50 protein-coding genes and 1 riboswitch (1 of these 51 cut by a window edge) are annotated in these 54,717 nt (G+C 61.5%); of the genes, 13 read left to right on the top strand and 37 right to left on the bottom strand.

Annotated features, from left to right (window positions below):
* Together HX899_RS04350 and HX899_RS04345 are read right to left on the bottom strand one after the other, a co-directional pair.
* Positions 1 to 1,872: VWA domain-containing protein (locus HX899_RS04350; RefSeq protein ID WP_181291698.1), on the bottom strand; the 1,872-nt coding region annotated here is incomplete at its 3' end.
* A complete protein-coding gene (locus tag HX899_RS04345) occupies positions 1,869 to 2,393 on the bottom strand; it encodes an RNA polymerase sigma factor (protein WP_171600057.1) in 525 nt (174 codons plus the stop codon). The genes HX899_RS04350 and HX899_RS04345, both read right to left, overlap by 4 nt.
* 224 nt (positions 2,394 to 2,617) lie before the next feature.
* Between HX899_RS04345 and HX899_RS04340 the strand changes: the two genes are divergently transcribed.
* Positions 2,618 to 3,529: an alpha/beta hydrolase gene (locus HX899_RS04340; protein WP_181291697.1), complete on the top strand. Its 912-nt coding sequence runs from the start codon at positions 2,618 to 2,620 to the stop codon at positions 3,527 to 3,529.
* Positions 3,530 to 3,532: 3 nt separating this feature from the next.
* On the opposite strand, the gene HX899_RS04335 is transcribed toward HX899_RS04340, so the two are convergent.
* From HX899_RS04335 to HX899_RS04290, 10 genes are all read right to left on the bottom strand, one after another.
* Positions 3,533 to 5,536 (bottom strand): CocE/NonD family hydrolase, encoded by a 2,004-nt coding sequence (locus HX899_RS04335; RefSeq protein WP_181291696.1) that lies wholly within the window; start codon positions 5,534 to 5,536, stop codon positions 3,533 to 3,535.
* Between the two features lie 50 nt (positions 5,537 to 5,586).
* On the bottom strand, positions 5,587 to 7,218 hold the full coding sequence (locus HX899_RS04330; RefSeq protein WP_171600060.1) for an ABC transporter ATP-binding protein: 1,632 nt from the start codon (positions 7,216 to 7,218) through the stop codon (positions 5,587 to 5,589).
* Positions 7,211 to 8,038, bottom strand: coding sequence for an ABC transporter permease (locus tag HX899_RS04325; RefSeq protein WP_138334680.1), 828 nt, complete (start codon positions 8,036 to 8,038; stop codon positions 7,211 to 7,213). The genes HX899_RS04330 and HX899_RS04325 overlap by 8 nt, the downstream gene beginning before the upstream one ends.
* Positions 8,035 to 9,039 carry an ABC transporter permease gene (locus HX899_RS04320; RefSeq protein ID WP_138334679.1) on the bottom strand — a complete coding sequence of 335 codons (1,005 nt, stop codon included), beginning with the start codon at positions 9,037 to 9,039 and terminating at the stop codon, positions 8,035 to 8,037. The genes HX899_RS04325 and HX899_RS04320 overlap by 4 nt, the downstream gene beginning before the upstream one ends.
* Positions 9,040 to 9,135: 96 nt before the next feature.
* Positions 9,136 to 10,725 carry an ABC transporter substrate-binding protein gene (locus tag HX899_RS04315; protein ID WP_171600061.1) on the bottom strand — a complete coding sequence of 530 codons (1,590 nt, stop codon included), beginning with the start codon at positions 10,723 to 10,725 and terminating at the stop codon, positions 9,136 to 9,138.
* A gap of 118 nt (positions 10,726 to 10,843) precedes the next feature.
* Positions 10,844 to 11,626, bottom strand: coding sequence for a carnitinyl-CoA dehydratase (locus HX899_RS04310; RefSeq protein ID WP_181291695.1), 783 nt, complete (start codon positions 11,624 to 11,626; stop codon positions 10,844 to 10,846).
* A 6-nt stretch (positions 11,627 to 11,632) separates the two neighbouring features.
* Positions 11,633 to 13,687: an acetate--CoA ligase family protein gene (locus HX899_RS04305; RefSeq protein WP_181291694.1), complete on the bottom strand. Its 2,055-nt coding sequence runs from the start codon at positions 13,685 to 13,687 to the stop codon at positions 11,633 to 11,635.
* 4 nt (positions 13,688 to 13,691) lie between these two features.
* Positions 13,692 to 14,852 carry an acyl-CoA dehydrogenase family protein gene (locus HX899_RS04300; RefSeq protein WP_138334675.1) on the bottom strand — a complete coding sequence of 387 codons (1,161 nt, stop codon included), beginning with the start codon at positions 14,850 to 14,852 and terminating at the stop codon, positions 13,692 to 13,694.
* A gap of 10 nt (positions 14,853 to 14,862) precedes the next feature.
* Positions 14,863 to 16,353, bottom strand: a complete 1,491-nt coding sequence (locus tag HX899_RS04295) for a carnitine 3-dehydrogenase (protein WP_138334674.1) — start codon at positions 16,351 to 16,353, stop codon at positions 14,863 to 14,865.
* A gap of 7 nt (positions 16,354 to 16,360) precedes the next feature.
* Positions 16,361 to 17,263 carry a 3-keto-5-aminohexanoate cleavage protein gene (locus HX899_RS04290; protein ID WP_138334673.1) on the bottom strand — a complete coding sequence of 301 codons (903 nt, stop codon included), beginning with the start codon at positions 17,261 to 17,263 and terminating at the stop codon, positions 16,361 to 16,363.
* A gap of 100 nt (positions 17,264 to 17,363) precedes the next feature.
* Between HX899_RS04290 and HX899_RS04285 the strand changes: the two genes are divergently transcribed.
* A complete protein-coding gene (locus HX899_RS04285) occupies positions 17,364 to 18,362 on the top strand; it encodes a GlxA family transcriptional regulator (RefSeq protein ID WP_181291693.1) in 999 nt (332 codons plus the stop codon).
* Here the strand turns inward: HX899_RS04285 and HX899_RS04280 are convergent.
* Positions 18,337 to 19,212 (bottom strand): LysR substrate-binding domain-containing protein, encoded by an 876-nt coding sequence (locus tag HX899_RS04280; protein ID WP_138334671.1) that lies wholly within the window; start codon positions 19,210 to 19,212, stop codon positions 18,337 to 18,339. The two genes, HX899_RS04285 and HX899_RS04280, sit on opposite strands and share 26 nt — an antisense overlap.
* Before the next feature lie 112 nt (positions 19,213 to 19,324).
* Here HX899_RS04280 and HX899_RS35545 point away from each other — a divergent pair, with 112 nt between their 5' ends.
* A complete protein-coding gene (locus HX899_RS35545; protein ID WP_181291692.1) occupies positions 19,325 to 20,230 on the top strand; it encodes a DMT family transporter in 906 nt (301 codons plus the stop codon).
* Between the two features lie 161 nt (positions 20,231 to 20,391).
* A riboswitch (cobalamin riboswitch) is annotated at positions 20,392 to 20,592 on the top strand.
* Positions 20,593 to 20,811: 219 nt separating this feature from the next.
* Complete coding sequence (gene fdhA, locus HX899_RS04270) at positions 20,812 to 22,002, top strand: formaldehyde dehydrogenase, glutathione-independent (RefSeq protein WP_020047878.1); 1,191 nt, start codon at positions 20,812 to 20,814, stop codon at positions 22,000 to 22,002.
* A gap of 79 nt (positions 22,003 to 22,081) precedes the next feature.
* Here the strand turns inward: fdhA and HX899_RS04265 are convergent, their stop codons facing one another.
* Positions 22,082 to 22,885 carry a transporter substrate-binding domain-containing protein gene (locus tag HX899_RS04265; protein WP_138334669.1) on the bottom strand — a complete coding sequence of 268 codons (804 nt, stop codon included), beginning with the start codon at positions 22,883 to 22,885 and terminating at the stop codon, positions 22,082 to 22,084.
* 105 nt (positions 22,886 to 22,990) lie between these two features.
* On the opposite strand from HX899_RS04265, the gene HX899_RS04260 reads away from it, so the two are divergent.
* Entirely contained in the window at positions 22,991 to 25,384 is a 2,394-nt protein-coding gene (locus HX899_RS04260; RefSeq protein WP_138334668.1) for a bifunctional diguanylate cyclase/phosphodiesterase, read from the top strand.
* Between the two features lie 80 nt (positions 25,385 to 25,464).
* On the top strand, positions 25,465 to 26,049 hold the full coding sequence (locus HX899_RS04255; RefSeq protein WP_138390113.1) for a cysteine hydrolase family protein: 585 nt from the start codon (positions 25,465 to 25,467) through the stop codon (positions 26,047 to 26,049).
* Positions 26,050 to 26,128: 79 nt separating this feature from the next.
* Here the strand turns inward: HX899_RS04255 and speB are convergent, their stop codons facing one another.
* Positions 26,129 to 27,184, bottom strand: coding sequence for an agmatinase (speB, locus tag HX899_RS04250; protein WP_181291691.1), 1,056 nt, complete (start codon positions 27,182 to 27,184; stop codon positions 26,129 to 26,131).
* Positions 27,185 to 27,279: 95 nt separating this feature from the next.
* Here speB and HX899_RS04245 point away from each other — a divergent pair, with 95 nt between their 5' ends.
* Positions 27,280 to 28,443 (top strand): aminotransferase, encoded by a 1,164-nt coding sequence (locus HX899_RS04245; RefSeq protein ID WP_181291690.1) that lies wholly within the window; start codon positions 27,280 to 27,282, stop codon positions 28,441 to 28,443.
* Here the strand turns inward: HX899_RS04245 and HX899_RS04240 are convergent.
* From HX899_RS04240 to hutC, 4 genes are all read right to left on the bottom strand, one after another.
* Positions 28,420 to 28,959 (bottom strand): flavin reductase family protein, encoded by a 540-nt coding sequence (locus HX899_RS04240; RefSeq protein ID WP_171600072.1) that lies wholly within the window; start codon positions 28,957 to 28,959, stop codon positions 28,420 to 28,422. The two genes, HX899_RS04245 and HX899_RS04240, sit on opposite strands and share 24 nt — an antisense overlap.
* A complete protein-coding gene (locus HX899_RS04235; RefSeq protein WP_181291689.1) occupies positions 28,956 to 30,311 on the bottom strand; it encodes an LLM class flavin-dependent oxidoreductase in 1,356 nt (451 codons plus the stop codon). Before HX899_RS04235 ends, HX899_RS04240 begins: the two co-directional genes overlap by 4 nt.
* A gap of 113 nt (positions 30,312 to 30,424) precedes the next feature.
* Entirely contained in the window at positions 30,425 to 31,363 is a 939-nt protein-coding gene (locus HX899_RS04230; RefSeq protein WP_171600074.1) for a LysR substrate-binding domain-containing protein, read from the bottom strand.
* A gap of 30 nt (positions 31,364 to 31,393) precedes the next feature.
* Positions 31,394 to 32,101: a histidine utilization repressor gene (gene hutC, locus HX899_RS04225; protein ID WP_138390108.1), complete on the bottom strand. Its 708-nt coding sequence runs from the start codon at positions 32,099 to 32,101 to the stop codon at positions 31,394 to 31,396.
* Positions 32,102 to 32,328: 227 nt separating this feature from the next.
* Between hutC and HX899_RS04220 the strand changes: the two genes are divergently transcribed.
* From HX899_RS04220 to HX899_RS04205, 4 genes are all read left to right on the top strand, one after another.
* Positions 32,329 to 33,156, top strand: coding sequence for a transporter substrate-binding domain-containing protein (locus HX899_RS04220; RefSeq protein ID WP_181291688.1), 828 nt, complete (start codon positions 32,329 to 32,331; stop codon positions 33,154 to 33,156).
* Between the two features lie 98 nt (positions 33,157 to 33,254).
* Positions 33,255 to 33,896 (top strand): amino acid ABC transporter permease, encoded by a 642-nt coding sequence (locus HX899_RS04215; RefSeq protein ID WP_138334659.1) that lies wholly within the window; start codon positions 33,255 to 33,257, stop codon positions 33,894 to 33,896.
* The gene (locus HX899_RS04210) at positions 33,893 to 34,561 is read left to right on the top strand and encodes an amino acid ABC transporter permease (RefSeq protein ID WP_181291687.1); all 669 of its coding nucleotides are present in this window, start codon (positions 33,893 to 33,895) and stop codon (positions 34,559 to 34,561) included. The genes HX899_RS04215 and HX899_RS04210 overlap by 4 nt, the downstream gene beginning before the upstream one ends.
* Positions 34,558 to 35,349 (top strand): amino acid ABC transporter ATP-binding protein, encoded by a 792-nt coding sequence (locus HX899_RS04205; RefSeq protein ID WP_138334657.1) that lies wholly within the window; start codon positions 34,558 to 34,560, stop codon positions 35,347 to 35,349. Before HX899_RS04210 ends, HX899_RS04205 begins: the two co-directional genes overlap by 4 nt.
* A 51-nt stretch (positions 35,350 to 35,400) precedes the next feature.
* Here HX899_RS04205 and HX899_RS04200 read toward each other — a convergent pair whose 3' ends face one another.
* The 8 genes from HX899_RS04200 to HX899_RS04165 are packed head-to-tail and all read right to left on the bottom strand — an operon-like array spanning position 35,401 to position 42,905.
* The gene (locus HX899_RS04200; protein WP_181291686.1) at positions 35,401 to 35,754 is read right to left on the bottom strand and encodes a cupin domain-containing protein; all 354 of its coding nucleotides are present in this window, start codon (positions 35,752 to 35,754) and stop codon (positions 35,401 to 35,403) included.
* A complete protein-coding gene (locus HX899_RS04195) occupies positions 35,747 to 36,415 on the bottom strand; it encodes a cysteine hydrolase family protein (protein WP_138390105.1) in 669 nt (222 codons plus the stop codon). Before HX899_RS04195 ends, HX899_RS04200 begins: the two co-directional genes overlap by 8 nt.
* The gene (locus tag HX899_RS04190) at positions 36,415 to 37,965 is read right to left on the bottom strand and encodes an ABC transporter ATP-binding protein (RefSeq protein ID WP_181291685.1); all 1,551 of its coding nucleotides are present in this window, start codon (positions 37,963 to 37,965) and stop codon (positions 36,415 to 36,417) included. The genes HX899_RS04195 and HX899_RS04190 overlap by 1 nt, the downstream gene beginning before the upstream one ends.
* A complete protein-coding gene (locus HX899_RS04185; protein ID WP_181291703.1) occupies positions 37,962 to 38,663 on the bottom strand; it encodes a cysteine hydrolase family protein in 702 nt (233 codons plus the stop codon). Before HX899_RS04185 ends, HX899_RS04190 begins: the two co-directional genes overlap by 4 nt.
* An 11-nt stretch (positions 38,664 to 38,674) precedes the next feature.
* On the bottom strand, positions 38,675 to 39,691 hold the full coding sequence (locus HX899_RS04180) for a formamidase (protein ID WP_181291684.1): 1,017 nt from the start codon (positions 39,689 to 39,691) through the stop codon (positions 38,675 to 38,677).
* A 12-nt stretch (positions 39,692 to 39,703) separates the two neighbouring features.
* The gene (locus HX899_RS04175) at positions 39,704 to 40,630 is read right to left on the bottom strand and encodes an ABC transporter permease (RefSeq protein WP_138390101.1); all 927 of its coding nucleotides are present in this window, start codon (positions 40,628 to 40,630) and stop codon (positions 39,704 to 39,706) included.
* Positions 40,630 to 41,757 (bottom strand): ABC transporter permease, encoded by a 1,128-nt coding sequence (locus HX899_RS04170; RefSeq protein WP_138390100.1) that lies wholly within the window; start codon positions 41,755 to 41,757, stop codon positions 40,630 to 40,632. Before HX899_RS04170 ends, HX899_RS04175 begins: the two co-directional genes overlap by 1 nt.
* Positions 41,758 to 41,777: 20 nt before the next feature.
* Positions 41,778 to 42,905, bottom strand: coding sequence for a BMP family ABC transporter substrate-binding protein (locus HX899_RS04165; protein ID WP_181291683.1), 1,128 nt, complete (start codon positions 42,903 to 42,905; stop codon positions 41,778 to 41,780).
* Between the two features lie 340 nt (positions 42,906 to 43,245).
* Here HX899_RS04165 and HX899_RS04160 point away from each other — a divergent pair, with 340 nt between their 5' ends.
* A complete protein-coding gene (locus HX899_RS04160) occupies positions 43,246 to 43,920 on the top strand; it encodes a GntR family transcriptional regulator (RefSeq protein WP_138390098.1) in 675 nt (224 codons plus the stop codon).
* 82 nt (positions 43,921 to 44,002) lie between these two features.
* Here the strand turns inward: HX899_RS04160 and HX899_RS04155 are convergent, their stop codons facing one another.
* The 5 genes from HX899_RS04155 to HX899_RS04135 form a co-directional block, all read right to left on the bottom strand.
* The gene (locus HX899_RS04155; RefSeq protein WP_011654373.1) at positions 44,003 to 44,800 is read right to left on the bottom strand and encodes an ABC transporter ATP-binding protein; all 798 of its coding nucleotides are present in this window, start codon (positions 44,798 to 44,800) and stop codon (positions 44,003 to 44,005) included.
* Between the two features lie 11 nt (positions 44,801 to 44,811).
* Positions 44,812 to 45,705, bottom strand: coding sequence for a nitrate ABC transporter permease (gene ntrB, locus HX899_RS04150; RefSeq protein WP_062944033.1), 894 nt, complete (start codon positions 45,703 to 45,705; stop codon positions 44,812 to 44,814).
* A 55-nt stretch (positions 45,706 to 45,760) separates the two neighbouring features.
* A complete protein-coding gene (locus HX899_RS04145) occupies positions 45,761 to 47,074 on the bottom strand; it encodes a CmpA/NrtA family ABC transporter substrate-binding protein (RefSeq protein WP_138390097.1) in 1,314 nt (437 codons plus the stop codon).
* A gap of 458 nt (positions 47,075 to 47,532) precedes the next feature.
* Positions 47,533 to 48,537, bottom strand: coding sequence for an inorganic phosphate transporter (locus HX899_RS04140; RefSeq protein ID WP_180195828.1), 1,005 nt, complete (start codon positions 48,535 to 48,537; stop codon positions 47,533 to 47,535).
* Positions 48,537 to 49,181: a DUF47 domain-containing protein gene (locus tag HX899_RS04135; RefSeq protein WP_017958149.1), complete on the bottom strand. Its 645-nt coding sequence runs from the start codon at positions 49,179 to 49,181 to the stop codon at positions 48,537 to 48,539. Before HX899_RS04135 ends, HX899_RS04140 begins: the two co-directional genes overlap by 1 nt.
* A gap of 96 nt (positions 49,182 to 49,277) precedes the next feature.
* On the opposite strand from HX899_RS04135, the gene HX899_RS04130 reads away from it, so the two are divergent.
* Positions 49,278 to 49,811 (top strand): NUDIX hydrolase, encoded by a 534-nt coding sequence (locus HX899_RS04130; protein WP_181291682.1) that lies wholly within the window; start codon positions 49,278 to 49,280, stop codon positions 49,809 to 49,811.
* Positions 49,812 to 49,847: 36 nt separating this feature from the next.
* Here the strand turns inward: HX899_RS04130 and HX899_RS04125 are convergent, their stop codons facing one another.
* The 5 genes in view from HX899_RS04125 to HX899_RS04105 are tightly spaced (at most 26 nt apart) and all read right to left on the bottom strand, a layout consistent with a single transcriptional unit that may run on beyond the window.
* Positions 49,848 to 50,759, bottom strand: coding sequence for an ABC transporter permease (locus tag HX899_RS04125; protein ID WP_180195830.1), 912 nt, complete (start codon positions 50,757 to 50,759; stop codon positions 49,848 to 49,850).
* Entirely contained in the window at positions 50,756 to 51,856 is a 1,101-nt protein-coding gene (locus HX899_RS04120) for an ABC transporter permease (RefSeq protein ID WP_180195831.1), read from the bottom strand. Before HX899_RS04120 ends, HX899_RS04125 begins: the two co-directional genes overlap by 4 nt.
* A complete protein-coding gene (locus HX899_RS04115; protein ID WP_181291681.1) occupies positions 51,853 to 53,376 on the bottom strand; it encodes an ABC transporter ATP-binding protein in 1,524 nt (507 codons plus the stop codon). Before HX899_RS04115 ends, HX899_RS04120 begins: the two co-directional genes overlap by 4 nt.
* Before the next feature lie 3 nt (positions 53,377 to 53,379).
* Complete coding sequence (locus tag HX899_RS04110) at positions 53,380 to 54,477, bottom strand: BMP family ABC transporter substrate-binding protein (RefSeq protein ID WP_017958144.1); 1,098 nt, start codon at positions 54,475 to 54,477, stop codon at positions 53,380 to 53,382.
* A gap of 26 nt (positions 54,478 to 54,503) precedes the next feature.
* Positions 54,504 to 54,717, bottom strand: partial view of an amidohydrolase gene (locus HX899_RS04105; RefSeq protein WP_181291680.1) — the final stretch only. It continues 1,166 nt past the right edge of the window; 214 of the gene's 1,380 nt are visible here — the last part of the coding sequence; its start codon lies off the right edge, out of view; the stop codon is at positions 54,504 to 54,506.

Here is a 54,717-nt window from a genome sequence, read left to right as displayed (position 1 = left end):
GTCCTCGCCCCGCCGCTTGTAGCGCATCTTGACGAAGGCAAGTTCGCCGTGATGGGCGCTGTCGGCCGCCGCGGCGGCCGCCTTATTGGCTGCGCCATAGCGCAGGTCATCATTCATCACCGCGGGGCTTCCCTTGGGCGTAATCTCGTAAATCGCCGTGACGCTGTGGCCGGAGCCGATATCGCCGGCATCGACACGGTCATTGTTGAAATCCTCGCGCTTCAGCGCCCGCGTCTCGTAACCGATCAAGCGGTATTCGGCGATCCGTTCCGGGTTGAACTCGACCTGAAACTTAACGTCGCTGGCGATCGGAAACAGCGTCGATCCGGCCTCTTCGACCAGCGTCTTTTGCGCCTCGGCCAAGGTGTCGATATAGGCAGCACTGCCGTTGCCGTTCTGCGCCAGCGTCTGCATCAGAGAATCGTTGAGATTGCCCCGCCCGAAGCCGAGAACGGTGAGGAAGATGCCGTCCTTGCGTCTCTCCTCGATGATGCGCTTCAGGTCCTCATCGCTCGACGGGCCGACATTGAAGTCGCCATCGGTCGCCAGCATCACCCGGTTGACGCCGTCCTTGACGAAGGCCTGCTTGGCAAGATCGTAAGCCGCCTCGATGCCTTCGGCACCGCCGGTCGAACCTCCGGGCTCCAGCCTGTCGATCGCCGACAGGATCTTCGATTTCTCCGCCACCCGTGTCGGCGAGAGCACGGTGCCGGCATTGCCGGCATAGGTGACGATCGAGACGGTGTCGTCGGCCTTCAGCTTGTTGACCAGAAGCCGGAAGGCGCTCTTGAGAAGCGGCAGTTTGTCCGGCTCGTCCATCGAGCCGGACACGTCGATCAGGAAGACCAGATTGGCATGCGGCGTGGTCGCCGGCGCGATGTCATAGCCCTTGATCGCCACATGCATCAATTCCGTGTCGTGGTTCCACGGGGTCGGCATCACGGTCACTGTCGCCTTGAAAGGCTGATCGGCATTGTCAGGGCCCGGCCAGTCATAGGGGAAATAATTGATCATCTCTTCGACGCGGACCGATTGCGGGTCGGGCAGTGCCCCGCCGGTCAACGACCGGCGGACGAAGGCATAGGACGCGCTGTCGACATCCGCGGAGAAGGTCGAGACCGGATCCGTCGCCACGCTCTTGATCGGATTTGCCGCAGCATTGGCAAACCGCTCGCGATTGGAATCGAGCTGAATCTGGGCATGCCCCTCCGCAGGCGGAGTAGGCGAAGGGGCGATGGCAGCCATCGGTTCGGCAAACTGCCGCTGGGGGACGATGCCGGGAGCGGCCGGCACAGCGCGTTTGGCCGCCCCGAGTGCCGCGGCAGAACCCTCCGGCTTGTTCGTGAGAGCGGCGACGTCGTTGGCATCGAATTCGGATGTCCGCGACGAATCGGGTTTCGCGAGTGCCGGCGCCTCCTTGTCCTGCGGGGCTTGCGCGACAGCGACAGATTGCTCATCCAGGCTGTTGTTCCCGGCCGGTGTTTGCGGCGCGACCGTGACCGGCTGACCGGCAGTTGCGGCCGGTTGTTTCGACGCCTCACTTTTCGAAAGGTTGCCGGCGATCTCTGTCTGATCGACGATCGGCGATCCGTTGCGGGTCAGCTCGATCGCCAGGTAACCGGCGGCCGGAATGACGAGCAGCGTCGCTAGGGCTGAACCGGCGAGGAATTTCTTGTTCATGGCAGGGCTCCATATCCAGTTGATGATGGAGCTTTGACGCCAGCCTTTCGCATTTCCTTGGGCGGCCGGCGCATTATTTTCTGCGGTATCGAAGGCCTGCATCGCGGCAGTAAGCGCACGCGCACGCGCCTCCGGCGTCGCTGCCGGCGGTGTCAGGCGGGAGAGCTTTTCGAGTTCCTTGTCCACGGTCATACCTCTTCCTTGCCGAGCACGGTCTTCAGCCTCTTGCGCGCCTCATGGACCTGCCAGGATACGGTCGCCTCCGAGCAGCCCATGACATCGGCGGCAGCCGAATGGCTGAGACCCTCGCCGTAAACGAGCAGCACCGCGTCGCATTGCCTTTCCGGCAAGGCGCGCACGGCTGCCCATAATTCGCTCGATAGCTCATCGTCATTTCCGGCCGGCGCATCCTGCTGCGGTTCGGCGGCGTAGGCGCGGAATGTCTGCTGCTCTCGTGCAAGCTTGCGTCTATGGTCGCGGGCGGCGTTGAGCGTCAGCGTATAGAGCCATGTCCTGAAGCGGCTGGCGCCGCGAAAGCTGCGGATCGCCGCGCCGAGCTTGACGCAGACCTCCTGGGCAATGTCGTCGGCATCGGTGGAACTGCCCGACCAACGCCACGCCGTCGCATGGACGAAATCATAATGGCGCGAGACCAGTTGCCCGAAGGCCTCCCGGTCACCGCCCTGCGCTCGTTCTATGAGCTCCGCATCCAATTCCGCACCTACCCCAAACCGACCAGCAAGATGCTATTTCGAGATTGAGACGTTTCTCGGATGGCTTTCCTTGGGTCCGCGACGAAAAAATTATTGGGAATTTTAAAAGCCGCGACATTCATGGGTCGCGGCCAGACAGATCGGCTCCGTCACAAAGGCGCATGATGAAGACAGAGTCGGCCAGGGACATGACCTGTCATGTCCCAAATCGCGAAAGGACCTCCATGTCCGCTCAACCGCCTGTCCCCACTGAAAGGGGCATCCTGCAGTTTCTGGCGACTTGCGATTCCTTCTATCCGCCAGACGCCGTTCAAGCATCGATCGAACAGCAGCGACATTGGTACGACGCTCTTTGCGCGCGCTTTGACCGTCCGCTGCCCCCGGAGATGATCTTTGCGGACGGCATGCTCCAGCGCATACCGATCCGGCGTTACCGTCCGCGGAAGATCAGCACGCGCACCATTCTGCTCTATCTTCATGGCGGTGGCTTCGTTGTCGGTTCGCTCGAGAGCCATCATGCCATCTGCGCCGAGATCGCCGATTTTGCCGGCGCGGAACTTGTTTCGGTCGATTATCGCCTCGCCCCTGAATATCGCTGGCCGGCGCAGACGGATGACGGCTTTACCGTGTTGAAGCATCTGCTTTCCGCCAACAGCAAGGTCGTGCTGATCGGCGACAGCGCCGGCGGCAATCTGGCCGCGGGCCTTGCATTGCGGGCGCGCGAGCAGGGCCTGTCCGGCGTCGTCGGCCAAGTCCTGATCTATCCGGCGCTTGGCGGCGACCTTACTGCGGGCTCCTATGTCAAAATGGCCGCGGCGCCTGGATTGACGACGGCGGATGTCGCTTATTACCGCGAGATCCTGCAGGCGCCGGCGGGCAATGAGATCGCCGAACCGCTGCAGGCAGCTTCGCTTGCCGGGCTGCCGCCGGCCTTCATCACGGTCGCGCATTTCGATCCGCTCCGAGACGACGGCCGGCACTATGCCGCCCGGCTCACCGCGGAGGGCGTCGACGTCTGGTTCCGGGAGGAGCCGCAGATGGTGCACGCGTGGCTGCGCGCCCGCCACATGAGCGACGGCGCACGCGACGGCTTTCGTGCCGTCTGCGAGGCGACAAGGCGTTTTGCGGCGACCTGATGGTCACATCAGGTCGCGGGCGATCCGCTTTTCCACAAAGACCTTTTCGAAGATCTGCACGTCGTCCTCGAAGGCGGTGACGACAGCGCTGATGATCCAGTCGTTCCGGGTACATGAAATGCGTGCGGTCGCGACCGTGCGGGCGAACCAGCCGGGGCGGCGCATGTCGCAGGTCCAGGTCGAGACCCCGGTCATCGACAGCGGATCATCCGGTGAAATCGACCAGACTTCCTCGCGCAATTGCCGGGTCGAGAGACCTGTCTCAGGGTGTTCGGTGAGCCCGGTATCCTCGTGGATGTGATACTCCGTCCGACTGGCCGAGAGATCACGGACGACCTGCCGCTTCGTCGCGGCGGCCGCGTGCTCGATGTATTTCGGCAGCGGATCGGGATTGGCCGGTTCCTTGATGTCTATCCGCTGGTGCTCGCCGAGCATCGGCAGCCCGAGGCCGAGTGCGGCGATATCGACCTCGATGCCTTCGTCATCAGGCGGCGGCAGGATCATCGGCCAATATGCGGTAGAAAGCGAAAGGCGGATGCGATGACCCTTGCGGAAGCGATATCCGCAGGCATCGAGCACGAGCCGGATCGACACCTTCTCGCCTGGTGTCAGCGGCTTGGGATCCGCATTGCCCTCCCGGTGAGTGAGATTGACGACGCCGAAGGCGACACGTGTTGCCGTACCATCCGGATGGACATCGATGAGCCGGGCGCAGAGATTTCCGCCCGCCGCCCGAGAGCGCAGCGCAAGCGTGAGCACGGGCCGGCCGAGATAGTCGTAATCGCCAGCAAGCGGCATCGTATCGAAGACCAGCGAGCCAGCATCGTCCAAGCGTTGATCGATCGCCATTTCGGCGTCGGGTTTCAGCGTGAAATATTCACCCGATGCCGTCCCGGTGTCGAGCGGAGAGCGGAGATAGGCGGCATGTTCGGGCGCGTGCGGGATCGGCATGCCTTCCGTCAGCTTGCCGAACTGCTCGACATAGAAGCACTGCATCTGCGGCGGCGACCAGACGTCCTTGGCGACCCAGAAACCCGGATCGCTGTCGCGGCGCGGGGCAGGGCGGATGGCGTCGAGAATATAGGCGCGGGCCTGCGGCAGCCCGTCGATCCCATTGTCCTCGCCCCGCAGCCATCTGTTCCACCAGGCAATCGCCTCGCCATGAAAATCGGTGCGCGGCTTCGGCCAGGCGAAATGCGGATATTTGTGGACCCAGGGGCCGATCAGCGCTTTCGCCTTGTCGCCCAGGCCTTCGACCGCCATCAGAGGGGTATTGCGGTAGCCGTCAGCCCAGCCGGCGATGACAAGCGTCGGGATTTCCACGCTCGAAAAATCCTCTGAGATCGAGCCATGACGCCAGAAATCGTCGCGCCGCTGGTGGGCCAGCCACTCCTCCATGAAGAAGGGTTCGCCTGCCAGGCGTTCCAGCCACATTTCCTTCCAGCGCTCGCCGACGAGTGAAGGGTCGGGCGGGCGCGACTGGTAGCCGAGCATCGTCGCCGCCCATGAGAGCTGGGCGGAGAGATGGCAGCCGTTCTTGTAGTGGATGTCGTCATTGTAGCGGTCGACGGTCGAGGCGATCGAGATGACGGCCTTCAGCGCCGGCGGGCGCAATGCTGCGACCTGCAGGCTGTTGAAGCCGCCCCAGGAGATGCCCATCATGCCGACCGCGCCGCTCGACCATGGCTGCGCGGCAATCCAGGCGATCAGCTCGCAGGCATTGGCAAGCTCGCTTTCGGTATATTCGCCGTCGATGACGCCGTCGGATTCTCCGGATCCGCGGATATCGACGCGCACGCCGGCAATGCCTGCGGCCGCGAAGACCGGATAGGTCGACTCGTCCCGCAGACTGGTTCCGTCCCGCTTGCGATAGGGCAGGAATTCGAAGACGGCGGGAACGGGATCTTCCCTAGCGCCATCCGGCATCCAGATGCGCGCGGCAAGCCGCGTCCCATCCTCCAGCGTAATCCATTCATTCTCGATGGTGGTGAAGCCGCGCGAGGTCATGCTCATTCCTTGATGCACATTCCGTGAGACGAGGGTTTACCCTCGTCAAGTCAGTTACCGGCGCTCTCCATGCGACGCGTGGCAAGCACCCGTTCCAGCCAGCCGATTTCCATTTCCGGCACGGATTTCAACAGCAGATCGGTGTAGTCGTCAAAGGGCGGGGAGAGCGCCGTCGATTTCGGACCGAACCGCACCAGCTTGCCACGATGCATCACCGCCACGCTGTCGGCAATCGCCCGAACGATCGCGATGTCGTGGGTGATGAAGACGTAGGACAGCTGCTCTTCTTCCTGCAGGCGGAGAAGCAGTTTGAGGATACCCTCCGCCACCAGCGGATCGAGCGCCGAGGTCGGCTCGTCGCAGAGGATGAGTTCGGGCTTGGCGGCCAGCGCTCTTGCGATCGCCACACGCTGCTTCTGGCCGCCGGAGAGTTCGGCCGGATAACGATCGACGAAGCCCTTGCCCATTTCGATCTGGTCGAGCAGTTCCTTCACCCGGGCGGTCTTCTCGGCACCTCTCAGGCCATAATAGAAGGTCAGCGGGCGGCCGATGATGTCTCGAACCGTCTGGCGCGGGTTCATCGCCGTGTCGGCCATCTGGTAGATCAGCTGGATACGCCTCAGATCGTCGTTCGGTCGGCTCTTCAGGCCCGGCATCAGCGGCTTGCCGTCAAAGACTATACGTCCGTTGCTCGGCGGCAACAGGCCGGTGATCACGCGCGCCAGGGTCGATTTGCCGGAACCGGATTCGCCGACGACCGCGAGCGTCTGCCCCTTCGGCACATGCAAAGAGACATCGTGCAGCACTTTGAAGCCGTTGGAATATTCGGCACTGACATTTTCGACCTTGAGAAGTGCCGCAGACTGGTCGGCGGCTTCCTCGCGGTAGGCCTGCCTGACATTGACGAGGGCGCGGGTATAGTCCTCCCGCGGCGCCTCGATGATCTGCTGGACGCTGCCATATTCCACCTGCTTGCCATAACGCAGGACCATGATGTCGTCCGAGATCTGGGCGACGACGGCAAGGTCATGGGTGATGTAGAGGGCGGCCGTGTGCGTTTCCTCGATGGCATGCTTGATCGCCGCCAGCACGTCGATCTGCGTGGTGACGTCGAGCGCCGTGGTCGGCTCGTCGAAGACGATGAGCTCAGGATTGGAGCAGAGCGCCATCGCCGTCATCGCCCGCTGCAGCTGCCCACCGGAGACCTGATGGGGAAAGCGCTCGCCGAAGGTTTCCGGATTGGGCAGGCCGAGAACCCCGAACAGATAAAGCGCCCGTTTGCGCGCCTCGTCCTTGCTCATCAAACCATGTTTGACCGAGGCTTCGATCACCTGATCGCCGAGCCTGTGCGCCGGATTAAACGCAGCGGCGGCCGATTGCGCGACATAGCAGACCCGTGCTCCGCGGATTTTCCGGATGCCGTTCTTGCCGAGCACCAGGATATCGGCGCCGTCGAGCCGCACCTCGCCGCCGGTGATTTCGGCGCCGCCCCGGCCATAGGCGAGTGCGGAAAGGCCGATCGTCGACTTGCCGGCGCCCGATTCGCCGATCAGGCCGAGAACCTTGCCCTTCTGCAGATCGAAGGAAACGCCGTCGACGATCGTCACCCGTTTGGGCGGTTCGCCCGGCGGATAGCTGGTTGCTTCGATCTTCAGATTGCGAACGGAAAGAAGCTCAGGCATCGCCGCGCCCTCCCTTGAGGCTGGATGTGCGTTTCAGGAGCCAGTCGACGACGAGGTTGACGCAGACGGCAAGTGTCGCGATCGCGGTGCCCGGCACCAGCGCTGCCGAGATACCGAAGATGATGCCGTCCTTGTTGTCCTTGACCATGCCGCCCCAATCGGCCGCAGGCGGCTGAATGCCGAGGCCGAGGAAGGAAAGCGTCGAGAGGAACAGGATCGAGAAGGCGAAGCGCAGCCCGAATTCGGCCAGCAGCGGCGACAGTGTGTTCGGCAGGATTTCGCGGAAGATGATCCAGAGCTTGCCTTCGCCGCGCAGCGTTGCCGCCTCGACGAATTCCATCACCGCGACATCGAGCGCCACGGCACGGCCGAGACGGTAGACGCGGGTGGAATCGAGGATCGCCATGACAAGGATCAGCACGACCATGTTTTGCGGCAGCACCGCCAGGACCACGAGTGCGAAGATCAGCGTCGGGATCGACATCATCAAATCGTTGAAGCGAGAGAGGACGGTGTCGACCACGCCGCGCGAGACGGCAGCCGTGAAGCTCAGGATGATGCCGAGCGAGAACGAGATGACGGTGGCGGCGGACGCGACCAGCAGCGTCGTGCGTGCGCCGTAGATCAGCCGCGAGAAGATGTCGCGGCCGAGATTGTCGAGACCGAAGATATATTGATCATCAGGCAACTGCCAGACGTCGCCGACGACCTGCGTCTCGCCATAGGGGGCGAGCCAGGGAGCAAAGATCGCGAATATAAAGGCGATGGCGATACCGGCCATGCCGATCCAGGCGGTGATGGGGATGTCTCTCAATCTCATCGCGGATGCCTCAGCCTGGGATTGGCGATAATCGCGAGAATATCGGCGGTCATGTTGAGGAAGATATAGACAGCCGCGAAGATCAGGCCGCAGGCCTGAACGACAGGCATGTCGCGCACGGTGACCGCATCGACCATATACTGCCCCATGCCGGGATAGACGAAGACCACTTCGACAACGACGACGCCGACCACGAGATAGGCAAGCGTCAATGCGATGACGTTGATGATCGGCGCGAGCGCATTGGGGGCGGCATGCTTGACGATCGAGCGGAAGGCGCCAAGGCCTTTCAGCTCTGCGGTCTCCATATAGGCCGACGACATGACGGAGAGGATTGCCGCCCGCGTCATGCGCATCATATGCGCGAGTACGACGAGCACGAGGGTCGCCGTCGGCAGCGCGATTGCTTTCAATCGCTCGACGAAACCCATGCTGTCATAGACCGTCGCCGGAAAGGTGGCCACGCCGAATTTCACCGCGAAGAACAGGATCAGCAGGTAGCCGACGAAGAATTCCGGCAGCGAGATCGCCGCCAGCGAGATGACGTTGATGATCTTATCCGGCAGGCGATTGCGGAAATGCACCGACAGCATGCCGAGCCCAACGGCGAGCGGCACCGATATCACGGCTGCGAAACCCGCCAGGAAGAGCGAATTGCCAAGACGCTTGCCGATCTGTTCGCTCACCGAATTCTTGCTGGCCCAAGAGGTGCCGAAGTCCCCCTGGACGGCGTTGCCGAGCCATTCGACGTAACGCGTGGTTATCGGGCGGTTCAGCCCGAGATCCTCTCGAATATTGGCAACGGCCTGCGGTGTCGCCGACTGACCGAGATAGGTTGTGGCAAAATCGCCGGGCAGGGCTTCCAGACCGCCGAAGATCACGATGGAAACGGCAAAGAGCAGGACGATACTGAGCACGAAGCGCTCGAGGATAAGGGCAAGCAGCGGAAAACGCTGCCGAAACCCGAGGCCGGGCAAGATGCTTGGGGCAGGATTGGTCATGGCGAGGACCTCGCGCTAAAACGTCGGGAGGACCGCGGGGTTTCATCCCACGGTCCGGGCTTCGTTAGAGATCGGAGGGGCAAACGCCCCTTGCCATCAGGCGTCCAGCCAGACGCGGGTCGCGACGTAGCCGTTCGACATGTCGTTGCCGATGTCGTGGACATAACCCTTCACCTGCTTGGTGGAGGCGTTCACGAAGTCGTTGAACATCGGCAGGATCACCCCGCCCTCGTCGCGCACCGTGATCGCCATGGTGCGATACATGTCCTTGCGCTTGGCTTCATCAAGCTCGGAGCGGGCCTGCAACAGCAGCTTATCGAAGTCAGGACGCTTGAACTTGGTGTCGTTCCAATCCGCCGTCGAGAGATAGGCGGTGGAATACATCTGGTCCTGCGTCGGACGGCCACCCCAGTAGGAGGTCGAGAAGGGCTGGACATTCCAGACGTTGGTCCAGTAGCCGTCGCCCGGCTCGCGCTTGACCTCGATCTCGATGCCGGCCTTTTTGCAGCTTTCCTGGTAAAGGACTGCCGCATCGACACCGCCGGGGAAGGCGACTTCGGAGGTGCGCAAGAGCACCGAGCCGCTATGGCCTGATTTCTTGTAGTGAAACGCAGCCTTGTCGGGATCGTAGGCGCGCTGCTCTATGCCCTCGGGGAAAAGCGCATAGGTGTTGTTGATCGGGAAGTCGTTGCCGACCTTGCCGTAGCCGCCGAGGATCTTTTTCACCATGGTCTCGCGGTCCATGGCGTATTTGAGCGCCAGGCGCAGGTCGTTGTTGTCGAACGGCGCCTTATCGCAGTGCATGATGAAGACGTAGTGGCCGCGGCCGGAGGTCGAGAGAATCTCGACGTTCGGGGCGCGCTTCAGCAGGCTGACGGTCTTCGGGTCGACGCGGTTGATGTAGTGGACCTGGCCGGACGACAGTGCTGCGATGCGGGCGGTGGCGTCGTTCATGCCGATGATTTCGATCGAATCGACATAACCCCGGTCGGTGCGCCAGTCGTCCTTGTTCTTTTCGAAGGTGGCGCGGACGCCGGGCTCGAAGCTCGTCATCTTGTAGGGGCCTGTGCCGATCGAGGCCAGCGGATCGTCAACGCCGCCATTCGGCTGGATGACCAGATGGTAGTCCGACAGCAGCAGCGGCATGTCGGCATTGCCTTCGCTGAGCGTGAGGACGAGATTGCCGCCGTCGGCCTTGATCTCCTTGATCGAGCCGAGAACACCGAGCGCGCCGGATTCCGACTTCGCGTCGGTGTGACGCTTCAGCGTCGCAACGACGTCGTCGATCGTCAGTTCCTTGCCATCGTGGAACTTGACGCCCTTGCGGATCTTAAAGGTCCAGGTCGCCGCGTCCTTCGACGGCTCCCAGGATTCGGCAAGCGACGGCACGGCGGCACCCGTCAGCGGATCGGACTCGACCAGCATGTCGCCCCAGCAGCGGCCGATGCAGAACATGACCTGCGACAGGAATTTCGCCGGATCCTTGGAATCGGTGGCTGCACCACCTTCGAGGCCGAGCTTCAGGTGGCCGCCGCGCTTCGGTTCGGCCGCTTCGGCACTTTCGGTGAAGAGCTTGTCGGCGACGGCAAGTGTGATGCCCGCCGCCATGGCGCGTCCCATGAATTCGCGGCGGCTGAGCCCGCCGGCGGTGACACGGCTTGCGAGATATTTCGTGTAGTCGTTCATTCCCCAGTTCCTTCTTTATGGTGCGTTGACAGAACTTCCGGGCAGGTCCGCAGACGGTTTCCTCTCCACCTCCGGTGCCCGCATCATGCGGGAAAATAATGCGGTTGCTGCCGCCGGGTTATTTTCCTTTCCAAATGGGGCTTCGCTTCTCGGCGAAGGCCCGTGCGCCTTCCAATTGGTCCTCGCTCGAATAGAGCTTGTCGACCGTCGCAAACTGCCGTTTGGTGATCTTGTTCATGGCAGTCTGGAACGGCGAACCCTCCGCTTCGCGGACGATTTCCTTAATGGCCGCATAGACGAGCGGCGGCCCGCTCTCGAGCAACCGGGCAAGCTCCCATGCTCTCTCCATCAGCCGCTCGGCCGGCAGGACCTCGTTGACGAAACCCCAGCGATGCGCCTCGTGAACGTCGAGCCAGCGACCGGTCAAAAGCATGTCCATGGCGATGTGATAGGGGATGCGTTTAGGCAGCTTGATGGAAGCCGCATCGGCAACCGTGCCGGAGCGGATTTCCGGCAGGGCGAAGGTCGCATGGTCGGCCGCGAGGATCAGGTCGGTCGACAGCGCAATCTCCAGTCCGCCGCCGCAACAGATGCCGTTGACCGCACAAATGATGGGCTTGTTGAGGTCGCGCAGTTCCTGCAGCCCGCCGAAACCACCCACGCCGTAATCCCCGTCGACCGCATCGCCTGATGCCGCCGCCTTGAGATCCCAACCGGCACAGAAAAACTTCTCGCCGGCGCCCGAGACGATGGCGACACGCAACGCCGGATCGTCGCGGAAATCTCGGAAGATCAACCCCAGGGCACGGCTGTTCGCAAGGTCGATGGCATTCGCCTTCGGCCGGTCGATGACGACTTCGAGTATTCCACCGTCATGTCGTGTGCGAATGTGGTCGCTCAACCTATGCTACCTCCTCCGCCGTATCAAAGCATCGACTACGGCCACGCCACGCCCTTCGGGAAGAACCATCAATGGATTAATGTCCAGTTCCTCCAGGGATGCCGCGTTCTTTACGACATAATCTGCCGTTGCTGAGACAGCACCAACAGCGGCTTCGAGATCGCCTTTTGGCCGCCCGCGATAGCCATAGATCAATTTTGCAAGTTTGAGACGTGAAATTGCCGCGTGAATATCGGTTTTCGTCGCCGGAAGCGGCAGGATGACGGAATCTTCAAGCAATTCAACGAAGATTCCGCCCGCTCCAAGCGTGAGCGACAATCCGAAGACAGGGTCGCGGATGGCGCCGACAATGAGCTCGGCAACCGGTGGATCGATCATTTTCTCGACCAGATAACCGGCATTCGGCGGCATTGCCGCCGCCGCATTCGATACTACCTTAGTATCCTCTAGGTTGAGTGCGACGGCCCCTGCCTCGGTCTTGTGGGCAATGCCGAGCGCTTTCAGTACGACGGGAAAACCGAGCCGTTCGGCCTGCTCGGCCGCTTGACCGGGAGAAGAGGCCAACAGCCCTTGCGGAACAGGAAGGCCGAAGGCGGCAAGCTCGGCCTTCGCATCGGCCTCCGTCAGCGTCTCGATCTCGCCGTCCATAGGGGACACATCGAGCAGCGGCAGGGGAGGTGGGCCATCCCAGGCCTGGCCGATGCCGGCGGCGACTTCCGCAGCCGTGATGGTTTCGTCGATGCCGCAGAAGGCAATGATGCCGTTTGCCATCAGCCGATCGGCGATGGGCTCCGGCATGTTTTCCGGAAGTGTCGCCAGAAGGCCGGCCAGCGCACCGGTTGCGGCAGCGGCCGTCATGACCGCGTCTGCCGTCATTGCCCATTCGGACGCATCGCAGCGGTCATCGCGGGGGAAGTCGAGCACGACGAGATTGAGGGCATAGCCGCCCTCGAACATGGCGCTGAAGGCTTCGGTCTGGCGTGCGAGATCCCCCCACACGAAGGTGTGGTAATCGAGCGGATTGGAAAGCGTCACCATCTCGCCGAGGACCCGCCGCAGCCGTGGCAATTGTAGCGGCTGCAGCGCCGGGAATTCCACGTTGTGACCGACGGCGGCATCCGCCATCAGCGAGGCTTCGCCACCGGAACAGCTCATCGACGAGATGGAATGGCTTGCGAGCGGGCCGGCGACATGCAGGAGTTTCAGGGTTTCGAGCAGCGCCGGCAAGGTTTGCACACGGCCAAGGCCGAGGCGGGCGAGCACAGCGTCGGCGATGGCATCGCTGCCGGCAAGCGAGGCGGTATGCGACACCGCCGCGCGTTTTGCCTGCTCGGACCTGCCGACCTTCAACACGACCACCGGCTTCCTCGACCGCCGGGCCATGGCGGCCAGGCGTTCGAGTGCCGAGAGATCACCGAAACCTTCGACATGAAGGCCGACCGCCGTGACGCGCGGGTCGTCGATCAGCGCGCAGGCGACATCGGCAAGCGATGTCTGGGCCTGATTGCCGGCAGTGACCACATAGGCGATCGGCACGCCTCGGGTCTGCATTGTCAGGTTGATGGCGATATTCGAGGATTGCGTGAGGATTGCGACGCCACGTTCGATGCGCTGCATGCCATGCTGATCGGGCCACAGCAGCGCACCGTCGAGACCGTTGATCAGCCCGTAGCAATTCGGCCCGAGGATCGGCATGTCGCCGGCTGCGTCCAGCAGGGCCTGCTGCAGCTCGGCGCCGTCGCCGAGTTCACCCGTCGCCTCGCTGAAACCCGATGCATAACAGACTGCCCCGCCGGCACCGGCCTCAGAAAGGCTGCGGACGATTTCGACGGTCAGCGTCCTGTTGACGCCAACGAAGGCTGCGTCCGGCGCCGAAGGCAGATCGGATACAGAGCGATAGCAGGACCGCCCGAGCACCTCGTCGAGTTTGGGATGGACAGGCCAGATCTCACCGGCAAAGCCCATGCGGTCGCATTGCTCGATCACCCTGCGCGCCTCGCGACCGCCGAAGACGGCGATCGTTTGCGGTCTGAGCAGGCGGTCGAGCGGGCGAGGCGTCATCGGCTCACGCTCCCAGGGGTCGAAGCAAGTCGCGGCTGATAATATGCCGCTGGATTTCGGAGGTGCCGTCCCAGATGCGCTCAACGCGCGCATCGCGCCAGAAGCGGGCGAGCGGCAGATCGTCCATCAGTCCCATGCCGCCGAAGATCTGGATCGCCTCATCCGTGACGCGGGCGAGCATTTCCGAGGCATAGAGCTTGGCCGAAGCGATCTGCCGGTCTGCGGGGCGGCCGGCATCGACCTGCCAGGCGGCGGCCAGCGTCAGCCAGTCGGCTGCGTCGATCTCGGTGATCATGTCGGCGAGCTTGAACGACACGCCCTGATTGGCGCCGATCGGCTTGCCGAACTGCTTGCGCTCGGCGGCGTAGGGCAGGGCCAGGTCGAAGACACGCCGTGCCCGGCCGACGCAGGTGGCGGCAACCGTCAATCTCGTGCCGTAGAGCCATTGGTTGGCGATATCGAAGCCGCGATGCACCTCGCCCAGCACTTGGGCTTCGGGAATGCGGCAATCGTCGAAGCTGAGCGTTGAGTTATGGTAGCCACGATGCGAAACGGAATCGTAACCTTTGAGGATTTCGAAGCCCGGCGTGCCGCGATCCACCAGGAAGGCGGTGATCTTCTTCTTGATGCCCTTCGGCGTTTCCTCCTCGCCCGTCGCAGCAAAGACGATGACGAAATCGGCGACATCGGCATGGGAGATGAAATGTTTCGTGCCGTTGAGGACGAAGTCGCCACCGTCGCGGCGGGCGGCGCATTTCATGCCGCGCATATCAGAACCGGCGTCCGGCTCGGTGATCGCAAGCGCATCGATCTTCTCGCCGCGCACCGCAGGCAGGAGATAGCGCTCGCGCTGCTCGCCCTCGCAGGCCATGAGGATGCCGGAGGGCCGGCCGAAGAAAACGGTCAGCCCCAGGGAGCCGCGTCCGAGTTCCCGCTCGACCAGTGTGAAGGTGACATGGTCGAGGCCGGCGCCGCCGACGTCTTCCGGGAAATTGCAGGCATAGAAGCCGAGATCGATGCATTTGCGCCGAATCTCGTCTCCAAGCTCCGGTGGGACGATACCGCTGCGCTCGACCTCGTTCTCATGGGGATAGATCTCGGTTTCCACGAAGGCACGGACCGTGTTGACGATCATTTCCTGTTCTTCGCTGAGACCAAAATCCATGCCGATCCTCCTACCGTTTCTGGCCGACGTGACGGCTGGCGCCTTCAGGCGCTGCCAACTCCGCATGGGCTCTGGCGATCGCCTTCGCCTTGTCGAGGACGCCAGCTGGCGCCGGCGCGGCTTTGCCCGCCTTGCTGTCGACATGCAGCAACATGTGCTCGGCGGTGGCAAGTGCCTCGCCCGTCGCCGTATCGTGAAGCGTGTGGAAGACGTGCAGCCGCTTCTCGTCGACGGACAGGATCTGGCAGGTCGAATGGATCGCCTGTCCGAGCTTTGCCTCGCCGAGATGGCGGATATGGGTCTCCACCGTATAGTAGCTCTGCCCCGCCTCGACATAGGCGAGATCGACGCCGATGAGACGCAGCAGCGCATCTGACGTATCGCCGAAAACCTGGAGGTAGCGGTGTTCGGTCATATGGCCGTTATAATCGACCCAGGCTGGGCTGACTTTCGTCTCGACGAGCCTCAGCGGCTTCGACGGATCGAAAGACTTAATCGTCCCGCCGCCTCCTGCCCACAGCGATTGCTCGAAGTCTTTCAGCAGTTTGCCCGCGCCCCAGCCCTTGCCGCCATCGCCGCCCTTGAGGGCCTGCAGGATGCCGACGAGGTTTTCGTCGCGGATGCGTTCGAGTTCACGGATCGAGCGGCCGGCCGCCTGTTCGTCGGATTGCTGGCCGATCTTTTCGATCAGCGGATCGTCGAGATCGACGACATCGGTAAGCTTGGTCCAGGGCCAGGCCAGGCAGGGGCCGAACTGGGCGAGGAAGTGGCGCATTCCGGCCTCGCCGCCGGCGATGCGATAGGTCTGGAACAGGCCCATCTGCGCCCAGCGCAGGCCGAAAGAGTAGCGGATGACGTCATCGAGGGTCTCGACGGTGCAGATGTCGTCGTGGATCAGCCACAGGGCCTCGCGCCAGAGCGCTTCGAGCAGCCGGTCGCCGACGAAGGCCTCGATCTCCTTGGCGATGTGGACGCCCTTCATGCCGATCGGCGGCAGTCGCTCCATGGCAGCCTTGATGGTCGCCGCCGAGGTCTTCTCGCCGCCGACGATTTCGACGAGCGGCAAGAGATAGACGGGATTATAGGGATGGGCGACGAAGAGGCGCTCGGGATGCTTCATGTCGCGCTGCAAATCGGTCGGCAGCAGGCCTGATGTGGAAGAGCCGATCAGGGCGTCCGGTCGCGCCACGGCATCGATCTCATTCAGGACGCCGCGCTTGAGGTCGAGCCTTTCCGGCACGCTTTCCTGAATCCAGTCGGCGCCGGCGGCGGCTTCCGCGAGCGTCGTGCAGAAGGTCAGCCTGCCGCGCGGCGGCAGGGGTGCGCCGGTCAGCATGGCATAGGCTTTTTCGGCGTTGGCGAGCACTTCGCCGACGATGCGGCTTGCTTCCGGATGCGGATCGAACACGTTCACGTCGACGCCGGCCAGCAGAAAACGCGCGATCCATCCGCCGCCGATGACGCCGCCGCCGATACAAGCCGCCTTGTTGATCCCTGTCATGCCGTCCTCAGCGCTTCGTCAGTTTGAGTTTCTTGCGAACGTCTTCCGGACCGATGATCCGGGCACCCATGCCCTCGACCACCTGCACGGCCTTTTCGACGAGCTGAGCATTGGTGGCGAGCTGGCCCTTGCCGACGAAGAGGTTGTCCTCCAGGCCGACGCGCACGTTGCCGCCCGCCAGAACGGCGGCTGCCGGATAGGCCATGGCATTACGACCGATCGAAAAGGCCGAGAAGGTCCAACTCTCAGGCACGTTGTTGACCATCGCCATGAAGGTATTGAGATCGTCGGGCGCGCCCCATGGAATACCCATGCAGAGCTGGATCAGCACCGGGTCTTCGATCAGGCCTTCCTCGGCAAGCTGCTTGGCAAACCAGAGATGGCCGGTGTCGAAGGCCTCGATCTCGGGGCGCACACCGAGATCGGTCATCTTCTTCGCCATCGCCCGCAGCATGGCCGGCGTGTTGGTCATGACGTAGTCGCCGAGGTTGAAATTCATCGTGCCGCAGTCGAGCGTGCAGATCTCAGGCAGGCATTCGGCGACATGGCTGACGCGCTCGGTGGCGCCCGCCATATCCGTGCCCTTAGGATTGAGGGGAAGGGGGCTTTCGACATCCCCGAAGATCAGGTCCCCGCCCATGCCGGCAGTGAGATTGAGGACGACATCGACATCGGCCGAGCGGATGCGGTCGGTGACTTCCCTGTAGAGATCGTTGCGCCGGCTGGCGGCACCCGTTTCCGGATCGCGGACATGGCAGTGAACGACCGCCGCACCGGCCTTTGCCGCGTCGATGGCGGATTCGGCGATCTGCTTGGGAGTGATCGGCACGTGGCTGGATCTGGAAACCGTGTCGCCGGCGCCGGTGACGGCACAGGTGATGAAAACATCGCGGTTCATCGCAAGAGGCATGTTTTTGTTCTCCCTCGTCTTGTCCGCATTACGCGACAGGATGGATGGCAATGCGTTGCAATTTCGGAAGCAATCGATACATTATCGGAACCCGAGGGAGATGGCCTTGCTGCAGCGATCGACGGAACGGCTCGATATCGACCTTCTCGTCCTACCGGACGCGAACCTGATCCTGATCGCCTCGGTCATCGAGCCGCTGCGCGGCGCCAATCGCATTTCCGGCAGTGAGCTCTATCGTTGGCGGCTGCTCACCCCGGACGGAGCACCGGTCCCGACCACCAGCAATATTGCCGTGCCCGCGCAAGGCGCTTTCAAGGCGACGACCGAGGATACGCCGCTGTTCGTGCTTGCCAGCTACAACTGGCGCCGAAGTGCTACGCCGGCGCTCAAGATGCAGCTCTCCCAGGCCGCCCGCTATCGCACGGTGATTGCCGGCATCGAGTCCGGCACATGGCTGCTGGCCGAAGCCAGCCTGCTCGACGGGCTGCCGGCGACCGTCCACTGGGAGGACTACGAGGATTTTGCGTTGGCCTATCCTGAGGTGCGGGCCGTCAAGGATCGTTTCGTCATCGACGGCAAGCGGCTGACGACCTCAGGTTCGCTTCCGACCGTCGACCTGATGCTGGAGGTGATCAGGCAACGGCAGGGTTATTCGCTGGCGCTCGAGGTCAGCCGGCTGTTCCGTTACGAGCAGCCTTCCTTCCATGCCGATGAGCAGCTTTCCGCAGCCTCGGCTGGTCTGCGCATGCACGATCCCCGCGTGGCGCAGGCGGTGCGGCTGATGGAGGAGCATATCGAGCAGGCTCTGATTCTCACGCGGCTGGCCCGCAGGGTAGGCATCAGCGCCCGGCATCTGCAGGATCTCTTCCAGCAGAGCATCGGCGCGCCGCCGCATGTGCACTATCTCGCGCTGCGCCTGAACGCGGCACGCCGCAAGGTGATCGAGACGACAGCCTCTTTCGCCGACATCGCAGCGGCGACCGGCTTCAATTCGGCCTCCGCCTTTGCGAGAAGCTACAGGGCGAGTTTTTCCGAGAGCCCGTCCGAAACCCGGCGTCGCCTGCGCCGCCGCGTCACGCCATCGGAGATGCGGGCATAGGCTGGAACGCGTCCCGTATCATTTCGGCAAGTTCCCGAACGGCCTCGCTGGAACGGTAAGTGCTCCGGCGGAGCACGACTTTGGAGGAATCAACCGGCGGGAAACCGTCTTCAGCGGTGAGTTCCCGGCAGCCGGGCGGAATGCTGCTGCGGGAAAGCGTGGTGACGGCAAGGCCTGCGGTGACGGCATTCTTCAGCCCCGAGCCGGTATCGGCGATGAAGGCGATCCGATAGTTGCGGCCGATTTGCTCCAGCGACCGGAGCGCAAAATCGCGTGACCAGGTGGAGTTGCGATAGGTCGCAATCGGCAGGGGATCGATGTCGTGCAGCCGGTGGACCATCGATGTGACCCAGACTGTGGGATCAATGCAGATGACCTCGCCTTTCGTCTCATCGCTCCAGTCGAAAACGACGGCCAGATCGAGCTCATCCCGCTCGAGGGCGGCGAGGTTGCGGACTGTGTAGTCGCAGGACACGGTGACCTCGACGGCCGGGTGGCGTACAGCGAAAGCCGCAAGGGCTGCCGGCAGCACCGTCTGGCTGTATTCCTCGGGAATTCCGATGCGCACCGGTCCGTCCAGCGGCTTGCTGCGGATCGTCGCGGCGGCCTCGCTCAACAGATCGATGATCCGGCGGGCATAGGGTACGAGTTGCAGGCCCGGGCGCGTGAGCAGCACGCCGCGGGCGCCCCGATCGAACAGGGTTTCGCCGATCGTCTCTTCGAGCCTCTTGATCTGGCTGCTGACGGCCGATTGCGTCCGCCCGATGCGCTGGGCGGCTGCGGAGAAATTCGACGTCTCGGCAACGACCAGGAAAGTTCTGAGCAGGTCGCTCTCAATCGGTTCGTGCATGAGACAGCCATTTAAAAAATCGATGACAGCTATCTCTACTATTCGTTTGTCTGATGTCAATTCTTGACGCACAAATGAGCCGCGTTCGACTTCCTTCTTTGAGAATATCTGCGTGACAATTGAAAATCCGGCCAGACGCCTCGCAGGCAGCGAGCACGAGAAGGGTGTGCTTCTCATCGTTGCCGCGACACTTGCCTGGAGCGCGAGCGGCGTCTATTCGCGACTCCTGACGACCGATGTGTGGACGGCGATCGCCTGGCGATCGTTGTTCGGTGGCCTGTTCCTGCTGATCCCCTGCCTTTTCCTCGAAGGGGGCATTTCACGGCAGCAATGGCGATCCGTCTTCCATCCGTCCGGTCTTGCGATGATCGCATGCCAGACTTTCAGTCAGGTATGCTTCATCGGGGCGCTCTATATGACCACCGTCGCCAATGTGACGATGATCTATGCGACCGCGCCCTTCATCGCGGCCATGCTCGGCTGGGTCATCCTTAGGGAGAGGGTCTCCAGGCGGACGCTGATTGCCGGCGGCATCTCGCTCCTCGGCGTGGCCGTCATCGTCGCCTCGTCGATCGGCGGAGGGACCGGCGTGGGCGATCTGCTGGCGCTCGGCATGACGGCGTCCTTCGCGCTGGTCATCATCATTCCGCGCATCAATCCCGGCGTGCCGAGCCTGCCGCCGACCGTCGTCAGCGCCTTCCTGACGCTGGCCATCTTTGCCCCGTTCGGTTCGGTCGGCTCGCTCGACCTGCACAATTGGATCGTTCTTGCCGCCTTCGGCGCGACCAATTTCTCCCTGGCGCTGGTGCTCTTCCTTGCCGGGGCGAAGCGGATGCCGCCGGCTGAAGCCGCGCTGATCGGCACGATGGAAATCGTACTCACGCCGTTCTGGGTCTGGCTGTTGTTTGCCGAGCAACCGCCCGTCGCTACCTTTTTCGGCGGCGCGATCATCCTCGGCGCCGTGCTCTGGCACACGGCCATCGACGTCAGCCGCAGCCGGCGACCGCATCGCGCCTAAAGCCTTTAGGCGGCGATCAAATCTTCCGGGACGATCCGGAAAACCGCCGTATTCGCGGGATCAATTATTTCCGCTGCGCAGCGCTATTGCGACTTTGCCGACTGTCGTCTTTGAGTTGCGCCCATGTCGTTTTCTTGATCGCTGTTGTCCGTCAGGCATGGTTTGTTAGTGGTGTTCAAGGCGCTATCTCGCAAACTGGCGAAATGGACCATTGGGACGCCGGCCTGACGCCGGCGCTGCCCCGCAGCGGTAGAAGAACTGAAATCCTCAAGGAAATCGCCGGATAGACATCCGGAAAGATATCGTGATGGATCGAAAGGAGATTCTGGAGCCGGAAACCAGCTCTTGCACAGCAAATCGACGGATTGCGGACAGACGGTCACGAGCGGAACCACAGGCGAAAACCGTGGCGTTCATCCTCTTCTCCACCCAATCTGCCGTTTTGAAAATCCGAATATCGCCCGATGCGGCGGTATCCTCGTGTTGTGGACACCGGGCTGCAGAGGAGGCAGGCCGGAGGGAAGGTTGCCATCGACTGCATCGGTTGCAGATCGAGGCATTCAAACAAGTGGGAGGAATCCATGAGCAAAAATAGAGGCGTCGTCTATCTCCGTCCTGGCAAGGTCGAAGTGCGCGACATCGACGATCCGAAGCTGGAAGCGCCCGACGGCCGCCGCATCGAACACGGCGTCATCCTGAAGGTGATATCGACCAATATCTGCGGCTCCGATCAACACATGGTCCGCGGCCGCACGACGGCGATGCCGGGCCTGGTCCTCGGTCATGAAATCACTGGCGAGATCATCGAGAAAGGCATCGACGTCGAGATGCTCGACATCGGCGATATCGTCTCGGTGCCTTTCAATGTCGCCTGCGGCCGTTGCCGCTGCTGCAAGTCTCAGGATACCGGTGTCTGCCTGACGGTCAACCCGGCCCGCGCCGGCGGTGCTTACGGTTATGTCGACATGGGCGGCTGGATCGGCGGACAGGCGCGCTACGTCACTATCCCCTATGCAGATTTCAACCTGTTGAAAATCCCCGATCGGGACAAGGCAATGGCGAAGATCCGCGATCTCACTATGCTCTCCGACATTCTGCCCACCGGCTTCCATGGCGCGGTGCGTGCAGGCGTTGGGGTCGGCTCGACCGTCTATGTCGCCGGCGCCGGCCCGGTCGGCCTTGCCGCTGCGGCTTCGGCTCGCATTCTCGGCGCTGCTGTCGTGATGATCGGTGATTTCAACAAGGACCGTCTGGCGCATGCGGCAAAGGTCGGTTTCGAACCGATCGACCTGTCGAAGAGCGACCGTCTTGGCGACATGATCGCGCAGGTCGTCGGCACCAACGAGGTGGACAGCGCCATTGATGCGGTCGGCTTCGAGGCACGCGGCCACTCGGGCGGGGAACAGCCGGCGATCGTGCTCAATCAGATGATGGAGATTACCCGAGCCGCGGGTTCGATCGGCATTCCCGGCCTCTATGTCACCGAGGATCCGGGCGCCGTCGACAACGCCGCCAAACACGGCAATCTTTCGCTCCGCTTCGGCCTCGGATGGGCCAAGGCACAGTCCTTCCACACCGGCCAGACTCCGGTGATCAAATACAATCGTCAACTCATGCAGGCGATCCTCCACGACCGACTGCCAATTGCCGATATCGTCAACGCCAAGGTCATCCCGCTCGACGATGCCGCCAATGGATATGAGAGCTTCGACCAGGGAGCGGCGACGAAATATGTCCTCGATCCGCACGGAGAGGTCGCGAAAGCCGCATAGCGATACGACCGAAGGACTTGGTAGGGATGGTCGGGCGGAAAACCCGACCATCCCGCATTCTCGAAAGTTGGCCGGCGAACTACTGGATGCTGAACGGGAAATATTTTGCGTTGATCATGTCATAGGTCCCGTCCGCCTTGATGCTCTTCAACGCTTCGTTCAGGCGCGTCAGACGCTCCTTGTCATCCAGGCGCAGCGCGATCCCGGCACCTTCACCGAAATATGTGACGTCGATCAGATCCGGCCCTTTGAACTCGCAGCAGCCCCCTGCCTTGGTGTTGGCAATCCAGTCGTAGATGGCGAGTTTATCCTCGAGGATAATGTCGACGCTCCCATCTGCCAGGCCCTTGTACAATTCCGGCGAAGACCGAAAAACCGTCCTTTTCATTTCTGGATAGAGATGGTTGGCATAGGATTCCTGCGCCGTCGACGATGTCACCCCAAGAATTTTGTCGCTGAGGGCGGCGGGGCTGACATCGCTGATTGACGAATCCTTCCGGGCGATGAACACCGACGGGCTGTTGTAGTATTTTTCAGTGAAGGCAACCTTTTGACGCCGCTCGAGGCTCATCGACATGGATGAGATGATCGCGTCGTATTTGTCGGCAACGAGATCGGGGATGATGTCGTCCCACTTCTCGATGATAAATTGGCATTCGAACTTGCCAACCTCGCAGAGAGCATTGGCAATATCGATGTCGAAGCCCTGAAGCTTGTTATTTGCATCGAGATAGTTGAAGGGCGGAAACGCACCTTCGACGGCAATTCTCATCGGCGTGCGATCTTGCGCAGCCACCTCGAGCGGCGAGGCCGCCAAAAAGATACCGATCCCGCCCGCCATCAGCGCTCCGCGCACTATAGTCTGAATGGATATGCGCAACATCGTCGGGAGCTCCTTAGGGCATAGTCGATCTCGCGCCATAGTGGCTCACAGCTTTTAATTCTACGTGAACGCTTCTTTGTTAGCGTCGACGAATGCGCCCGCGTCGTGGTGTTCAGGGGTCTACGCTTGCACATCGTTCTTCCTTCCAGCTCCAACACGTTTCAGCAATCCTGGATCGCTTCGGGAAGAATTCTGTTTCTTATTGCCGTTAGCGGGCTTGGAGCGATCGGACTTGTCGTGCTTTCGGCGCTCTGGGCAGGAACCGAGAGCGACGCTGCAGCCCTTGATCGACAGCGCCAGCTTGTGAATGCCCGCCTGCGCGAACAGGTCGATCAAGTCGCGCATGTTATCGGCCAGTTCGGCAATGGTTACCTCGCACGTGTCTATCCTGCCGCCCTGCCGACCGAAGGCTCCTCCAGCCTCGATGCCGTTTTGACGGCGGCAGCCGGGAGTGCGATCAGCCAGACGGCGATGTCTGCGTTCGGCTACGATCAGGCCTTTGTCGTCGACGAAAAGGCTCAACTGCTCATGCTGGCGGACGCCCAAACGGAGAAGCGGTACCGCTGGATGAAGCCTCTCTTTTTGCCTCTCCTTAAGGATGCCCGCTTTGGCGTCAGGCGAAGCACGGCTTTGAACGAACGAACGCCATCCTCAATGGAAGCCCGCCTTGCCAACGCCGCGCGTTCCAACCGTGCTCTGGCCAATCTGATGCGGTTGGAGGGCCGGCCGACCATCGTGGGCGTCGTCGCCATTAACGAGACTGGCGGGGGACAGCAGCAGCCGATGCGGCAATTCTTGATCGTCGTGCGCTTTATCGATGGTGCGGCGCTGGACGAATTGAGCCGGGAGCAGGGCCTCAACGGCGCGCGCTTCGCGCGCACGGCCGATGCAGACGAAAACGAGGTTGCGTTCCAGATCGACGCCACGGCAAACGGCGAACCGATCGGCTTCATCGTATGGCGGCCCGATCTTCCAGGTTCAAGGGTGATCGGCCGATTGATGCCGGCGCTTTCGATTGCCGCCTTGGTGATCGCGATCCTGTTCTCGGTCTTGCTGGTGCGCCTGCGAAGCAGTCTCGGCGAGCTGAAGAGAAGCGAGCTGCATGCAAGGCAGCTTGCCTTGCATGATGTGCTGACCGATCTTCCCAACCGCGCTTTGTTCGCGATGAGGTTCGACGAGTGCCTTGCCGAGACGCAGAATTCGACAGAACGCTCGGCAGTCGCGCTTCTCGACCTCGACCGCTTCAAAGCGGTGAACGACACGTTCGGCCATGCCGCCGGCGATGAACTCATCAGGATGGCTGCGGAGCGGATCCGCTCCCAGCTTCGTCCGGGCGACACGCTTGCCCGGCTCGGAGGGGACGAATTCGCCCTGCTTCTCCGGGACATCAAAGATCATGACCATGTTTTGCCGGCAATATGCGAAGCGATCGTTGCCGAACTCGGCAAACCCTTCCCGCTTTTGAGGGGCGAGGCGGTCGCGCGCGTCGGCGGCTCGATCGGCGTGACAGTCGTGCCGAATGCCGGGCGGAATGCCGATGACATCATGCGCTACGCCGACGTCGCGCTGTACGAGGCAAAGATGGGGGGCAGGGGCCAGTGGCGTCTCTATTCACCGTCCATGGATGGCGGCAGAAATGCGCGCGACATTCTCAAGAACGAATTGCGGGAAGTTCTGGCCAAAGACACGGCCTCATCCGCCGACGGTCCGCAATCCGATCCGATTGTGAACAGGCCGGACTTCGGATCGCTCGAGGTCTATTACCAAACGGTGCATCGCGCTGAGGCAGGATACGCGGCGTCGGGCGCGGAGGCCTTGGTGCGCTGGCGTCACAGCCAGCGCGGGCTCTTGACGCCTGCCAGCTTCATCCCTGTCGCCGAGGAGGGCGGCCTCATCGACGCTCTCGGTTTCTGGGTCTTGCGCGAGGCCTGCAGAGCCGCCTGCAAATGGCCGGAAGACACATTCGTTGCGGTCAATGTGTCTCCCGCCCAGTTGAGAAGACCAAATTTCGCCGAGGAAGTCTTCGCCGTGCTTGAGGAGAGCGGCCTGCAGCCGTCCCGGCTTGAGCTCGAGCTCACCGAGTCCTCGCTCATCGAAGACAACTCGGACGTTTATACGGTGCTGAAGTCGCTACGCAGCCGGGGTGTTCAGGTTTCGCTGGATGATTTCGGAACCGGCTTTTCATGCCTCAGCCATCTGGTGCGCTTCGATATCGACCGCATCAAGATCGATCGTTCGTTCGTCTCACAGCTCGGCACCAAAGCCAACGGGGCGGCAATCATCGGTGCCATCGTCGCGCTCAGCCGCAACCTCGGTATCTCGACGACGGCTGAAGGGGTCGAAACCGAATATCAACGCGACTTTCTGGCCGCCCTCGGCTGCACCGACCTCCAAGGCTACTTCTTCTCCAAACCCGTTCCTCTTGGCGACCTTGACAGTTTCCGGAAAGTTGAGAGTGCCACTGGGTTACTCACGACCGCCCGAGGCGCCGTCGCGTGAGAGGCTTCGGATCTTCCGTAGGTTAGAGGAACTTTCGCCCCGCGTCGCGGTTGACGCCCGAAGACCGGATGGAGGATCTGATGGGCGAGGTTGGGGAGTGGCGGCACCTTTGCGTCGACATGCAGCGGATGTTTGCCGAAGACACGCCGTGGCACGTTCCCTGGATGGCACGGATCTCTCCCCAGATCGAAGAGCTGGCCGGGCGGCATCCGTCCCGAACGATCTTTACCCGCTTCCTGCCACCCGAGCGTGCGGATGACATGCCGGGGAAATGGCGGGATTATTACCGGAAATGGTGGATGATGACGGGCGAACATCTGCCGCGCGGCCTCATCGATCTCTCTTCATCGCTGGCATCGCTGGTTCCGCCGGCAAGGCATTTCGACAAACGCACCTATTCCCCTTGGATCGACGGCCGCCTTTATCCGATCCTTCAGTCGGAGCGGGTCGATACGCTTGTGATAACGGGCGGTGAAACGGATGTCTGCGTGCTTGCCACGACGCTCGGCGCGATCGATCTCGCCTATCGTGTCATCGTCCTAAGAGACGCCGTGTGCAGCGGCGCCGACGATACGCATGACGCGTCACTGGAACTTCTGCACGATCGGTTCTCCGTGCAGCTCGAACTCATGGAGACCGAGGAATTTTTGAGGGGCGTTGGCTAGAGCCTGGTGTGGCGATACAGCCTTCGCAGCAATACTGCTCATCGCCACGAATGACATGGAGATGACCGAGAGGTCGGCCTTAGCGTTTGCCGATCGAGGGACTAAACACCATGAGGCTCAGAATCTCAAAGAGCACTTGTGCCGCGGCGTGCGCCGTGTTGGTCGTTGCGTCATATTGCGGAGCCACTTCGACGACATCACCCCCCACCAGGTTTATCCCTTTCAGCCCGCGTATCAGTTCAAGGACTTCACGCGTGGTCAATCCACCGACCTCGGGCGTGCCCGTGCCGGGCGCAAAGCTCGGATCGAGGCTGTCGACGTCGAAGGAAAGGTAGGTCGGGCCGTCGCCGACGATGGATTTTGCCTTGGCAATGACGGCAGGAATCCCCATTCCGCTGATGTCCTCTGCGTGGATCACGGTCATTCCCGAGGCATAGGAGAATTCCCACAAATATTCCGCCGAACCACGGATGCCAATCTGGATCGTCCGTGTCGGATCGAGCACGCCATCCAGCACCGCATTACGGAACGGCCCGCCGTGATGAAACTTCGTCTGATCGAAAGCGCCGCTCGTATCGCAATGGGCATCAATATGAATGAGGCCGACCGGTTGCTGCCGACCGATTGCCTTCAAAATCGGGTGGCTGATGGAATGATCGCCCCCGACGGAAAGCGGGGCAACCCCGGCGTCGACGATCTGGCCGATGCGCTTTTCGATGTCATCATGGCTGAGTTCCAGCCGGTAACGGCTTTGGAACTGGATATCGCCGATATCGGCGACCCGAAGATCGAAGACCGGCGCCGTAGCGAGAACGTGATTATACGGGCCGATCCTTTCGATGGCGCGAAGTGCTCTCGGTCCGAAACGCGAGCCTGGACGATTGGTGACGCCAAGATCCATGGGGATCCCGGTGATTGCAACCTGGAGGTTGCCGAAGTCCGGATCATCGGCTGCGACCTGCATGTAGGGTGCGCTGAGGAATGTCGGCACTCCGGCATAGGGCGCCAGTCTCGTGCCGCTCTTGGAGATGATCTTCTCCGCCACTTTCCGAAACTTCTCATCGAATATCTCGCCGCCATTGGCGTCTGCAAATTCTGCGCGCAGCTGTTCGAGCCGCGTTTTGTCCCACACCATGCGCCGTGTCTCCGCTTCAGGTCCGTCTCGCCAGACAAAGAGGTTGAGAAAGCAATTGGTATCGTTGTAGCAATCGGTATCAAAGAGAAATCGACATGATCGCTGCAAAACCCAATACCCTCGTTGCCCGCCTCTCTGCTCCCCCCATTCCTTCCGTCGTCGCCTGGAGCCGCGAATATAAAGGAGAAAAAGGACCGCTCATCGACCTCTCGCAAGCCGTTCCCGGCTATCCCGCGCATCCGGAGATGCTGCGGCTTCTGGGCGAAGCGGCTGGGCAACAGGCCATGACGGGTTACGGGCCGATCGAAGGTGAACCTTTATTGCGCAAGGCCTACGCGGCTCATCTTGCCGAGCTTTACGGCGCCGACCTTTCCGCCGGTAATATCCACATTACCGCCGGCTGCAATCAGGCGTTCATGTGTACGGCGATCGCGCTTGCGGGCGCGGGCGATACGGTGGCACTGACCAATCCCTTCTATTTCAACTACGACACGACGCTATCGATGCTTGGGATCGAGCGCCGGTTGGTCGATTGCGACCCCGCCAGCGGCTTTCTTCCCGATCCGGGTTCAGCCGAGGCTGCCCTTGCCGCCGGCGCGAAGATGCTTGCCGTCGTCACACCCAACAATCCCACCGGGGCCGTGTATCCGCCGAGCCTGCTGCATGAGCTTTTTGTGCTCTGCCGGAAATATGGCGCCTGGCTGATCCTCGATGAAACCTATCGCGATTTCCTCGGCGAGGATTACAGACGGCCGCACGCACTCCTCTCAGAGCCGGGCTGGGAAGACACGCTCGTTCTTCTCTACAGCTTCTCGAAATCCTTCTGCATTCCCGGTCACAGGCTGGGTGCAATCACGGCAGGGCCTAAACTCATCGCCGAGATCGCCAAGGTGATGGACAATATGCAGATCTGCGCACCGCGGTCGGCGCAGGTCGCCGTTGCATCGGCGATCCCGGCGCTCGCCGATTGGCGGGCCGGTAATCGGCTGGAGATTGCTCGCCGGGCGGACGCTTTGAGGTTGGTCTTTTCCGGGCTGCCGGATTGGGAGATCGGAGCGATCGGCGCCTATTTCGCTTTTGTCCGCCATCCCCACGCCGATAAATCGTCTTCCGAGGTTGCCGAAAAACTCGCCAAGGAATCCGGCATCGTTTGTCTACCCGGCGCTTATTTCGGCGAGGGCCAAGAGCGATACCTCAGACTTGCCTTTGCCAATGCTGATGTCGCCTCGATTGGGCTATTGTCCGAGCGCCTTCGCTAGACCGTTTTGGTCAACCTCCGCCGGAAGTTCATGAAAGCCGCCGCGCCAGTAAACCAGCGGCCCTATGCCCTGCCGGACTTCCATTGCGCAGACATGTCCGACCAAAACGGCATGGGAATTGTAGTGGAATGCGGTTTCGAGCTTGCAGTCCAGGACCGTCAGGGCGTTTTCAAGGACCGCCGCGCCGGTCTTGAGGCGATACCACCCCGCACCGCTGTAGCGTTCGGCGCCCTTTCGTCCGTCAAGACCGGCAAAGGATTGCGCCACCTGCTGCTGGTCGGCGGCGAGCACGTTGACACAGAAGCAGCCGTACCGCTGGAGCGCCGGCCACGAGGAAGACGCTCGGTTGACGCTGACGATGACGGACGGCAGCTCTGCCGAAAGCGAGGAGACCGACGTTGCCGTGAAGCCGGTGCGGTGTTGCCCATCGCCGACCGTAATCACGCTGACGGCACCCGCCAGATGACGCATCGAAAGCTTGAAGTCGGCTTCGCTGATCAAAGCCTCGACACTCATCGGGCGTGCTCTTTCGTTTTGGCAAAGCGGTTGACAGGCATTGAAAGACCCAGGTTTTCGCGCAAGGTCTTGCCCTCGTATTCCTCGCGGAACAGTCCGCGACGTCGAAGCTCGGGCAGAACAAGCCGCACGAAGTCGTCGAGGCTGGACGGCAAGGTCGGAAACATCAGGATGAAGCCGTCGGCGGCGCGCGTCTCGAACCATTCCTCCATGAAGTCGGCAATCTGGGCCGGCGTGCCTGTCATGCCATTTCCGGTATGCTTCTCGGCATAGTGCCGGATGAGTTCGCCGACGGTGCGGCCGCTTCTGACGAAGTCGACCAGCTCGTCGAACAAGGCACGTGATCCCTTTGGCGCCGCCGGCAGCCGATCCATGGGGAAGGGCTTGTCGAGAGCGACATCGCGCAGGTCCGCCTCGAGGAATTCGGAGAGCATCAGCCGACCGACATCCGGATGCATCTTATCGATCAGATAATCCACCTTCGCCTTTGCCTCGGCTTCGGTTTCACCGACGTTGATCACGATGCCCGGCATGATTTTCAGGTCGTCCGGATCGCGCCCATGGGCCGGCATCCGGCGCTTGACGTTTTCGTAAAAGGCCCGGTTCCGTTCGATATTCGATGCGAGGCTGAAGACGATCTCGGCCGTGCGCGCCGCCATGTCCATTCCGGGTTCCGAACCGCCCGCCTGGGCGATGACCGGGCGGCCCTGGGGCGTTCGCGCGATGTTGAGGGGACCGCGAACCTGGAAGTGCTTGCCTTTGTGATTGAGCGTGTGGTGCTTGTCCTTGTCATAGTAGACACCGTTTTCACGGTCGAGAAGCAGTGCGCCTTCCTCGAAGCTGTCCCAAAGGCCGAACACGACGTCGACGAACTCGTTGCCGCGCTCGTAACGCAACGCATGCGGGTCGAGCCCTTCGCGATTGAAGTTGTAGCCGGTTTCGTCGTGGTCTGACGTGACGACATTCCAGCAGACGCGGCCGTTGCTCAGATGGTCGATCGAGGCGAACAGGCGCGCGACATTGTATGGCTCGTAATAACTCGTCGAGACCGTCGCCACGAGACCGAGATCGTTGGTGGTGACCGCCAGAGCCGAAAGCAGCGAGAGCGGTTCGAAACGGTTCATCTTGGTCGGAATGCGGGAAAGCGCTTTCGGATCGCCGACGGCGGCGGCAGGAGAATCCGCCATGAACATGAAATCGAATTTGGCCGCCTCGGATCGTTTGGCAACATCGAGCAGATGAGCGAAGTCGTTGGCGCCATTGACGTCGCTTGCCGGATGCAGCCAGGAGGCAGGATGAAAGCCGAACGTATAGACGAAAGTCCCGAGTTTCATCTTGTCAGTTCGCGCCATCGAGCTCTCCTGCTATGTCAGCCACGCCGCCAACGGTGGAGGGCGACTGCGCAAATTATCGCCAGGCGCAAATTTTCATCAATATCGCGCAGCTAGGTTCCGTTTTAGTTTTTCTAAAGTATCGGCTTAGGCGCGGACGCCAGGGCTTGCTGACGGGAAATAGCGACGAGCCAATCGCGGAATTCGCGCCCGTGGGGCTTCTGCAAGGCCGCCCGATCCCATGCGAGAAAATAGCTTTCGCGCAGTGCAATGCGCAGGTCGACGGGAATGACGAGCGTTTGCGCCTCGAGCTCATCCGATATCATCGACATTTGTGCGAGCACGACGCCGCGCTTGTTAACGGCCGCGTCAATAGCACTGCTCGACAGGGTGAAGGAAAGGCCTGGCGTTGACGCGTCGAAGGAGACACCGGCCTTGGCGGCAAACTCCGCCCAGCTGGGGTAGGGGGTGAAGTGCCGTTCCCACTCGACATGGAGGAGGGGCTGTTCGAAGAGATCGCGAACCGCATGCGCGCGATCCTGCATCAGCGCCGGCGAACAGGCAGGCACCACCCAATCGCGAAACAGTTCGGTATAATGTTCGTGCTGCAGCACGTCCGACCCGTAGCTCACGCGGAAATCGATATCGTCGAAGCCGATGCGGGGCTCTCTGTCGCGTCCGATGATCCTCACCTGCACGTCGGGATGAAGCGCCTGCCAGTCGAAGATGCGCCTGCCGATCCATTTGTTGACGACGGAGGAAAGCGCACTGAGAACCAATGCTGTCTCATTGCGCGCCTTTTCCAGCAATTGCCCGGCGAGCGCGAATTGCTCAAATCCCTTCGATATCTCCTGGTGGTAGAGCCGGCCCCAGGCAGTCAGCTCGACGGTTCGTCCGCTACGCTCGAGAAGCGAAACGCCAAGGAAGCTTTCGATTTTGTGAACCTGCTGGCTGATTGCTCCCGGCGAAACGTTGAGTTCCAGTGCCGCGGCCGTCACGCCGCCGCAGCGCCCCACCGCCTCGAAGGCCTGCAAGCCCTTCAGGGGGATCGTCTTGAAGCGCTCATCGGTCACTTGCGGAGCCTCTCGTGATTGGCGTCGAACTCAATTTGCTGCCGGATGAAACGTCCCCGCAAACTGGAACCGGTCGCCTGGATGGGTAAACTCGACATATGTCACCGTGCGGCCGTTCTGCCAGGTCTGGCGGATGAGGCTAAGGCAGGCCTCGCCCCTCTCCGTCTGCAGGATTCGGGCCGTCACGGTATCGGCCGAGACGGCACGAATGACATGTTTGGCTTTGGACCAGGGCACCTGCTCAAGCAGCCATTTGCCGGGCGGAATTGAAGCAAAGCTCTCCTCTCTCGCCCGTGGCACAGCATCGAGCATGATGATCCGTCGCTCGATGGCATTCGGTCTGCCGTCGACGATATGCAGGCATTGAAGCCTGAGGACCTCTGCGTCGGCAGGCTCCGACAGCTGCTGCGCCTCCGCCTCTCCAAGGCGCTCGATCTTGCGGGCGAGGATTTCGAAGCGGTGCTCGTGCCCGGCCAGTTCCGCTTCGGTGCTGATATCCTGGATATCCATCACCGTGCGGTCGATCTGGGGCGATGCGACGAACGAACCGGTCTTGCGCCGTCTGACGATCATGCCACGCTCGGCCAGCGCCGACAGCGCCTTGCTGACCGTCATGCGCGAGCATCGATATTCCGCTACCAGTTCGTGCTCGACGGGAATACGGTCACCCGGCCGCCAATCACCGCTGATGATCTTCGTTTCGATATCCGTGAAAATGCGCTGATAAATCGACACCAAGCCCGTACCTCATCCGGCGTCAGCGACCATGAATCCGCAACGGTCATGCCAGCGAGATCGACGCCATCCGGCACAAATTTTGCGTTCCTCGTCTTTTACATTGACACTCTAGGCCAGCCTATATCTATTTGTATAGTCAAAAGCGGAGCATAGAAATCCGCGCAGAGGAAATCGAAGTCGGGAACCAAAACTCCCCCGCCCGGGGAATAAAAACTGGAGAGATGATCATGAAGGCACATTCACTGCTGAAGGGTCTGGTCGGCGCTGCGTTCCTCATCGGAGCAGCCGTTTCCGCCCATGCCGCCGACACGCTGGCAACCGTCAAGGCAGCCGGCACCCTCAAGGTTGGCACCGAAACGGCTTTCGCACCGTTCGACTATATCGATGCCGGTGAACATACCGGCTTGAACGTCGAGCTCTTTGCCGAGATCGGCAAGGAACTCGGCGTCAAGATCGAGTGGGTAGCTCTTCCCTTGGATGGTGTCTTTCCGGCGCTCGAGGCCGGCAAGTTCGATGTCGTCGCGGGTCCTGCAACGATCACCAAGAAGCGCTTGGAGCGCTATCGCTTCACGCCGCCGATCGCCGAAGCGACGATTGCGATCCTGAAGAAGGCTGGCGATGCGACGATCAGCAAGCCGGAAGATATTGCCGGCAAGAAGATCGGCGTCGGCAAGGCAACTGCTCAGCTCGACCAGCTGAAGGAATTCTCCGAGACGCTGCCGACCAAGGTCGACGTGCGCGAATATCCGGCTTTTACCGAATCCTACGCCGATCTCGCAGCCGGGCGCATTGCCGGCGTTGCCAACTCGCTGCCGAATATCGCCTTCGTCGCCAGCCAGCGAAAGGGCACGTTCGAAGTCGTCCTGCCGCCATTCGGCAAGAAGTCCTACTTCGGCTTCATCGGTCTCAAGGATGCCGATCACGCCCCGCTGATGGATGCGATCGATGCCGCGATGCTCAAGATCAAGGCAGATGGACGCATGGCTGAGCTGCAGAAGAAGTGGTTCGGTGCATCTTTTGATACGCCCGATGCTGTCAAGGACCCGGCATTCTGATTAGCTGCCGGTGAAACGAACGCGCCCCGCCAGTGGTCGGGGCGCAATCTGCCGTGGCATCAGAGTTCACGGCCGCAGCGCCCAGGCTAACACCGCCCATGTCCATCAAGCTTTTCGAACTGCTTCTGCAAGCCGCGATCTACACGGTGACGATCAGCGTGGTTTCTATCCTGATCGGCTTTGCGATCGCCGTCATTGTTTCCGCCATGCTGCTGTCGCGGCAACGGCTCCTCGCGCTGCAGGCGCGGATTTTCATCAGTTTCTTTCGCGGCGTGCCGCTGCTGGTGCAACTGCTGCTGATCTATAACCTGCTGCCGGCGATCGGCCTCAACGTGCCCAGCATCGTTGCGGCCATCATTGGTCTTTCGCTATGTACTGCAGCCTATCAGGCTGAAAATCTGCGCGGCGGTTTTTCCAGCGTTCCCGCAGGCCTTGTCGAGTCTGCCGAAATGGTCGGCATGACACCCGTTCAGATCTTCCGCCGTATCAAGGCGCCGATCGCCCTGCGCCTGACCTTTCCGGCGCTCGTCAACGAAGCGATCCTTATCCTGAAGGCGTCTTCGCTGGTCTCGGTCGTCGGGGTCATCGAGTTGACGCGCATGGCCCAGGACCTTGCCGGCAGCACCTTCCTGCCGCTCGAGATTTTCGCTTCCGCCGGCCTGATCTATCTCGTCATCAATTGGATCGTTGCCCTTGCGGGCGGCCTGATCGAACGCTCCCTGCCAGGAGTGCCGCGATGACCTTCGACATCAATGTGATCTTCAGCAACTTACCGGAAATCCTCAGCGGTGCATGGGTCACCATCGTCATCTGGATCATCACCACCCCGGCCGCTGCCGTGCTCGGCTTCCTTGTCGCCGTTGCCAGACGTTTTGGCGGCGTCATCCTGGACAAGGCGTTCGGCATTGTCATCGCGGTGCTCCGCGGCACGCCGTTCCTGATTCAGATATTTCTCGTCTACTACGGCGGGCCATTCGTCGGATTGTCGCTCGATCCGATCCCGGCAGGCGTCATCGGCCTTTCCATCTACGGCGCGGCTTATTTCAGTGAGATATTCCGCTCGGGCTTTGCCGCCGTCCCAAAGGGACATATCGAGGCCGGGATATGCGTTGGCCTGACACAAGGGCAGATCCTCCGACGCATATTGCTGCCGGAGATGACCATGCTGGTCTTGCCGCCTTCGGTCAACATGACGATCATCCTGATGAAGGAGACGGCCGTGCTGTCCATCATTACCGTGCCGGAGTTGACGGCGACACTGAGCGCCATCGGCTCGCAGCAATATGCTTTCGTCGAGGCGCTCTTCGTGCTCGCCCTATTCTACTGGGCCTTGGTCGAAATCACCGGTTGGCTCGGCCATCTCGCCGAAACGAAACTCACCAGATTCAGGTTTTTCAACATATGAGCGTTCCTGCGATCGCAGTCAAAAATCTCGTCAAGACCTTCGGCGGCTCCACCGTGCTGCACGGCATCGACCTCGATATCGTTCAGGGGCAGGTTTCCTGCGTCATCGGCCCGTCGGGTTCCGGCAAAAGTACGCTGCTGCGCTGCATGGCCTTTCTCGAGGAATCGACCAAGGGGACGATCACCGTCAACGGCGAGGTGCTTGGCTTTGCGGAAAACGCCAAGGGCATCCGTGAGCGAGTGCCGGCCGCAGTGAACCGGCAAATTCGATCGCAGATCGGCATGGTTTTTCAGCAGTTCAATCTCTGGCCGCATATGACGGCGCTCGGCAATGTCAGCGAAGCGCTGAAGACCGTTCACAAGATGAGCCGTAGGGATGCCGAGGAGCGGGCAATGGCCCAGCTCGTCAAGGTCGGCCTCGAGGGCAGGGCAGGGCACTATCCGTCGCAGCTCTCGGGAGGGCAGCAGCAGCGCGTTGCCATCGCCCGGGCGCTTGCTCTCAACCCGAAGATCATGCTCTTTGACGAGCCGACTTCGTCACTCGATCCTGAGCTAACCGGCGAAGTGCTGAACGTCATGCGCGATCTCGCCGCCGAGGGCATGACGATGGTCGTCGTCTCCCACGAGATCGGATTTGCCGCAACGGTCGGCCAGCAGATCGTCTTTCTCGATCACGGCAAGGTGCTGTTCACCGGCCCGCCGCAGGACGTCTTCAAACGACCGAGAAACCCCCGGCTCGAGCAATTTCTGGATACCTATATCGATCGTGGAGCCTCGATGCTGCTGTGAAGCTCATGTCCTTCCGGATCGTCGGGCCGATCTCCAAGGCGGGTGCCGGGTTCAGGCAGTTTCCTCTTCGAGTATTTTCACGGGCCGGTCCCACTGGATGAGCACGATACAGCCGGTCTCGCTCCAGACCGAGTGTTCGCTGCCCGGCGCGTTGACGATATAACTGCCGCTGATGTAATCGCCCGTCTCGTCGGATTGAACGCCATCGAGCACCAGGATGGTTTCGAGCCCCTCGTGGCGATGGCGGGGAACAGAGGCGCCGGGCTCATATTTCAACAGCGCCACGCCCGGCTGATCGCCCTCGAAAGGGCGGATCCAGTGAATGGTGACAGCATCGCGGAAAGGGCCGAATTCCAGCTCCTTCCAGCCGCCTGATGTCAGGCGTTCGTGGGTCGTTTCAGGCATGAGCGATGCTTTCCAGAATGTCGTCGACATGGGCGGTCCAGCCGACGATCGCGCCCTGGGCGCGGATCATGGCGATGGCGGCGGCTTTGAATTCGGGGAAATAACTTTCCGTCGCCTCCTCGGCGAGCAGGCATTCATAGCCGCGGTCGTTTGCTTCGCGCATCGTCGTCTGCACGCAGACTTCGGTGGTGACACCGGCAAAGACGAGCTGCTTGATGCCCTTCTGCTGCAACACGGTGCCGAGGTCGGTCGCGTAGAAGGCGCCCTTGCCGGGCTTTTCGATGACGACTTCGCCCTTCACAGGAGCAAGTTCCGGAAGAATTGCCGTGCCGGGCTCGCCCGAGATCAGGATGCGGCCCATCGGGCCTTGGTCGCCGATCCTGAGCGACGGATTGCCCCGGTCGCGTTTGGCCGGCGGCAGGTCGGAGAGATCAGGCCGGTGGCACTCCATCGTATGGATGACAGGCAGGCCGGCATTGCGGAAGCCCTGGATCAGGCGTTTGACGTCGGGCACGATCCTGGTGATGCGGCTGACGTCATTGCCGAGGCTGGCGCCGAAGCCGCCGGGCTCGGCGAAATCACGCTGCATGTCGATGACGATGAGGGCGAGCTCATCGTGCTTCACCGGAAAGGCGAAAGGCTCTGCCTTGATCTCCATCATCAGTGATGTCCCGCCATGTGGGCGCCGATCACGCCGATATCGGCCGAACGCGCCGGTGTCTCATAAACCAGCCTGCCTTCCGAAATGACCATGATGCGGTCGGACATCTCGAGCAGTTCGTCGAGGTCTTCGGAGAGCAGCAGCACGGCAGCGCCCGAATTGCGGGCCTTCATGATCCGGGCGCGGATTTCCGCCACCGCGGAGAAGTCCAGCCCAAAACAGGGATTGGAGACGATCAGCAGATCTACCTCGCCCGTCAGCTCGCGGGCGAGCACCGCCCGCTGTACGTTGCCGCCCGAAAGTGCTGCGATCGGCGAGGAGGAAGAGGCCGTCTTGACCTTGAAGTCGGAGATCAATGCCGACGCACGCTTCTTCATGCTGCCCTTGTTCAGCCAGATCGCGTCCTTGCCGTCCAGCTTCACGTCGAAGGTGCGGAACGCAAGGTTCTCGCTCACGGTCATCTTGGGCGCGCAGGCATTCTGCAACGGCTCTTCGGGGATGAAACGCACCCTGTTCTTGCGGGTCTCGTCACGGGTGGCGCCGTAAGTCTCGCCATTGACCATGACCTCGCCGCTATCGGTCGGGCGCTGGCCGGCCAGGATTTCCGTCAGCTCCTTCTGGCCGTTGCCGGATATGCCGGCGATGCCGACGATCTCGCCGGAGCGAACCGTCAGCGCGTCGATCTCGATCATCTTCAGGCCGGAGCGATCCGGAGCTTTCACCTGGGTTACAGTGAGCACGGATTTGGCCGCTTCCGCCACCGGCAGACGGCTGTCGAGCTCGGCGAGCTTGACGTCGCCGATCATCATCCCCGCCATCTCGGCGGTGGAGAGCTCGCCGACCTTACCGGTGCCGACCAGCTTTCCGCGCCGCAGGATCGAGACGGCGTCGGCGAACTTCGTCACCTCGTGGAACTTGTGGGAGATCATCAGCACCGTGAGCTCGCCGCGCTCGGTCATCCCGCGGACAATACCGAGCATCTCATCGGCTTCGGCCGGCGTCAGCACCGAGGTCGGCTCGTCGAGCACCAGGAAGGAGCGGCCGAGATAGAGCTGCTTGACGATTTCGAGCTTCTGTTTTTCGCCGGCAGCAAGCTCGCTCACCGGCCTGTCGAGCGGGATCTTGAACGGCATGCGCTCCATGAAACCCGCCAGATCCCTGCGCTCCCTGGCCCAGTTGATCACCGCGGGCACTTCGGTGCGGCTGATGACCAGGTTTTCCGCGCCGGTGAGCGAGGGAACCAGTGTGAAATGCTGGTAGACCATGCCGAGCCCATAGGCCGCGGCATCCTTGGGTGAGGCAACCGCCACCTCGCGGCCATCGACCGACAGCGAGCCTGACGTGGCGTGATAGAAGCCCATGATGCATTTGACGAGCGTCGACTTGCCGGCGCCGTTTTCGCCGAGAAGCGCGTGAAAAGAGCCGGCCGGAACGGCGATCGAAACGTTGTCGAGCGCGGTGAACGAGCCGAAGCGCATGGTCATGCCGAGCGTATCGATGCCGACCGCCTTGCCGGCCTGGGGGAGGGGCGTGTCGCGAACGGTGCTCATGGCAGTTGGCCCACAAAGGTTTCGGAATTGGAGACGGAGCCGAAGACGCCGCCCTGCATCTTCACCATCTTGATGGCGGCGAGGTGATTTCCGTAGTCGGTCGCACCACAGCAGTCCTCCAGAAGCAGGCATTCGTAGCCGCGGTCGTTCGCCTCGCGCATCGTCGTCGAGACGCAGACATCGGTGGTGATCCCCGTGAGGATAATGTTCTCGATGCGCTTCTGGTTGAGGATGAGTTCGAGGTCGGTGGCGCAGAACGAACCCTTGCCGGGCTTGTCGATGATCGTCTCGCCTTCGATCGGGTAGAGTTCCGGGATGATGTCCCAGCCGGGTTCGCCACGCGTCAGGATGCGGCCGCAGGGGCCAGGATCGCCGATGCCGGCGCCGATCCGCTGCGAGCGCCAGCGTTTGTTGGCCGGCAGATCGGCGAGGTCGGGGCGATGGCCCTCGCGGGTGTGGATGATGTGGTAGCCCTTGGCCCGCATGGCGGCCAGCACACGTTTGATCGGTTCGATCGGCGCCTGCACCAGCGACAGGTCGTAGCCCATGTGGTCGACATAGCCGCCCTTGCCGCAGAAGTCGGTCTGCATGTCGATGATGATGAGGGCGGTGTTATCAGGCCGCAGAGCGCCGTTATAGGGCCACGGATACGGATCGGCGTCGATAAAATGCCCCTTGGTGTCGACCATCGCGTCCATCATTCTCTCTCCTATTCCGCGGCAGGTTTGAGGGGTTCGCCGTAACGGCGCATCGGCTTGTCAAATCCGCAGGACGTGCCGTCTTTGACCTTTACCTCGTCTTCCCATGGCAGGCGGTATTTGCCGGCGACAAGGTCGTGCATGTAGGTGTAGGGCGCATCCTGGGCGCCGCCGGCGACGGCGACATAGCCGCGATGGCCGAACTGGTAGATATTGTTCTCCACCCCCCAGCCGAGCCGGGCCTCGCGCACCAGATCGGGACGCACCTCGGCGGTGATGATCTCGTTGACGCGGCCGGAGGTGCCGTGGGCGATGATCGTGCCGTCGAAATTGCAGATCATGCCTTCACCCATGGAATCGAAGGTGCCGTCCGAGCCGCACATGCAGACATTCGCGGTAACCATCAGGTTGCAGAAGGCGTTGGCCTGATTGGTGAAGCGCCAGGCATCGCGGATCGGCGCCGTGTAGCCGGCGGTGCGGATCATGATTTCGGCGCCCTTATAGGCGCATTCGCGCGCCATCTCCGGGAACATGCCGTCATGGCAGATGATCAGCGCAAGCTTGGCGCCCCGCGGGCCCTCGATGACAGGGATGCCAAGATCGCCGGGCTCCCAGGGCTCGACGGGGATCCAGGGATGCATCTTACGATAATAGAGCTTCAGCTCGCCCTGGTCGTCGATGACGATGCCGGAATTATGGGGCATGCCGCCGGGATTGAGCTCCATGATCGAGAAGCAGCCCCAGATCCGGTTGTCGCTGCAGGCCTGCTTGAACGCAGCGACCTCCGGCCCGTCGAGCGTGCACATGATCTCCGGATTGATGTCCATGGAGAGGCCATGCAGCGCGTATTCGGGAAAGATGACGAGGTCCATGCCCGGCTGGTTGCGCCGTGCCTTGGCCACCAGATCGACGATCACCTGCGTCTGCTTTACCAAGTCCGCTTTGGTGACGGTCACCGGCAGCTGGAGCTGAACGAGGCCGATGCCGACGCCGTGTTCGGATTTGTTGAGACCACCAAGTCCGTTCATCGGAAAGCTCCGTTATTTCGTGAGCGACAGCGCACCCGGCGCACCGGCGAGCGAGCGGGTGGGCGAAGAGGTGGCGATCAGGATGACGAGGGTGAGCACGTAAGGCGCGGCGTAAAAAAGGTAATAGCCTTGTGTGACGCCGACCGATTGCAGCGCCGGACCGAGCGCGCCGGCGCCGCCGAAAAGCAGGGCAGCGAGGAAGCAGCCGATCGGGTTCCAGCGGGCGAAGATGACGAGGGCCACGGCCATCAGGCCCTGGCCCGACGAAATGCCTTCGTTCCATGAGCCCGGATAATAGAGCGAGAGATAGGCGCCGCCGATTGCCGCCAGCGAGCCGCCGGCGGCCGTCGCCAGCAGGCGAACCCGGTCCGGGTGGATGCCCATGGCCCGGGCCGCGTCGGTGCTATCGCCGACAACGCGCAGGATCAGGCCGATCCTGGTATTCTTGAAGGCCCAGAACAGAAAGAGGGCAAGTGCCGCGCCGATGAAGAACAGCACGTTGATATTGAGCGCCGCCTGGATCTGTGGAGTGCTCGACCAGCCGCCGAGCGCGATCGAGGGCAGTTTCGGCGCCACCGGCTGAATGAAGGATTTGCCGAGGAAGAACGCCATGCCGAGACCGAACTGCATCATGGCGATGCCGATGGCGATGTCGTTGACCTTCGGGAACTTGCAGATCCAGCCGTGGATGAGGCCGAAGATCGCGCCCGCCACCATTGCGGCCAGCACGCCGAGGGTGGGCGAGCCAGTGATGACGGCCACCGCATAGGCCGTCATGGCGCCGAAGACGAGCGTGCCTTCCAAGCCGAGATTGATGCGGCCGGAGCGTTCGGTGATCGCCTCGCCAAGGCTGACGAAGATGAAGGGGGTGGAAACGCGGATGGCGCCTGCGAAGATCGCCAGCGGCACGCCCCAGATGCCGATGCCTGTCTCTTCCATCAGAGGCTCCTTTTCCAGAGGTCGGGATTGAAGATCTTGAAGCGGCCGTAGAAGGTCTCGCAGAACAGAATGACGATGAAGAGCGTGCCCTGCAGCACCAGAACCGTCGCATCCGGCAGGCCCATGCGCCGCTGGATGAGGCCGCCCGAGGCGTCGATGCCGCCGAGCAGGATCGCCACTGGAATGATCGCCAGCGGATTGTGCCTGGCGAGGAAGGCGACGAGGATGCCGGTATAACCATAGCCGGCGGCAAGCGAGGCATTGGCGCTTCCCTGCACCGCCGCCACTTCGATCATGCCCGCAAGGCCAGCAAAACTGCCGGCGAGCGCGGTAAATCCGACGATCAGCTTTCCGACCGGCAGTCCCTGGATCTGGGCGGCGCGCACGTTGCCGCCGGCGATGCGGGCGGCAAAACCGTAGCTCGTGGCCTCGATCACGATCCAGGAGACCACACAGGCGAGGATGCCGATGACCAGGCCCCAATGCACGTCCATGCCGGGAATATTGCCGAGCATGTATTCCGCCGGCAGCGGCCTGGTCGACGGCTTGTTGAGGCTTGCCGGATCGCGCAGCAGCCCTTCGACGAACTGGTTCATCAGGGCAATGGCGATATAGGAGAGCAGCAGCGACGAGATGGTTTCGTTGACGCCGCGATAGTGGCGCAGGAAACCGGCAAGGCCGATCCAGATGCCACCGACCACCATGGCGGCGATCGCCATCAGAATGAGGGTGAGGAAGACGGGCGCGGTGCCGGCGAGCGGCAGAGCCATGGCTGCGGCGGCAACGCCGCCCAGCACGACCGCTCCTTCCCCGCCGATGATGACGAGGCCGAGACGGGCGGGTAGGGCGACGCAGAGTGCCGTCAGGAGAAGGGGTGCGGCACGACTTAAGCTGTTCTGCACCGAAAACCAGCTGCCGAAGCCGCCGGTGTACATCAGTTGGAAGAGGGTGGCCGGCGACTTGCCGACCGCCAGGATGAAGAGGGAGAAGAGCGCAAGACCGATCAGGATGGCCGCGAGGCCGATGACAACAGGCTCGGCCCGCCGCGCGATCCATTCGAGGACCGCGCGCAGGGAAGCCGGTTTTTCCACGATGGCTATTGCGGGATTATCGGCCTCGATGGTCATGGCGCTTCTCCCTTCGCGGTTTAGGCCGTGGACCCGACGACGCCCTCGACCAGATAATTCATGCTTTCGAGCTCGATCGCGTCTTCGGCGTAGCTCTTGTCGGCAGCCACGACGGTTTCGCCCTTGTTGTCCTTCAACGGTCCCTTGAAGACCGAGAAGCCGCCCTTCATCATGTCGGCCTGCGTGGCTTCGAAGGCCTTTCGGCCCTCGGCGGACACACCGGGGCCGAGCGCGCTCATCTTCACGAAGCCGTCCTTCAGGCCGCCACGCACGAAGTTGCCGAGCTTTTCGCCGGCCTGCGCCTTCTTGACGAAATCGCTATAGACGTTGCCCCAGGCCCATTCGGCACCCGTGAGGTACTTTTCAGGAGCAAGCGGGCTCTGGTTGGCGTGATAGCCGCAGACGAAGGCGCCGCGGCCGGCAGCCGTCTCGACGACCACTTTGGGGCTGTCGACGTGGCAGGTGATGACGTCGGCGCCCTGGTCAACCAGCGCATTGGTGGCTTCGGCCTCCTTGACGGCGAGCGACCATTCGCCGGTGAAAATCACCTGGCAGGTGATACCAGGATCGACTGTGCGCGCGCCAAGCAGGAAGGCGTTGATATTCTGCAGAACCTGCGGGATCGGCTTGGCGGCAACGAAGCCGATCTTCTTGCTCTTCGTCGCATGGCCGGCGGCAATGCCGTTCAGATACTGGCCCTGGAAGATATAGCCGAAATAGGAGCCCGTATTGGCCGGGTTCTTGCCTTCCTGCCAGAGGCCGCCACAGTGGCGGAACTGGATGTCGGGATGTTTGGCGGCCACGGCCAGCATGTGTGGGTCGAAGTAGCCGAAGGAGGTCGGAAAGAGCAGGGTCGCGCCATCCAGGTTGATCATGGATTCCATCGTCTTCTGGACGTCGACGGTCTCCGGCACGTTCTCTTCTTCGACCAGCGTCACACCAGGCATCGCCTTGATGACGGCCGCACCTTCGGCATGCGCCTGGTTGTAGCCGTAGTCGTCCTTGGGGCCGACATAGATGAAGCCGACGGTCAGCGCGGTTTGGGCTGCGGCGGAGGAGGCGATCAGGCCCGGCATGGCGCCGGCAAGCGCACCGGCAGCGGAAGCCTGGAGAAATTTGCGGCGGTTCATGGAAAGGAGTTTGGTCATCGGAAATGCTCCTTGCGGCGCTGGGCCGGTTGTGAACGGGTACAGAAAAGTGCATGCAATGCATGTGCCAGAAATTAATCTGTTGTTTTTTATAGTTTATCCGTTCCAGTAAGATTTGCGCATTGCAAAGTGCATACAGATTGATCGAATTCTTGCGCAAAAAGTAATCAATAGATATTTCTTGTTCATTATGACTGCGTGGTTGGCACAAAGTCGAGTTACCCGAGGTATCTCGTGCATCAGAAAGCGAAAATTTAACAATATCTTCGCCCCCCGATTTGACTTATCGAGTCTCGAACGTCATCTGTATGCAGAGTATTGAGGTGAGCAGATTCGTATCGTGAAGCAGACTAGGCGCAGAGAAGTGATCCGTACCGGAACCACCGTCGAACAGATGGTGCGGGCGATTGCCGACATGATCGTCACGGGTGAAATCCTGCCGGGCGCGAAGTTGGACGAGGTGTCGCTCGCGGTTCGTTTCGACGTTTCGCGCACGCCGGTGCGCGAGGCTCTGCGTGAGCTGGGCGCCATGGGATTGATTGCGCGCGAGCCGAACCGCAGTGCCATCGTGACCAATGTCACCGAAGCCTATCTGCATTCGATGTTCGAGGCGATGGCGGAACTCGAAGCGATCTGCGCCAGGCTCTCGGCCGAGCGTATGACGGTCGATGAACGGCGCGCGCTGGAGTTGGAACATCGGGGATCGGTGAGGCTCGTGCATGCCGGCGCGGAAGAAGAATATTCGGCTCACAATACCGAATTTCACACCCGGCTTTATCACGGCGCGCATAATGATCATGTCTTCGAGATGGTGACCCAGACACGGGCGCGGCTCGCGCCTTTTCGGCGGGCACAGTTCCGCCTGCCCGGGCGTCTGGCAAAATCCTATGAGGAGCACGGCCGGATCGTCACTGCGATCATGCGCGCGGACGCCGCCGCCGCGGGGCAGGCGGCATATTCCCATGTGGAAATTGTCAGCGATGCCAGCGCGGTCTTTGCAACGCCCGGGGAGTAAAAGGGGCGCGACGCCCGAAATCAGGCGCCGCTACGAAGGCGAGAAAACCACGACCGACAAACGCCGAGGTTATTTCCGGTCTCTACTCCGCCGCTTCGATGAAGCGGTGGCGTTCGTAGAGGAACTTCAGCACGGCTTCACGGCATTTGAGATATGTCCGGTCGGAGGCGAGTTCGATGCGATGGCGGGGACGGGGCATGGTCACATCGAGCACTTCGCCGATGCGGGCCGCCGGGCCGTTGGTCATCATCACGATGCGATCGGACAGCAGCACCGCCTCATCGACATCATGGGTGATCATCACCATCGTGTTGCCGAGGCGAGCGTGGATCTCCATCACCGCGTCCTGCAGATGAGCGCGGGTCAGTGCATCGAGCGCGCCGAAGGGTTCGTCGAGCAGCAGGATCTTCGGCTCCATTGCAAGCGCGCGGGCGATGCCGACGCGCTGTTTCATGCCGCCTGAAATTTCCGAAGGCCGCTTATCCCTTGCATGCGCCATCTGCACGAGGTCGAGGTTGGCCATCACCCACTCATGCCGCTCGGCCTTGGTCTTCGTTCGGCTGAAGAGTTTGGAGACGGCGAGATTGACGTTCTCGTAGACCGTCAGCCAGGGCAGCAGCGAGTGGTTCTGGAAGACGACGGCACGCTCCGGACCGGGTCCGTTGACCTCACGGTTTTCAAGGAGCACGGCGCCTGCCGAAACCGGGGTCAGGCCGGCGATGAGGTTGAGCAGGGTGGACTTGCCGCAGCCCGAATGGCCGATGATCGAGACGAATTCGCCTGCGGAAATCGTCAGGTTGATGTCCTTCAGGACCTCGGCGCGCACGCCGCCCCGATCGAAATGTTTGTCGATATGGTCGAGCTTCAGATAGGCGTTCATAGGTGCGTTCCTCAGTTGGCCATGGCGCCGCGGGTGATGAGTTTGCCGAGTGCTGCCACCAGCTTGTCGAGGGCGAAGCCGACGATGCCGATATAGGCGAGCGCGACGATGATGTCCGGAAGGCGCGACGAGTTCCATGCGTCCCAGATGAAGAAGCCGATGCCGACGCCGCCCGTCAGCATTTCGGCCGCGACGATGGCGAGCCAGGAGAGGCCGACGCCGATCCTGAGGCCTGTGAAGATGTAAGGCGCTGCCGAAGGCAGCATGATCTTCCAGAAAAACTCGAACTGGTTGAGGCGCAGCACCTCGGCGACATTGCGGTAGTCCTGCGGGATATTACGCACGCCGACGGCGGTGTTGATGATCACCGGCCAGATCGACGTGATGAAGATCACGAAGATCGCCGAGGGGTTGGAATCCTGGAAGGCTGCGAGCGAAAGCGGCAGCCAGGCGAGCGGCGGAACCGTGCGCAGCACCTGGAAGATCGGATCGAGGCCACGCATCGCCCAGACCGACTGGCCGATGATCGCACCGATGATGACGCCTGTGACCGCGGCAAGCCCAAAGCCATAGAGAACGCGCTGCAGCGAAATGAGCACGCGCCAGCCGAGCCCGATATCCTGGGAGCCGTAGTTGAAAAACGGATAGGCGATCAGGTCATAGCTATCCTGCCAGACCCGATGCGGCGAGGGCAAAGACGCATCCGCCGACGAACAGAGCACCTGCCAGACGAGCAGGATGAGTGCCAGCACGACGACTGGCGGAACGACATTGCGAAGGGCGGTCAGTGCCGCTCGACGAAAATCGATCCGCGATCCGTGCTTGCCGGAAAATGGCAGAACCTTTGCCGCCAGCGTGGCAGAGGCGGCCGTGGAGGGATTTTCTTTGTTTGCCAGGGCGGACATCAACGTGCTCCTCACGTGAATGAAAGGCCGGCGCGCCGTCGCGCGCCGGAGCGGGTCAGGAGACAGCCTTGATCGAAAGGCTGTCGAGATAGGCCGAGGGATTTTCAGGGTCGAAGACCTTGCCGTCGAAGAAAGTCTCCTTGCCGCGAGAAGACGATGCGGGAATATCGGCCGCCGCGACGCCGAGATCCTTGGCGGCCTCGCGCCAGATGTCTTCGCGATTCACCTGGTTGACCAGCGCCTTGACGTCGGTGCTCGCCGGCAGATTTCCCCAGCGGATGTTTTCCGTCATGAACCAGGTATCGTGGCTCTTGAACGGATAGGAGGCGCCGTCTTTCCAGAACTTCATATAGAGGTCGGTGGCTTTGACATCGCGGCCGTTGCCATAATTGATGTCGCCCTTGAGGCGGCCGAGCACGTCCTTTGTCGGAACGTTGAACCATTGGCGCTTGCCGAGAATGTCAGCCATCTCCGCCTTGTTGTCCATGCTTTCGCACCACTGCTGAGCCTCCATGACGGCCATCAGCAGGGCCTTGGCAGCGTTGGGATTCTGTTCGATCCAGTCGGCGCGCAGTCCGAGCGCCTTTTCAGGATGACCCTTCCAGAGCTCGCCGGTGGTGGCTGCGGTAAAGCCGATGCCCTGGTTGACGAGCTGCTCGTTCCACGGTTCGCCCACACAGAAGACGTCCATGTTGCCGACCTTCATATTGGCAACCATCTGCGGCGGCGGCACGACGATGGTCGAAACGTCCTTGTTCGGATCGATGCCGCCGGCGGCGAGCCAGTAGCGGATCCAGAGGTCATGGGTACCGCCCGGGAAGGTCATGGCGGCCTTGATCTCCTTGCCCTCCGCCTTCTTTTTCTCGAATGCCGCCTTCAGCTTGGAGGAATCCAGCTGCACGCCGGTGTCGGCATATTCCTTGGCGACGGAAATACCCTGGCTGTCGAGGTTGAGCCGCGCGAGGATAGCCATCGGCACCGGTTTGTTGTTCTGCGTCACCTTGCCGGTATGCATGAGATAGGGGAGCGGCGACAGGATATGCGCACCGTCGATGCCGTTTGCTGCGCCGCCCAGCACGAGATTGTCGCGGGTCGCACCCCAGGATGCCTGTTTGGCCACATCCGTTTCCGGAAGGCCATGCTTGTCGAAAAAGCCCTTTTCCTTGGCGATGATCAACGGTGCGGAATCGGTGAGAGCGATAAAGCCGAGCTTGACACCTTTCACCTCAGGGCCTGCTCCGGCTGCGAAGGCGCCGGACGGAAAGGCAGCCTTGACGGCGCCGATGAGGGCAGCCGCTGCGGTCGTCTTAAGCATGCTGCGGCGGGTAATGCCGCTTGTCGAAATCCCAGTCTGCAAATTCTTTGTCATGCGCAGGTTCCCTCTGCTGGCTGAATCTGGACACAAAAAAACGCCGCCGGAAATTGCGTCCAGGGGATGGGAGTATCCCGGAGCAAAGACCTTGCGACGTCGGTGTCTAATGTAGGCGCTTATGCCGCGCCTATCCGCCCCGGTCGCCGTTGACCGATGCGCATCTGAACCTGCAATCAGCGTGCCAATTTCGAAAGGAGATGGTAACGGCATGAAGCAAAAGGAGAAATGCGAAGAATTGACGAATGCCTATTTCTTAGGCTTTGCTATTTTCTGCTTCTGCTTTGTGCGATTGCTAACGTAATCGCAGCCTTGGTAGCGCTCTATTTGTGCAGTGCACGCAATATGGAAGTCGCGATGACGCAGAACGCAGAGCGGATTCTGCCCACATTATTCGTCGGTATTTGCCGGCGGCAAAGTTCAGGCGGGAAGGGCAAGTGGCGATTGCCTCGCCATCTTCATTGCAGCAAAGATACGAGGCCGTAGAACGCCGCGGATATTGCTGCAGCCGCCGGCATCGTGATGATCCAGGCGATCACGATGTTGCCGGCCAATCCCCAGCGCACGGCTGAGACACGACGAGCCGCGCCCACTCCGATGATAGCTCCGGTGATGGTATGCGTCGTCGAAACGGGAATACCGAGCCAGGTCGCTCCGAAGAGTGTCAACGCTCCGCCGGTCTCCGCGCAGAAACCTTGCATGGGGTTGAGCCGGGTGATCTTCGACCCCATGGTATGAACGATCCGCCATCCGCCAAAGAGCGTACCGAGAGCCATTGCCGACTGGCAGGTAATGACCACCCAGAAAGGCACGTAGAATGTCGGGCCAAGATATCCCTGGCTGAACAGGAGCACCGCGATGATGCCCATCGTCTTCTGCGCATCGTTTCCGCCGTGGCCCAGCGAGTAGAGCGAAGCGGATACGAACTGCATGATGCGAAATGTGCGATCCACCGCAAACGGTGTTTGCCGGACGAATAGCCAGGAGACTGCGAGCACCAGCACTAGGGCAAGCAGAAAGCCGATGGCTGGCGATACGAAAATAGCACCGACGGTTTTTAGAAGGCCGTTCCAGACGATCGAGTTGAAGCCCACCTTTGCGAGACCAGCCCCCACCAGCCCACCGACAAGCGCATGCGACGAGCTCGACGGAATCCCGAAAATCCAGGTGATGATATTCCAGATGATCGCGCCCATGAGTGCTGCGAAGATCACTTGTGGCGAAACGATCGCAGGATCGATGATGCCGGTCCCCAGTGTTTCGGCAACATGCAGGCCGAAGAACAGGAATGCGATGAAATTGAAGAACGCCGCCCAGGCGACGGCATATTGTGGCCGCAGGACGCGGGTCGAGACGATGGTGGCGATCGAATTGGCCGCGTCATGCAGACCGTTGAGAAAGTCGAAGAACAGGGCGATAACGACCAGGCCGACCAGCAGCGGCAGAGCGAGGGAGGCATCCATCAGACGTTCTCGATGAGAATGCCGCTGATTTCATTAGCGACATCCTCGAAGCGGTCGACGACTTTCTCCAGTTCTCCGTAGATTTCGCTTCCGATCATGTAGGCCATCGCATTGCCGCTGGCGCCATGACGCAAGAACAGATCCTTCAAACCCTGGTCGTAGAGCTCATCGGAACGTCCCTCCACTCGGGTGACTTCCTCCGCGATGGCCGTGAGACGCTGCGCATTGGCTCCCAATCTGTCGAGGAGAGGTATCGCTTCCGCGACAAGGTTTGCCGCCTTGACGATTTCGCTGCCCATCTGCTGCATGAGCGGATCGAAGCTCGATTGTTCGAACAAACGGATCGTCTTGACTGCCTTGTGCATCATGTCGATCGCATCATCCATCGACTGAATAAGGTCCTTGATGTCACCCCGGTCGAAGGGCGTGATGAAGCTTCGTCGAACGGCCAGAAGAACCTCACGCGTGACATCGTCGGCCTCGTTTTCCAATGTGACGATGCGTTCGCAGTTTTTCTCAACGTCATTGCCCTTCAGGAGTTGGTCGAGGGCGTGCGCGGCGGCAACGACGGTCTTCGAGTGCTTGGAAAACATCTCAAAGAATCTGTCTTCCCGTGGCATCAGCTTGCGAAAAATGCTCATCATGCCTGGGAACCTTCCTCGTGCGGCCGATTGTCATAAATCTGTCATAAACACGCCCAGGCAATTGAAGCAACAAGCAAATTCGGTAATTCATTCGTTATGACGCCGAGCAAAAAAAGCAGGAAGCCTCGACCGGACAAATCCCAGCCACTGCTGCGGCAGCTCGCTGCCGTTCCTGAAACGCTGTTCGCCGGTGCATTCCGTCAACAATACGGCGCACTTTGCTTCCGCCACGGCAATGCCGGATCCGAGATCGAAATCCTGGTGATCACATCGCGCGAGAGCGGGCGCTGGGTCATCCCGAAAGGGTGGCCGATGAAAGGGAAAAAACCTTTCGAAGCAGCAGCAATCGAGGCCTGGGAGGAGGCAGGCGTGCGCGGGGTGGTGAAGAAGAAGCCGGTCGGCCGCTATACTTATCTGAAAGAACTCGACAATGGCGATGTGGCGCCCTGTATCGTCGACATGTTTCAGATTGAAGTCACGGACACCAGCGGCGATTTCAAGGAGCGGGGTCAGCGTATTCTCGAATGGGTCAGCCCGGATGAAGCGGCACGCCGCGTTCGCGAGATCGAACTCAAGTCGCTGCTCGTCCAATTTGAAGCGCACGGCCGAAAAAAGCCTGATCGCGGCTGACCTTCTTCGCCGGCACGTTGCAGCGCCGCGCGTCTTTTATCGCTCGAATGGTTCGCCGAGCGAAGCAACGCCATTCAGTTTCAGCAGGCGGCGGTCGGCGGAGATGATGCCGAGCACGATGATCGTGACGAGATATGGCAGGCTCGAGAGCAGCTGCGAGGGAACGTCCAGTCCGGTTGCCTGGGCAGCAAGCCCCATCAGCGAGACCGCACCGAAAAGGCAGGCGCCGAGAAAGATGCGGCCGGTGAGCCAAGTCCCGAAGACGACGAGGGCAATCGCGATCCAGCCGCGCCCGGCGATCATCCCGTCGGCCCAGAGCGGTGTATAGACCACCGACGCATAGGCGCCGGCGAAACCAGCCATCGCACCGCCGAAGGCGATGGCGAGGACGCGGACTGATATCACCGAATAGCCGATGGCGTGAGCGGCCTTCGGGTTCTCGCCGACGGCGCGGACGATAAGACCAAGCTTGCTGTAGGCAAATATCGCCCACAAAGCCAGCGTCGCGGCGAGTGAAATCCACACGACGATGTCCTGGACGAAAAGGCCACCGATAACCGGCAATTCCGAAAACCCGGGAAGGGCGAGCTTCGGAAGTCCCCTGACCGTGAGGCTTTCATAGGTCTTGCCGAAAAGCGCGGAAAGGCCCTGGCCGAGAATGCCGATGGCAAGGCCCGCCGCCACCTGGTTTGCCCGGAATCCAAGGGTGACGAAGGCAAAGAGCAGTGAAAGGACAGCGCTACCGAGCCCGGCGACGACGAATCCCAGGAGATGTCCGCCGCCCTGGTAGACGATAATGAAGGCGAGCACGGCACCGAAGGCCATCAATCCCTCGACCCCGAGGTTGAGGACGCCGGCGCGCTCGGCCACCATTTCGCCGAGGGCTGCCAGAAGAAACGGGGTCGCAGCCGCGAGCATGCCGGCAAGAATGAACTCGATGGCGTTCATGATGGGCTCCGGTGAGCGGCGCGGCGCCGTTCAAGGCGATAGCGCACGAAGGCGACGGCGATCAGGTAGGCGAGCAGCAGGCTGCCCTGGAAGACACGGACGGCAGCGATCGGCAGGTTGGCCGAGACCATGGCATTGTCGCCACCGATATAGATGACCGCCATGACCAGCGCCGAGACCACGATGCCGATCGGATGCAGGCCGCCGAGATAGGCGACGATGATGGCCGCATAGCCATAACCGCTCGCGACCGAACGCTGCAGCTGGCCGAGCGGACCGGCGACTTCGGCGGCACCGGCAAGACCGGCCGCAAAACCGCCGATCAGCAGCGAAAGCCAGATCGCCCAACCTTCCTTGAAGCCGGCATAGCCGGCAGCCCGCGGCGCCAGACCGCCGACCTGCAGCTTGTAACCGATGAAGCTCCTCTGCATGAAGACCCAGGCCGCAACCGACAAAGCGAGCGTGATGAGGAATGAGACATTGACGCGGGTACCGGCGATCAGGGTCGGCACCATCGCATCGTACTGAAACATCACCGACTGGGGGAAGTTGAAGCCATTCGGATCTTTCCAGGGGCCGAGCAGCAGATAGTTCAGCAGCTGCGCCGCAACGAGGCTCAGCATCAAAGAAACGAGGATCTCGTTGGCATTGAGGCGTACGCGCCAGAAGGCGGTGAGAGAAGCCCAGAGAGCGCCGCCGATGGCGCCGAGCAACAGCATCGCCGGCCAGATCCATTGGCCTGTTGCCTGGGGAAACCAGACCGGAATGGCAGAGGCGAAGATCGCGCCAAGAATGAACTGGCCTTCGGCGCCGATGTTGAAGACCTTGGCGCGAAAGCCGATCGCCAGTCCTTGGGCGATGAGCAGGAGCGGACCTGCCTTCAAAAGCACTTCCGAAAATGACGCCCAGGAAAGGAAGGGCTCGAAAAGCATCGCATAGACGACCGCGACAGGGTCGCGGCCCATCAAAACATAGAGGCCGAGATTAAGTGCGATCGCTCCCCCGAGCGCTATGACAGGTGCGCACAGGGCCGCGGCAAGCGAGGCGCGCTCCCGGCGGACCAGGGTGGGAACGAAAGCAAGGGACCAAGCGCTCATATATGGACTTTCTCGGGCGAGGCTTGTGCCCCGATCATGTATCGGCCGATCTCCTCGGGCTTCGTGTCCCGCGTTGCGAGCGACGGGCTGAGCCGGCCGTGGTGCAGCACCTGGATGGAATCGCAGAGCTCGAACAGTTCTTCCAGCTCCTCGGAAATGACGAGGATCGCCATGCCCTGATTGCGCAATGCGACCAGACGGCTGCGGATGGCGGACGCGGCGCCGATATCGACGCCCCAGGTCGGCTGCGCCAGGAAAAGCAGTTTGGGAGACAGCATGATTTCGCGGCCAACGATGAACTTCTGCAGATTGCCGCCGGACAGGGTGCCGGCTTCCGCATCCGGGCCGGGAGTGCGCACATCATAGTGGCGGATGCAATCATCGGTGAACGCCGTCGCCCGCGCCCTGTCGACGAGACCGTGGCGCAAAAGCTTGAGCGGATGGGCCGTCAGCAGGCTGTTGAGGACGAGCGACATTTCGGGCACGGCGCCGCGTCCGAGCCGGTCTTCCGGAACGAAGGCAAATCCGAGCGTCCGCCGCGCGGCGGCATCGAGCCTGCCGACATCCATCCCCATCATGTAGATCCGGTCGCGTTGGTCGCGCCCCAGCACCGTCTCGCCTGAAATCAACGCGGCAAGCTCGCTTTGGCCGTTGCCCGAAATACCGGCGATCCCGAGGATTTCGCCGGCACGAACTTCGAGGCTGATGCCGGAGAGCGGCACCGCAAAGGGATCGTCGGGCTGATAGTCCAAACCGATGATCTCCAGCCGCTTTTCGCCGCCAGACAGTGGCAGCGCCGACATCGGCGCCGGCATGTCATGGCCGATCATCATGCGGGCAAGGTCATGGGCATCATGTTCACGCGGGTCGACATCCCCGGTTACGCGTCCGCCGCGCAGGATCGTCGCCCGATCGCAGATCGCACGGATTTCTTCGAGCTTGTGGGAGATCAACAGGATGGAAACGCCGCCGTCGCGCAGCCGTCGCAGCGTGTCGAAGAGCTTCTCCACCAGTTGCGGCGGCAGGACGGAGGTGGGCTCGTCGAGGATCAGCAGTTTCGGGTTGGTCATCAGGCTTCGGATGATCTCCACCCGTTGCCGCTCGCCGACGGACAGCGCATGCACATGGGCAAGCGGGTCGACTTCGAGGCCGAATTCCCGTCCAAGCGTCCGAATGCGTTCCTTGAGCTCAGCCTTGCGGCCCGGCACGACCAGCCGAATATTCTCCAGGACGGTCAGTGTCTCGAACAGCGAGAAATGCTGGAAGACCATGCCGATACCGTGGCGCCTTGCCTCGGCAGGGGAGGCAAGACGCAAGGGTTCTCCTTCCCAGATGACCTCTCCGTCGTCAGGTTGCTCGACGCCGTAGATCAGTTTCATCAGCGTCGATTTTCCCGCCCCGTTTTCCCCGAGGATCGCATGAATCGATTGCGGCGCCACGTCCAGATCGATGGCCTGATTGGCATGGATCTGGCCGTAGCTCTTCGAAATGCCGCGCAGCGACAGGAGCGGGGTGGTCATGACTTATTTCGGCAGCGGCGTGGACACGCCCTTGACGTGCCAGTTCATGGCGATGATCTCGGGGTCGGCCATGGTCGCACCCGATGCGACAGCTTCGCTGCCGTCGGCCTTGGCGATCGGCCCGGTGAAGGGCGAGAAGCTGCCGTCGGCGATCTTTACCTCGATCTCCTTGATCTTGGTCATCACGTCAGCCGGAATATCAGGATTCCAGTCGACCACTTCGACGACCTTGTCGGCAACGCCGAGGAACGCATTGGCGCCCTTGAACGTACCGGCGAGATGGGCATCGACCGAGGCCTTGAAGAACGGCGACCAGTCCGTCGCGATGCAGCCGAGATAGGTTTTGGGCGCATATTTCTTCATCGAGGAATTGAGGTTGAAGGCGTAAACGCCGGCTTCCTCACAGGCAGAGATCACAGACGGCGTGTCCTGGGCGTTGGAGAAGATCACGTCGCACTTCTGCGCGATCAGGGCCTTGGCGGCTTCCTGCTCCTTGGCCGGATCGAACCATGAGTTCACCCAAACCACCGAGACCTCGATATCGGGTTTGACGGCCTGGGCGCCGAGCGTAAAGGCGTTGATCGAGGTAATGAGCTCGGGGATGGCAAAGGCGGAGACTGAGCCGAGCTTGCCGGTCTTGGAAAGTGCTGCCGCAGCCATGCCGAGCAGGTAGGTACCCTGGAAATACTTGGCGGCGAAAGGCGAGAAGTTCGGAGCGACCTGGAAGCCGGAGGCGTGCAGGACGGTGACGCTCGGATCGCGGCGGGCGATCTGCAGGGCGCCGTTCTGATAACCGAAAGAGCCGGCGACCAGGAACTTGTTTCCGTCGGCGACGGTCTTGTTCATGATGCGGTCGGCGTCCGGGCCTTCCGCGATATTCTCGAGCACGGTGACCTTCACCTTGTCGCCGTAAGCGGCCTTGATCGGCTCGAGGCCGGCGGCAAGTGCGTGCCCCCAGCCAACGTCGCCGACAGGCGAGGGGATTACCAGCGTGATGCCGAGTGGCTCGTCGGCGGCAAAAGCAAGCCGGCTGCCGAGCGCGCCGGCGAGGCCGGTGGCGGCAGCGGCCGTCATAAGATTTCTGCGGGTCAGTTTGGTCATGTTCTCAGTTCCCTCTTTTGGTTTTTTTAAAATTCCACGGTGGATAGTGCGGCCTCGGCATCGGCAGCCAGCTTGGCCTCGTCGAGCCCGGGAAATTCGCCCTTCTGCCAGACGATGCGGCCATTGATCATGGTCATGTCAGTCGCCATGCCGATGCCGACGCGGGCAATCAGGCTCAGCGGATCGTGGCGCGTGCCGACATAATCCATGCGCCGAGTGTCGATCGCAAACAGGTCGGCG

The organism is Rhizobium sp. WYCCWR 11146 (assembly GCF_013591995.1).
In the GTDB taxonomy this organism is placed as follows: Bacteria; Pseudomonadota; Alphaproteobacteria; order Rhizobiales; family Rhizobiaceae; genus Rhizobium; species Rhizobium indicum.
Note: the sequence above shows the minus strand (reverse complement) of the source record. Positions and strands in the feature narration are given on the sequence as shown.

Coding starts and splice junctions, on each gene's coding strand:
- HX899_RS04340 (WP_181291697.1), top strand. CDS start 2,618: ATGTCCGCTCAACCGCCTGTCCCCACTGAAAGGGGCATCCTGCAGTTT.
- HX899_RS04335 (WP_181291696.1), bottom strand. CDS start 5,536: ATGACCTCGCGCGGCTTCACCACCATCGAGAATGAATGGATTACGCTG.
- HX899_RS04330 (WP_171600060.1), bottom strand. CDS start 7,218: ATGCCTGAGCTTCTTTCCGTTCGCAATCTGAAGATCGAAGCAACCAGC.
- HX899_RS04325 (WP_138334680.1), bottom strand. CDS start 8,038: ATGAGATTGAGAGACATCCCCATCACCGCCTGGATCGGCATGGCCGGT.
- HX899_RS04320 (WP_138334679.1), bottom strand. CDS start 9,039: ATGACCAATCCTGCCCCAAGCATCTTGCCCGGCCTCGGGTTTCGGCAG.
- HX899_RS04315 (WP_171600061.1), bottom strand. CDS start 10,725: ATGAACGACTACACGAAATATCTCGCAAGCCGTGTCACCGCCGGCGGG.
- HX899_RS04305 (WP_181291694.1), bottom strand. CDS start 13,687: ATGACGCCTCGCCCGCTCGACCGCCTGCTCAGACCGCAAACGATCGCC.
- HX899_RS04300 (WP_138334675.1), bottom strand. CDS start 14,852: ATGGATTTTGGTCTCAGCGAAGAACAGGAAATGATCGTCAACACGGTC.
- HX899_RS04295 (WP_138334674.1), bottom strand. CDS start 16,353: ATGACAGGGATCAACAAGGCGGCTTGTATCGGCGGCGGCGTCATCGGC.
- HX899_RS04290 (WP_138334673.1), bottom strand. CDS start 17,263: ATGCCTCTTGCGATGAACCGCGATGTTTTCATCACCTGTGCCGTCACC.
- HX899_RS04285 (WP_181291693.1), top strand. CDS start 17,364: ATGGCCTTGCTGCAGCGATCGACGGAACGGCTCGATATCGACCTTCTC.
- HX899_RS04280 (WP_138334671.1), bottom strand. CDS start 19,212: ATGCACGAACCGATTGAGAGCGACCTGCTCAGAACTTTCCTGGTCGTT.
- fdhA (WP_020047878.1), top strand. CDS start 20,812: ATGAGCAAAAATAGAGGCGTCGTCTATCTCCGTCCTGGCAAGGTCGAA.
- HX899_RS04265 (WP_138334669.1), bottom strand. CDS start 22,885: ATGTTGCGCATATCCATTCAGACTATAGTGCGCGGAGCGCTGATGGCG.
- HX899_RS04255 (WP_138390113.1), top strand. CDS start 25,465: ATGGGCGAGGTTGGGGAGTGGCGGCACCTTTGCGTCGACATGCAGCGG.
- speB (WP_181291691.1), bottom strand. CDS start 27,184: ATGGTGTGGGACAAAACGCGGCTCGAACAGCTGCGCGCAGAATTTGCA.
- HX899_RS04245 (WP_181291690.1), top strand. CDS start 27,280: ATGATCGCTGCAAAACCCAATACCCTCGTTGCCCGCCTCTCTGCTCCC.
- HX899_RS04240 (WP_171600072.1), bottom strand. CDS start 28,959: ATGAGTGTCGAGGCTTTGATCAGCGAAGCCGACTTCAAGCTTTCGATG.
- HX899_RS04235 (WP_181291689.1), bottom strand. CDS start 30,311: ATGGCGCGAACTGACAAGATGAAACTCGGGACTTTCGTCTATACGTTC.
- HX899_RS04220 (WP_181291688.1), top strand. CDS start 32,329: ATGAAGGCACATTCACTGCTGAAGGGTCTGGTCGGCGCTGCGTTCCTC.
- HX899_RS04215 (WP_138334659.1), top strand. CDS start 33,255: ATGTCCATCAAGCTTTTCGAACTGCTTCTGCAAGCCGCGATCTACACG.
- HX899_RS04210 (WP_181291687.1), top strand. CDS start 33,893: ATGACCTTCGACATCAATGTGATCTTCAGCAACTTACCGGAAATCCTC.
- HX899_RS04205 (WP_138334657.1), top strand. CDS start 34,558: ATGAGCGTTCCTGCGATCGCAGTCAAAAATCTCGTCAAGACCTTCGGC.
- HX899_RS04200 (WP_181291686.1), bottom strand. CDS start 35,754: ATGCCTGAAACGACCCACGAACGCCTGACATCAGGCGGCTGGAAGGAG.
- HX899_RS04195 (WP_138390105.1), bottom strand. CDS start 36,415: ATGATGGAGATCAAGGCAGAGCCTTTCGCCTTTCCGGTGAAGCACGAT.
- HX899_RS04190 (WP_181291685.1), bottom strand. CDS start 37,965: ATGAGCACCGTTCGCGACACGCCCCTCCCCCAGGCCGGCAAGGCGGTC.
- HX899_RS04185 (WP_181291703.1), bottom strand. CDS start 38,663: ATGGACGCGATGGTCGACACCAAGGGGCATTTTATCGACGCCGATCCG.
- HX899_RS04180 (WP_181291684.1), bottom strand. CDS start 39,691: ATGAACGGACTTGGTGGTCTCAACAAATCCGAACACGGCGTCGGCATC.
- HX899_RS04175 (WP_138390101.1), bottom strand. CDS start 40,630: ATGGAAGAGACAGGCATCGGCATCTGGGGCGTGCCGCTGGCGATCTTC.
- HX899_RS04170 (WP_138390100.1), bottom strand. CDS start 41,757: ATGACCATCGAGGCCGATAATCCCGCAATAGCCATCGTGGAAAAACCG.
- HX899_RS04165 (WP_181291683.1), bottom strand. CDS start 42,905: ATGACCAAACTCCTTTCCATGAACCGCCGCAAATTTCTCCAGGCTTCC.
- HX899_RS04155 (WP_011654373.1), bottom strand. CDS start 44,800: ATGAACGCCTATCTGAAGCTCGACCATATCGACAAACATTTCGATCGG.
- ntrB (WP_062944033.1), bottom strand. CDS start 45,705: ATGTCCGCCCTGGCAAACAAAGAAAATCCCTCCACGGCCGCCTCTGCC.
- HX899_RS04145 (WP_138390097.1), bottom strand. CDS start 47,074: ATGACAAAGAATTTGCAGACTGGGATTTCGACAAGCGGCATTACCCGC.
- HX899_RS04140 (WP_180195828.1), bottom strand. CDS start 48,537: ATGGATGCCTCCCTCGCTCTGCCGCTGCTGGTCGGCCTGGTCGTTATC.
- HX899_RS04135 (WP_017958149.1), bottom strand. CDS start 49,181: ATGATGAGCATTTTTCGCAAGCTGATGCCACGGGAAGACAGATTCTTT.
- HX899_RS04130 (WP_181291682.1), top strand. CDS start 49,278: ATGACGCCGAGCAAAAAAAGCAGGAAGCCTCGACCGGACAAATCCCAG.
- HX899_RS04125 (WP_180195830.1), bottom strand. CDS start 50,759: ATGAACGCCATCGAGTTCATTCTTGCCGGCATGCTCGCGGCTGCGACC.
- HX899_RS04120 (WP_180195831.1), bottom strand. CDS start 51,856: ATGAGCGCTTGGTCCCTTGCTTTCGTTCCCACCCTGGTCCGCCGGGAG.
- HX899_RS04115 (WP_181291681.1), bottom strand. CDS start 53,376: ATGACCACCCCGCTCCTGTCGCTGCGCGGCATTTCGAAGAGCTACGGC.
- HX899_RS04110 (WP_017958144.1), bottom strand. CDS start 54,477: ATGACCAAACTGACCCGCAGAAATCTTATGACGGCCGCTGCCGCCACC.